At 68.7% G+C, this 57,671-nt stretch carries 52 protein-coding genes, 2 tRNA genes and 1 pseudogene (2 of these 55 only partly in view); 22 read left to right on the forward strand and 33 right to left on the reverse strand.

The window, feature by feature from the left end; all coding sequences use genetic code 11:
- Both ACFT32_RS22820 and pknB read left to right on the forward strand, forming a co-directional pair.
- Positions 1-365 carry the final stretch of a peptidoglycan D,D-transpeptidase FtsI family protein gene (locus tag ACFT32_RS22820; RefSeq protein WP_382492114.1) on the forward strand. Its footprint begins 1,114 nt before the window's first position, so 365 of the gene's 1,479 nt are visible here — the last part of the coding sequence; its start codon lies beyond the left edge, outside the window; it ends in the stop codon at positions 363-365.
- 168 nt (positions 366-533) lie between these two features.
- Positions 534-2,552 carry a Stk1 family PASTA domain-containing Ser/Thr kinase gene (pknB, locus tag ACFT32_RS22825; protein ID WP_382492116.1) on the forward strand — a complete coding sequence of 673 codons (2,019 nt, stop codon included), beginning with the start codon at positions 534-536 and terminating at the stop codon, positions 2,550-2,552.
- Between the two features lie 71 nt (positions 2,553-2,623).
- Here pknB and ACFT32_RS22830 read toward each other — a convergent pair whose 3' ends face one another.
- Positions 2,624-3,703, reverse strand: coding sequence for an FAD-dependent monooxygenase (locus tag ACFT32_RS22830; protein WP_382492119.1), 1,080 nt, complete (start codon positions 3,701-3,703; stop codon positions 2,624-2,626).
- Positions 3,704-3,777: 74 nt separating this feature from the next.
- On the opposite strand from ACFT32_RS22830, the gene ACFT32_RS22835 reads away from it, so the two are divergent.
- Together ACFT32_RS22835 and ACFT32_RS22840 are read left to right on the forward strand one after the other, a co-directional pair.
- Positions 3,778-4,335, forward strand: coding sequence for a TetR/AcrR family transcriptional regulator (locus ACFT32_RS22835; RefSeq protein WP_382492122.1), 558 nt, complete (start codon positions 3,778-3,780; stop codon positions 4,333-4,335).
- Positions 4,336-4,365: 30 nt separating this feature from the next.
- Positions 4,366-4,506 (forward strand): annotated as a pseudogene (locus ACFT32_RS22840) (restriction endonuclease); the annotation flags it as partial.
- A 43-nt stretch (positions 4,507-4,549) separates the two neighbouring features.
- Here the strand turns inward: ACFT32_RS22840 and ACFT32_RS22845 are convergent.
- From ACFT32_RS22845 to ACFT32_RS22870, 6 genes are read right to left on the reverse strand one after another with little or no spacing between them, the layout of a single operon-like run.
- A complete protein-coding gene (locus ACFT32_RS22845; protein ID WP_382492125.1) occupies positions 4,550-5,302 on the reverse strand; it encodes a class E sortase in 753 nt (250 codons plus the stop codon).
- A 13-nt stretch (positions 5,303-5,315) separates the two neighbouring features.
- On the reverse strand, positions 5,316-6,503 hold the full coding sequence (locus tag ACFT32_RS22850; protein WP_382492128.1) for a class E sortase: 1,188 nt from the start codon (positions 6,501-6,503) through the stop codon (positions 5,316-5,318).
- Positions 6,500-7,138 (reverse strand): aminodeoxychorismate/anthranilate synthase component II, encoded by a 639-nt coding sequence (locus tag ACFT32_RS22855; protein ID WP_193479173.1) that lies wholly within the window; start codon positions 7,136-7,138, stop codon positions 6,500-6,502. Before ACFT32_RS22855 ends, ACFT32_RS22850 begins: the two co-directional genes overlap by 4 nt.
- A complete protein-coding gene (locus tag ACFT32_RS22860; RefSeq protein ID WP_189727378.1) occupies positions 7,135-7,332 on the reverse strand; it encodes a hypothetical protein in 198 nt (65 codons plus the stop codon). The genes ACFT32_RS22855 and ACFT32_RS22860 overlap by 4 nt, the downstream gene beginning before the upstream one ends.
- 17 nt (positions 7,333-7,349) lie before the next feature.
- Entirely contained in the window at positions 7,350-8,027 is a 678-nt protein-coding gene (locus ACFT32_RS22865) for a class E sortase (RefSeq protein WP_382492131.1), read from the reverse strand.
- A 20-nt stretch (positions 8,028-8,047) separates the two neighbouring features.
- Positions 8,048-8,830 (reverse strand): DUF881 domain-containing protein, encoded by a 783-nt coding sequence (locus tag ACFT32_RS22870; protein WP_382492134.1) that lies wholly within the window; start codon positions 8,828-8,830, stop codon positions 8,048-8,050.
- Between the two features lie 140 nt (positions 8,831-8,970).
- On the opposite strand from ACFT32_RS22870, the gene crgA reads away from it, so the two are divergent.
- Positions 8,971-9,225, forward strand: coding sequence for a cell division protein CrgA (gene crgA / locus ACFT32_RS22875; protein WP_215120283.1), 255 nt, complete (start codon positions 8,971-8,973; stop codon positions 9,223-9,225).
- A gap of 255 nt (positions 9,226-9,480) precedes the next feature.
- On the opposite strand, the gene ACFT32_RS22880 is transcribed toward crgA, so the two are convergent.
- A complete protein-coding gene (locus tag ACFT32_RS22880; RefSeq protein ID WP_382492137.1) occupies positions 9,481-10,371 on the reverse strand; it encodes a rhomboid family intramembrane serine protease in 891 nt (296 codons plus the stop codon).
- 150 nt (positions 10,372-10,521) lie between these two features.
- Positions 10,522-11,049 (reverse strand): peptidylprolyl isomerase, encoded by a 528-nt coding sequence (locus ACFT32_RS22885; RefSeq protein WP_382492140.1) that lies wholly within the window; start codon positions 11,047-11,049, stop codon positions 10,522-10,524.
- Between the two features lie 354 nt (positions 11,050-11,403).
- Between ACFT32_RS22885 and ACFT32_RS22890 the strand changes: the two genes are divergently transcribed.
- On the forward strand, positions 11,404-12,105 hold the full coding sequence (locus tag ACFT32_RS22890) for a DUF5324 family protein (RefSeq protein ID WP_382492143.1): 702 nt from the start codon (positions 11,404-11,406) through the stop codon (positions 12,103-12,105).
- Positions 12,106-12,180: 75 nt separating this feature from the next.
- Here the strand turns inward: ACFT32_RS22890 and ACFT32_RS22895 are convergent, their stop codons facing one another.
- The 3 genes from ACFT32_RS22895 to ACFT32_RS22905 all read right to left on the reverse strand — a co-directional run bounded on the left by ACFT32_RS22895 (position 12,181) and on the right by ACFT32_RS22905 (position 15,377).
- Positions 12,181-12,927: a class I SAM-dependent methyltransferase gene (locus tag ACFT32_RS22895; RefSeq protein ID WP_382492146.1), complete on the reverse strand. Its 747-nt coding sequence runs from the start codon at positions 12,925-12,927 to the stop codon at positions 12,181-12,183.
- A gap of 9 nt (positions 12,928-12,936) precedes the next feature.
- Positions 12,937-14,265 (reverse strand): ABC transporter substrate-binding protein, encoded by a 1,329-nt coding sequence (locus tag ACFT32_RS22900; RefSeq protein WP_382492148.1) that lies wholly within the window; start codon positions 14,263-14,265, stop codon positions 12,937-12,939.
- Positions 14,266-14,372: 107 nt separating this feature from the next.
- A complete protein-coding gene (locus ACFT32_RS22905) occupies positions 14,373-15,377 on the reverse strand; it encodes a ThiF family adenylyltransferase (protein WP_382492151.1) in 1,005 nt (334 codons plus the stop codon).
- Between the two features lie 572 nt (positions 15,378-15,949).
- Here ACFT32_RS22905 and ACFT32_RS22910 point away from each other — a divergent pair.
- The 3 genes from ACFT32_RS22910 to ACFT32_RS22920 all read left to right on the forward strand — a co-directional run bounded on the left by ACFT32_RS22910 (position 15,950) and on the right by ACFT32_RS22920 (position 19,783).
- Positions 15,950-17,569, forward strand: coding sequence for an ABC-F family ATP-binding cassette domain-containing protein (locus ACFT32_RS22910; RefSeq protein WP_382492154.1), 1,620 nt, complete (start codon positions 15,950-15,952; stop codon positions 17,567-17,569).
- A gap of 40 nt (positions 17,570-17,609) precedes the next feature.
- A complete protein-coding gene (locus tag ACFT32_RS22915; protein WP_382492157.1) occupies positions 17,610-18,341 on the forward strand; it encodes a 2OG-Fe(II) oxygenase in 732 nt (243 codons plus the stop codon).
- A 149-nt stretch (positions 18,342-18,490) separates the two neighbouring features.
- A complete protein-coding gene (locus ACFT32_RS22920; protein WP_382492159.1) occupies positions 18,491-19,783 on the forward strand; it encodes an MFS transporter in 1,293 nt (430 codons plus the stop codon).
- Between the two features lie 71 nt (positions 19,784-19,854).
- Here ACFT32_RS22920 and ACFT32_RS22925 read toward each other — a convergent pair.
- Positions 19,855-19,927, reverse strand: a tRNA-Ala gene (locus ACFT32_RS22925).
- 181 nt (positions 19,928-20,108) lie between these two features.
- Here ACFT32_RS22925 and ACFT32_RS22930 point away from each other — a divergent pair.
- Both ACFT32_RS22930 and ACFT32_RS22935 read left to right on the forward strand, forming a co-directional pair.
- Positions 20,109-20,657, forward strand: coding sequence for a DNA-binding protein (locus ACFT32_RS22930; protein ID WP_189727172.1), 549 nt, complete (start codon positions 20,109-20,111; stop codon positions 20,655-20,657).
- A 274-nt stretch (positions 20,658-20,931) separates the two neighbouring features.
- Positions 20,932-22,467 (forward strand): protein kinase, encoded by a 1,536-nt coding sequence (locus ACFT32_RS22935; protein ID WP_382492162.1) that lies wholly within the window; start codon positions 20,932-20,934, stop codon positions 22,465-22,467.
- Positions 22,468-22,510: 43 nt separating this feature from the next.
- Here ACFT32_RS22935 and ACFT32_RS22940 read toward each other — a convergent pair whose 3' ends face one another.
- Positions 22,511-23,884, reverse strand: a complete 1,374-nt coding sequence (locus ACFT32_RS22940; RefSeq protein WP_382492165.1) for a hypothetical protein — start codon at positions 23,882-23,884, stop codon at positions 22,511-22,513.
- Positions 23,885-23,988: 104 nt separating this feature from the next.
- Positions 23,989-24,117 (reverse strand): DLW-39 family protein, encoded by a 129-nt coding sequence (locus tag ACFT32_RS22945; RefSeq protein WP_003999697.1) that lies wholly within the window; start codon positions 24,115-24,117, stop codon positions 23,989-23,991.
- Positions 24,118-24,454: 337 nt separating this feature from the next.
- Between ACFT32_RS22945 and ACFT32_RS22950 the strand changes: the two genes are divergently transcribed.
- A complete protein-coding gene (locus ACFT32_RS22950) occupies positions 24,455-24,781 on the forward strand; it encodes a DUF6344 domain-containing protein (RefSeq protein ID WP_382492168.1) in 327 nt (108 codons plus the stop codon).
- Between the two features lie 143 nt (positions 24,782-24,924).
- Here the strand turns inward: ACFT32_RS22950 and ACFT32_RS22955 are convergent.
- The 9 genes from ACFT32_RS22955 to dnaA form a co-directional block, all read right to left on the reverse strand.
- Positions 24,925-25,001: transfer RNA gene (locus ACFT32_RS22955), tRNA-Ile, on the reverse strand.
- A gap of 114 nt (positions 25,002-25,115) precedes the next feature.
- The gene (locus ACFT32_RS22960) at positions 25,116-25,940 is read right to left on the reverse strand and encodes a DUF3566 domain-containing protein (protein ID WP_382492171.1); all 825 of its coding nucleotides are present in this window, start codon (positions 25,938-25,940) and stop codon (positions 25,116-25,118) included.
- Between the two features lie 18 nt (positions 25,941-25,958).
- Positions 25,959-28,553 carry a DNA gyrase subunit A gene (gyrA, locus tag ACFT32_RS22965; RefSeq protein ID WP_382492174.1) on the reverse strand — a complete coding sequence of 865 codons (2,595 nt, stop codon included), beginning with the start codon at positions 28,551-28,553 and terminating at the stop codon, positions 25,959-25,961.
- 42 nt (positions 28,554-28,595) lie between these two features.
- Positions 28,596-30,656: a DNA topoisomerase (ATP-hydrolyzing) subunit B gene (gene gyrB, locus ACFT32_RS22970; RefSeq protein WP_382492177.1), complete on the reverse strand. Its 2,061-nt coding sequence runs from the start codon at positions 30,654-30,656 to the stop codon at positions 28,596-28,598.
- Between the two features lie 399 nt (positions 30,657-31,055).
- Positions 31,056-31,583 (reverse strand): DUF721 domain-containing protein, encoded by a 528-nt coding sequence (locus ACFT32_RS22975; protein WP_382492180.1) that lies wholly within the window; start codon positions 31,581-31,583, stop codon positions 31,056-31,058.
- On the reverse strand, positions 31,580-32,701 hold the full coding sequence (recF, locus tag ACFT32_RS22980) for a DNA replication/repair protein RecF (protein ID WP_382492183.1): 1,122 nt from the start codon (positions 32,699-32,701) through the stop codon (positions 31,580-31,582). The genes ACFT32_RS22975 and recF overlap by 4 nt, the downstream gene beginning before the upstream one ends.
- Positions 32,702-32,755: 54 nt before the next feature.
- Positions 32,756-33,631, reverse strand: coding sequence for a phosphogluconate dehydrogenase (NAD(+)-dependent, decarboxylating) (gnd, locus tag ACFT32_RS22985; protein WP_382492186.1), 876 nt, complete (start codon positions 33,629-33,631; stop codon positions 32,756-32,758).
- 176 nt (positions 33,632-33,807) lie between these two features.
- Positions 33,808-34,938, reverse strand: a complete 1,131-nt coding sequence (dnaN, locus tag ACFT32_RS22990) for a DNA polymerase III subunit beta (RefSeq protein ID WP_382492188.1) — start codon at positions 34,936-34,938, stop codon at positions 33,808-33,810.
- A gap of 880 nt (positions 34,939-35,818) precedes the next feature.
- Positions 35,819-37,933, reverse strand: a complete 2,115-nt coding sequence (gene dnaA / locus ACFT32_RS22995; RefSeq protein ID WP_382492191.1) for a chromosomal replication initiator protein DnaA — start codon at positions 37,931-37,933, stop codon at positions 35,819-35,821.
- A gap of 375 nt (positions 37,934-38,308) precedes the next feature.
- On the opposite strand from dnaA, the gene rpmH reads away from it, so the two are divergent.
- From rpmH to ACFT32_RS23040, 9 genes are all read left to right on the forward strand, one after another.
- Entirely contained in the window at positions 38,309-38,446 is a 138-nt protein-coding gene (gene rpmH, locus ACFT32_RS23000) for a 50S ribosomal protein L34 (protein ID WP_005482975.1), read from the forward strand.
- Positions 38,447-38,467: 21 nt separating this feature from the next.
- Positions 38,468-38,839: a ribonuclease P protein component gene (gene rnpA / locus ACFT32_RS23005; protein ID WP_376645736.1), complete on the forward strand. Its 372-nt coding sequence runs from the start codon at positions 38,468-38,470 to the stop codon at positions 38,837-38,839.
- Positions 38,836-39,210 (forward strand): membrane protein insertion efficiency factor YidD, encoded by a 375-nt coding sequence (yidD, locus tag ACFT32_RS23010; RefSeq protein WP_184593887.1) that lies wholly within the window; start codon positions 38,836-38,838, stop codon positions 39,208-39,210. The genes rnpA and yidD overlap by 4 nt, the downstream gene beginning before the upstream one ends.
- Positions 39,211-39,213: 3 nt before the next feature.
- Positions 39,214-40,491, forward strand: coding sequence for a membrane protein insertase YidC (gene yidC, locus ACFT32_RS23015; protein ID WP_382492195.1), 1,278 nt, complete (start codon positions 39,214-39,216; stop codon positions 40,489-40,491).
- A gap of 15 nt (positions 40,492-40,506) precedes the next feature.
- A complete protein-coding gene (locus ACFT32_RS23020; protein WP_382492198.1) occupies positions 40,507-41,016 on the forward strand; it encodes a protein jag in 510 nt (169 codons plus the stop codon).
- 142 nt (positions 41,017-41,158) lie between these two features.
- A complete protein-coding gene (gene rsmG / locus ACFT32_RS23025) occupies positions 41,159-41,875 on the forward strand; it encodes a 16S rRNA (guanine(527)-N(7))-methyltransferase RsmG (RefSeq protein WP_382492200.1) in 717 nt (238 codons plus the stop codon).
- Between the two features lie 309 nt (positions 41,876-42,184).
- Positions 42,185-43,261, forward strand: a complete 1,077-nt coding sequence (locus ACFT32_RS23030) for a ParA family protein (RefSeq protein ID WP_215124347.1) — start codon at positions 42,185-42,187, stop codon at positions 43,259-43,261.
- Positions 43,258-44,358 carry a ParB/RepB/Spo0J family partition protein gene (locus ACFT32_RS23035; RefSeq protein ID WP_382492203.1) on the forward strand — a complete coding sequence of 367 codons (1,101 nt, stop codon included), beginning with the start codon at positions 43,258-43,260 and terminating at the stop codon, positions 44,356-44,358. The genes ACFT32_RS23030 and ACFT32_RS23035 overlap by 4 nt, the downstream gene beginning before the upstream one ends.
- 320 nt (positions 44,359-44,678) lie before the next feature.
- Positions 44,679-45,296, forward strand: coding sequence for a GNAT family N-acetyltransferase (locus ACFT32_RS23040; RefSeq protein ID WP_382492206.1), 618 nt, complete (start codon positions 44,679-44,681; stop codon positions 45,294-45,296).
- 89 nt (positions 45,297-45,385) lie between these two features.
- On the opposite strand, the gene trxA is transcribed toward ACFT32_RS23040, so the two are convergent.
- The 7 genes from trxA to ACFT32_RS23075 form a co-directional block, all read right to left on the reverse strand.
- On the reverse strand, positions 45,386-45,718 hold the full coding sequence (gene trxA / locus ACFT32_RS23045; protein WP_184593875.1) for a thioredoxin: 333 nt from the start codon (positions 45,716-45,718) through the stop codon (positions 45,386-45,388).
- Between the two features lie 46 nt (positions 45,719-45,764).
- Positions 45,765-46,733: a thioredoxin-disulfide reductase gene (gene trxB, locus ACFT32_RS23050; RefSeq protein WP_382492209.1), complete on the reverse strand. Its 969-nt coding sequence runs from the start codon at positions 46,731-46,733 to the stop codon at positions 45,765-45,767.
- A gap of 167 nt (positions 46,734-46,900) precedes the next feature.
- Positions 46,901-47,827 (reverse strand): anti-sigma factor family protein, encoded by a 927-nt coding sequence (locus ACFT32_RS23055; RefSeq protein ID WP_382492211.1) that lies wholly within the window; start codon positions 47,825-47,827, stop codon positions 46,901-46,903.
- Complete coding sequence (gene sigM, locus ACFT32_RS23060; RefSeq protein ID WP_382492213.1) at positions 47,824-48,549, reverse strand: RNA polymerase sigma factor SigM; 726 nt, start codon at positions 48,547-48,549, stop codon at positions 47,824-47,826. The genes ACFT32_RS23055 and sigM overlap by 4 nt, the downstream gene beginning before the upstream one ends.
- Positions 48,550-48,576: 27 nt before the next feature.
- Entirely contained in the window at positions 48,577-50,271 is a 1,695-nt protein-coding gene (locus ACFT32_RS23065) for a protein kinase family protein (protein WP_382492216.1), read from the reverse strand.
- A 141-nt stretch (positions 50,272-50,412) separates the two neighbouring features.
- Positions 50,413-52,737 (reverse strand): murein biosynthesis integral membrane protein MurJ, encoded by a 2,325-nt coding sequence (gene murJ, locus ACFT32_RS23070; protein WP_382492219.1) that lies wholly within the window; start codon positions 52,735-52,737, stop codon positions 50,413-50,415.
- Positions 52,738-52,779: 42 nt separating this feature from the next.
- Positions 52,780-55,182, reverse strand: coding sequence for a DUF6049 family protein (locus ACFT32_RS23075; protein WP_382492221.1), 2,403 nt, complete (start codon positions 55,180-55,182; stop codon positions 52,780-52,782).
- Positions 55,183-55,440: 258 nt separating this feature from the next.
- On the opposite strand from ACFT32_RS23075, the gene ACFT32_RS23080 reads away from it, so the two are divergent.
- Positions 55,441-56,886 (forward strand): CCA tRNA nucleotidyltransferase, encoded by a 1,446-nt coding sequence (locus ACFT32_RS23080; RefSeq protein ID WP_382492224.1) that lies wholly within the window; start codon positions 55,441-55,443, stop codon positions 56,884-56,886.
- 100 nt (positions 56,887-56,986) lie between these two features.
- Here the strand turns inward: ACFT32_RS23080 and ACFT32_RS23085 are convergent, their stop codons facing one another.
- On the reverse strand, positions 56,987-57,496 hold the full coding sequence (locus ACFT32_RS23085; RefSeq protein WP_382492227.1) for a hypothetical protein: 510 nt from the start codon (positions 57,494-57,496) through the stop codon (positions 56,987-56,989).
- 123 nt (positions 57,497-57,619) lie between these two features.
- Positions 57,620-57,671: the 3' end of an MFS transporter gene (locus ACFT32_RS23090; RefSeq protein WP_382492230.1), read on the reverse strand. It continues 1,211 nt past the right edge of the window; 52 of the gene's 1,263 nt are visible here — the last part of the coding sequence; its start codon lies off the right edge, out of view; its stop codon occupies positions 57,620-57,622.

Consider the following 57,671-nt stretch of genomic DNA (forward strand, 5'->3'; position numbering starts at 1 on the left):
CGAGCCTCGACACCGTCGAGCAGACGGAGCCCGAGGAGTACAGCCAGCCGATGTCCTCGGAGAACGCCCAGATCCTCCAGTCGATGATGGAGACGGTCGTGGACAAGGGCACGGGCTCGAACGCCAAGATCGACGGCGTCAAGGTGGGCGGCAAGACCGGTACCGCCCAGCACGGTGTCGACAACAGCGAGAACCCCTACGCGTGGTTCATCTCCTACGCCAAGGACAACGACGGCGGGGCGCCGGTGGCGGTCGCCGTGGTGATCGAGGACGACAACGCCGTCCGTGACGACATCTCCGGAGGCGGCCTCGCGGCGCCGATCGCGAGGAACGTGATGGAGGCGGTCATCGACAGCAAGAAGTGACCCCACTCACGTCTGCTTCACATCGGTGCACGTTGCGATACCGGTCCTGTATCGGCTGACGGGCTTGGCCAGGTCACACAAAGCGAGCCGGGTACGGTAGGCCCGGACGGCAGCCTCCGACCGTACAAGTTTCCGGTCGGGACCGACGGAGAGGGCTGGTAGGTAGCTATGGAAGAGCCGCGTCGCCTCGGCGGCCGGTACGAACTGGGCCAGGTGCTCGGGCGTGGTGGCATGGCGGAGGTCTACCTCGCGCATGACACCCGCCTCGGCCGCACCGTGGCGGTGAAGACGCTGCGCGCGGATCTCGCGCGTGACCCTTCCTTCCAGGCCCGGTTCCGCCGGGAGGCCCAGTCGGCCGCCTCGCTCAACCATCCCGCGATCGTCGCGGTCTACGACACGGGCGAGGACTACATCGACAACGTGTCGATCCCGTACATCGTCATGGAGTACGTGGACGGCTCGACGCTCCGTGAGCTGCTTCACTCCGGCCGCAAGCTGCTGCCGGAGCGGACCCTGGAGATGACCATCGGCATCCTCCAGGCCCTGGAGTACTCGCACAGAGCCGGCATCGTCCACCGCGACATCAAGCCGGCCAACGTCATGCTGACGCGCAACGGCCAGGTCAAGGTCATGGACTTCGGCATCGCCCGCGCCATGGGCGACTCCGGCATGACGATGACCCAGACCTCGGCCGTCATCGGCACCGCCCAGTACCTCTCTCCGGAGCAGGCGAAGGGCGAGCAGGTCGACGCGCGCTCCGACCTGTACTCCACCGGCTGTCTGCTGTACGAGCTGCTGACGGTCCGGCCGCCGTTCGTGGGCGACTCCCCGGTCGCCGTCGCGTACCAGCACGTACGGGAAGAGCCCCAGGCCCCCTCGGTCTTCGACCCCGAGATCACGCCCGAGATGGACGCGATCGTGCTGAAGGCCCTCGTCAAGGACCCCGACTACCGTTATCAGTCGGCCGACGAGATGCGCGCCGACATCGAGGCCTGCCTCGACGGCCAGCCGGTCGCGGCCACGGCCGCGATGGGCTCGGTGGGCTACGGCGGTTACCCCGACGACCAGCCGACGACGGCCCTGCGCGCGGACTCCGGCGCGGGCGCCACATCGATGCTGCCCCCCATGAACCCGGACGACGGCGGCTACGGCTACGACGACCGCCCCGACCGGCGCCGCGGGCAGCAGCGCAAGTCCAACACCTCCACGATCCTGCTGGTGGTGGCGGGCATCCTGGTCCTGGTCGGGGCGATCCTGATCGGGCGCTGGGCGTTCAGCGGAAGCGGAGGCGCGGGCAACGACACACTCCCCGCACCCAACTTCGTCGGTGAGACCCAAGACAACGCCAGCAAGCTCGCCAACAACGCCGACCTGAAGCTGACCTTCACCAAGAAGCCCTGCGAGAACCAGACCAAGGGCAACGTCTGCGACCAGGACCCGAAGGCCGGAAGGGACGTCACCAAGGGCGACACCATCTCCCTCGTGGTGTCGACCGGTGCGCCGAAGGTGGCGGTGCCGAGTGTCGTCGGCGACCTCATCGACGACGCCAGGGCGACGCTGAAGGGCGACAAGTACCAGTTCGAGGTCGAGACGAAGTCGCAGGAGTCCCCGGAGGACCCCGGCACCGTCCTCGAGCAGAACCCGCCCCTGGGCAAGGAGGTGGAGAAGGGGTCCACCATCACCCTCACCATCGCCAAGGCGGAGGAGAAGTCCACCGTCCCGGACGTCCTCGGCCAGAGCTGTGACCAGGCCAAGGCGCAGATGACGGCCAACAACCTGGTGGGCAACTGCACCGAGGTGGACACCCAGGACGACAACCAGGTCGGCAAGGTCATCCAGACCACACCGCAGGCCGGCTCCTCCGTCGACAAGAACTCGTCGGTCGACATCCAGATCGGCAAGAAGGAACAGCAGAAGGCGCGCGTGCCGCAGGTCGTCGGCCAGACGGTCGGCCAGGCCAAGCAGACGCTCGCGCAGGCCGGCTTCACGAACATCCAGTTCGCGAACGGCAGCGACCAGAGTGACACCGCCCTTGTCGCCGGCCAGGACCCCCAGGGCAACCAGGAGGTCGACGACCCGGCAGCCACGACGGTCACCCTCCAGACCGTCGGCGTCGGAGGCGGCAACAACGGCGGCAACGGCAACGGCGGCATCTTCGGCGGCCTCAACGGCCGCGAGGAGGACTGACCTCCGGGACGTAGGCACGTACGTCAGGGCCCCGGCCCCCTCTTCGGAGGGCGCCGGGGCCCTTTCGCACATCAGGCCGGCGGCCGGCCCACCGTGAGGAAGACCCGCATCGCGGCGTTCCGCACCGCGCCGACCGGTCGGTGGGTGTGGACCGCGCGGTTCATCAGCCGGGCGGCGCGGGCCAGCCGCTGGGTGGGGCGGCGGCGGGCCGCGTCGTAGGCGGCCAGGGCGTCTTCGACGCGGGGACGGGACGCCAGTTCGCGGGCCAGCGTGACGGCGTCGGTCAACGCCTCGCAGGCGCCCCGGCCGAGGTCGGGCGTCATCGCGTGGGCGGCGTCGCCGATCAGGGCCGTGCGGCCGCTGACATAGCCGGGGAGCGGCTCGGCCAGGTCGTACAGGTCGTTGCGCGAGATGCCCGCGCCGCTGTCCTCGGCCACCCGGTCCAGGACCCGGCGCACCCCGGGGTGCCAGGACCCGAAGTGGCTCCGCAGGGCCGCGAGATCGCCGCCGGGAACGGGGACGCGCTCGGGTGCGGGGGCGCAGGCGAACCAGTTGGAGTGGCCGCCGGTGCGCGGGGTGACTCCGAAGCGGGCGCGCTGCCCCCAGGTCTCGCTGATGGCCTCGGTGTCGAGGTCCACGGTGCCGTGCCACGCGGTGACTCCCGAGTAGCGGGGGCCGTATGCGGCGCCGAAGAGGGTCGTGCGGGCCCGGCTGCGCAGTCCGTCCGCCGCGATGACGACGTCGCAGGAGCCTGTGAGGGTACGCACATCGGCCACCTCCTCCCCGTAGCGCACGACGCCGTCGTCGAGCGCGGCGGTGAGGGTCGTGAACAGCGCCGGCCGTGCGATCACGTGCACGGTGTCGCCGGTGCGGCGGCGCAGGCCCGCGAAGTCCACGTTCCCGATGAGACGGCCGTCGGCCCGCAGGAAGGTGCCCCGGGTCGCCGGCCGGGCCTGCCGACGGGCGGCCTGCCCCACTCCCAGCTCGTCGAGCGCCCTCAACGCGCCGGGCCACAGGCCGACGGAGGTGCCGGTGCCCGGCGGCGCGGGAGCACGCTCGCGCACCTCGACGTCCCAGCCGCTTGCCTGGAGGTGAACGGCGGCGGCGAGACCGCCTGTGCCACCGCCGACGATGATCGCTTTCTTGGGCATGCCGCCACGCTACTATGTTTGTAGTAGCGGCACTATATTCATAGTAGAAGATCGCGGGAGAGGGAGACGGAAGCATGCCGGGCAGGCGGGACGAAGTACTGGACGCGGCCATCGCGGTGCTGGCCGAGGGTGGCCTGCGGCGCCTCACCTACCAGGCGGTCGACACCGCCGCGGGCGTGCCGGCCGGTACGACGTCCAACCACTTCCGCAGCCGAGACGTCCTGGTCAGCGGCGTCGTCACCCACCTGGAGTCATGGGACCGCCGGGACTGGGAAAGCACCGCGGGCGAGCCGGCGACAGAGGACCCCGAGGCCTTCGTCAAGGCCCTGACCCACATGGTCCGCCACGCCCTCGGCCCGGGCCGCCACCGCACCGCCGCCCGCTACGCACTCGTCCTCGAGGGCCTCGCCCGCCCCGACGTCCGCGCCCCACTGAGCCACGCGCAGGAGTCCCTGATCAGCTGGGTGTCCCAGTGGCTCACGACCCTGGGCTCCCCCGAACCGCGAGAACACTGCCGCGTCCTGTTCGACTACCTGGACGGCATGATCTTCCATCAGGTGTCCCTGCCCCAGCCCCACTTCGATCCGGAGCCCGGAATCCGTTTGGTACTGGGGGCGCTGCTGCGGCGTTAGGGCTCTGTCATGGCTTGCCCCGGATATACGACCCGCTCCCTCGCCCTCTTCTCCCGACGCGCCGTCCTCAACGTCGCCATGCTGCTCCGTGACAGCGAAGTCGCACGTCAGGTGCGTGTGTATCTCCTCGACATGGAGTACCTGGCGCGTACACAGCCTGTGGAAAACCCCGCCCTCGCCTCGGACCGCCGGCGGCTGATGCCCCGGACCACAGTCAGCCCAGTTCCTTCGGCGGTGTCCGGTCCGCGTCCACCTTCTCGACCCGTTCCAGCTCGCCCCACACGATGTAGCGGTACGTGCTCGTGTACACCGGCGTGCAGGTCGTCAGGGTGATGTAGTGGCCCGGCTTCTTCTTGCCGGATTCCTCGGGGACCTTCGAGAGGACCTTGACGTTGTACTTCGAGGTCTCGGGAAGGATGTCGTAGACCTTGTAGACGTACCACTTGTCCTTCGTCTCGAAGACGATCGGGTCGCCCTTCTTGATCTTGTCGATGTTGTGGAACCGGGCTCCGTGGCCGTCGCGATGGGCGGCGAGGGAGAAGTTGCCGTTCTTGCCCGACATCGGCAGGGCCGACTTGACGGGGTCGGTGTAGTAGCCGGCGACACCGTCGTTCAGGATCTTGTTCGACGTGCCCTTCTCGACCAGGACCTCGCCGTTCTTCATCGCGGGCACGTGCAGGAAGCCGATGCCGTTCTTGGTGTCCAGCACGCCCGGGCCGCCCCGGCCATGGGCCCAGTCGTCACGGACCTTGTCGGCCTGCTTGCCGGCCGCGCGGTCGGCGACGACGTTCGTCCACCACAGCGAGTAGACGACGAACAGACCGAGGACCAGGCCCGCGGTGATGAGGAGTTCCCCGAAGACACTGACCGCTATGGCGATCGGGCCGGGCCGGCGGCGTGCCGCTGCCCGCCGCGACGCGGGCGCGCCGATGTGCTCTTCGTGGTCCGTGTCGGTGGTCGCTGCCACTGGTCATCTGCCCTTAACTGACGAGCGCATCCGGCTTGCCCTTGCTGCGCGGCCGTTCCTCGACCATCTTGCCCCAGACGATCATCCGGTACTTGCTGGTGAACTCCGGCGTGCACGTGGTCAGCGTGATGTAACGGCCGGGCTCGGTGAATCCCGACCCGGTGGGGACGGGCTTCAGGACGCTCGTGTTGCTCGGCGGGGTCACCGGCAGGATCGACGCCATCTTGTAGACGAAGTACTCGTCCTGCGTCTCGACGACGATCGGATCACCCGGCGTGAGCTTGTTGATGTACCGGAACGGTTCTCCATGGGTGTTGCGGTGACCCGCGAGCCCGAAGTTGCCGCTCTTGTCGCCCGGCATCGCGGTCTTCAGCGCGCCGTCCGCGTAGTGCCCGACCATGCCCCGGTCCAGGACGCCCTTGTTGCTGGTGCCCTCGGCGATCGGCACGACCACGTCCAGCTTCGGGATGTGCAGGATGGCGAAGCCCTGCCCCGGCTCGAAGGCCCCCGGGTTGCGCTTGCCGTTCGCCCAGTCGTCCTGGAGGCTGCTGGCCTCCTTGCCGGCCTGGGCATGCGCCCGCACGTTGGTCCACCACAGCTGATAGGTGACGAACAGCAGCATCAGCACGCCGGTCGTGATGAAAACCTCACCTATCGCCCGGCTGGCGACGACCGCCGCGCCCGGCTTGCGCGCCTTCGCCTGCCGCCGCGCCTCGACCCGTGACAGCGGCGCCCGCCGCCCCTCCCGAGCCGGGCCCTCCTGATCCTCCTGAGCCGAGCGGGCGTCCGGAGCGCCCCCATGGCGCCCGTGACGGCGCTTGGCGGCCTTTCTGCGGGCCGCCCGGCCGCCGTGGGCCGGTCCGGCCTGCCGCGGGGCGGAGGAGCCCGGAGAGCCCGCTGTGGAGTCACCGGCCGCGGGCGGCGGATCCGGTATCCGCAGCGCCACCGTCTCCTCGTCGACGGGAGGCAGGTACGGCTCCTCGGGGAGAGGCTCGTACGACGCCGTGTACGGACCCGGATCCGGCTCCGGCCTATACGGCTCTGACATGTACGGCTGTGGCTGCGGGGTCTGCTGCGGCTCCGGCTGCGGGGAGGCGCCGTACGCCCCCGAGTCCGACCAGTCCTCGAACGCACCCTGCGCCCCGTACGACTGCTGCCCGTACGAGGTGTCGGACTCGCGCTCGGGGCGCAGCGCCGTCACGCCGTGGCCCTGCCCACCACCGGGGCGAGCCCGGCCGACCTCGCCACCGCGCCCTGGTCGCCGCACTCCACCAGCCAGTTGGCCAGCATCCGGTGCCCGTGCTCGGTCAGCACCGACTCGGGGTGGAACTGCACGCCCTCGACCGGAAGTTCGCGATGCCTCAGGCCCATGACTATGCCGTCGTGGGTCCGGGCCGTGACCTCCAGCTCGGCCGGGACCGTGGCGGGCTCGGCGGCCAGCGAGTGGTAGCGCGTCGCCGTGAAGGGCGAGGGCAGACCCGCGAAGACGCCCTTGCCCGCATGCTCCACCGGCGAGGTCTTGCCGTGCAGCAGCTCGGGCGCGCGGTCCACGACACCGCCGTACGCCACCTGCATCGACTGCATGCCGAGGCAGACGCCGAAGACCGGGACGCCCGTGGCGGCGCAGTGCCGGACCATGTCGACACAGACGCCCGCCTGCTCCGGAGTGCCGGGCCCCGGGGAGAGCAGGACGCCGTCGAAGCCGTCCTGGGCGTGCGCCGTCGACACCTCGTCGTTGCGCAGGACCTCGCACTCGGCGCCCAGCTGGTACAGGTACTGGACCAGGTTGAAGACGAAGCTGTCGTAGTTGTCGACGACGAGAATGCGCGCGCTCACTGGTTGTCCACCGTCACATCGTTGAAGGGCAGCAGCGGTTCCGCCCACGGGAAGACGAACTGGAAGAGGACGTAGACCACGGCCACGACCAGGGCGAGTGAGATCAGCGCCTTCACCCACGTGTTCCCCGGCAGATGCCGCCAGACCCAGCCGTACATGCCGTCCCTTCCGTCGTACCACGGCACCAGACCCACGCCGTACAGCCACCAGACTAACGGCGCAACGCCTCCGGTTTCCCGGCCTCCACAGGCTGGGTGGAGTCCAGGTGCGCCCAGACGATCAGACGATGACTGTGTCCCCATTCCGGTTCGCACGTGGTCAGCGTCAGATACCGGCCCGGACGCGTGTACCCGGAAGTACGTGGAACAGGGTCGATCACCTCGATGTCCGAGGGCACTGTTTTGTACGGGCCTTTGTCGATCCGATACGTGAACCATGTCGTGCCGTCGGTCAGCACCACGGCATCGCCGCGCCGCAGCCTGGGAAAGTCCTTGAAGGGATCGCCGTAGGTGCGGCGGTGGCCGGCGACCGCGAAGTTCCCCTTCTGCCCCAGCTGGGCGGTGTCCGCGTAGTGGCCGAGCCCCTTCTTCAGGGTGCCGGTCGCGGTGCCCTCGAGCACCGGCTTGTTCCACGTGAAACCAAGACGCGGGATGTACATGATCGCGAAGGGCTTGCCCTTGGCGTAGGGCGCGGGCCGCCCCGGGCTCGCGGGGGAGCCGCCGGCCGGCGGACGGGGCTTCGACCACTCCTTCTGGAGCAGTTCGATCTGGTCGTCCATGACATGGTCGGCCTTCACACCGGTCCAGAACAGCACATAGACGACGAACAGCACGATCACGGCGCCGACGGTGATGCACAGTTCGCTGACGGTCCTGACGATCACGCGCACCGGCAGCTCCCCCGGCCTGGCTACTGCTCCACGGGCTTCGCGTAGTGCAGATCCACTGTGCCCGAGTAGCCGGGAAGAGTCACCGGCCCGTTCTCCTCGACTTTCCAGCCGAGCCCGTAGACATTGACGTAGACCATGTAGTTCTGGATCGCCGGGGACGCGGCGAGCGTCTTCTGGAGCTTGCCCGGGTCACCGACCGCCGTGATCTTGTACGGCGGTGAGTAGACGCGGCCCTGGAGGATCAGGGTGTTGCCCACACAGCGCACCGCGCTGGTGGAGATCAGCCGCTGGTCCATGACCTTGATGCCCTTGGCCCCGCCCTGCCACAGCGCGTTCACCACGGCCTGGAGGTCCTGCTGGTGGATGACCAGGAAGTCGGGCTGCGGCTCGGGGTAGCCGGGGAGCTTGGCGGTGGCGTCCGGCGGGGCGTCATTGAGGGTGACCGTGAGCGACTCGCCCTTGAGCTTCTGGGTGCCCGCGCGCTGTTCCAGGGCGGCGAGCTTGTCGTCCTCCGCCTTGGTGCTGCCGTCGTCCCGCTCGGCGAGCGCCTCTATGTCGTTGCGCAGGGTTCCGTTGGTCTCGTCCAGCTCGCCGTTCTCACGGCTGCGCTCATGGATGAGGTCGGACAGCTTCAGCAGGGAGCTGTCCGTGCGGATGTTGGTGCCCTTGGCGGTGTTGAAGCTGGTGAAGAAGATGAGTCCCGCGAGAGCGAAGACGGCCGCCGTGAGGATGCGCACGGGCGGGAAGCGGCGCGCGCGCCCAGGGGTGGATCCCGTCCCGGGGGAGTCGGCAGAATTGCTCAACGTACCCTTATCTCCTTCGGCGCCACGGAAGCACTACGCTAACGGACGACCGGGGGAGCACTCAGAGTCCCCTCACGCTGCCCCCGAGCCAGACCCAGTTCCCTGCGCGGCCACGCAGCGCATCGACAGGAGAGACCCTCGTGCCGAAGTCACGTATCCGCAAGAAGGCCGACTACACGCCGCCGCCGGCGAAGCAGGCAACGGCCATCAAGCTGACCAACCGTTCCTGGGTCGCGCCCGTCATGCTGGCCATGTTCCTCATCGGCCTGGCCTGGATCGTCGTCTTCTACGTCACCGACGGCTCGCTGCCCATCGACTCGCTGGGCAACTGGAACATCGTGGTGGGCTTCGGCTTCATCGCCGCCGGATTCGGTGTCTCCACTCAGTGGAAGTAGCGGTCACCTGACGGTGAACGCAGCTCTGCCCAGGGCTGTTCGCTGAGTTATCCACAGCGGTTATCCACAGGTGGAAAAGAAAGACGATCTGTGGATAACTCGTTGGGTGTTGACGCCGGTACGACGGAAGTACCGCAGCTCGAAAACTTGTTCGCCCCCTGCCTGACCTGCGGAAAAGCAGGTCGGTGACAGGGGGCACATGTGTTCCCGCACCGTGTGCACAAGATTCGACACCCGCTGTGGACAACATCACGCTCAGCTGAGCTGGGCCGTCCTCAGGAGGGTCAGCAGGACTACCACACCGAGGACCAGCGCGCAGGTGCCGTACTGGACCAGCGCGCGGTGCGCACGGGGGGCGTGGACCATGGCGTAGCCGACGACGACACCGGCGACGAGGCCGCCGATGTGGGCCTGCCAGGAGATGTTGAAGCCCGGGCTGAAGGTGAAGATCAGGTTGATCACCAGCAGCGCGATGATCGGCCGCATGTCGTAGTTGAGCCGGCGCATCAGCACGGCCGTGGCCCCGAAGAGGCCGAAGATCGCGCCGGAGGCGCCCAGCGTGGCCGTGTTCGGGGAGGCCAGCAGATAGGCCAGGGCACTGCCCGCCAGGCCCGAGACGAGATAGAGCGCGAGATAGCGGACCCGGCCGAGGGCCGCTTCGAGCGGGCCGCCGAGCCACCACAGACTGAGCATGTTGAACGCGATGTGCCAGATCTCCTGGTGCGTGAACATCGAGGTCACCATGCGGTACCACTCGCCTCCCGCCACGCCCTGGGTGGGCGTGAAGGGCGCCGGCGGCCAAGCGCCGAGCAGGACGATGTCGGTGAGGATCGACTCGCGCACCTGGACGGCGATGAACACCGCCAGGTTGATACCGATGAGGATCTTGGTCAGCAGCCGGGGGTCGGAGGTGATCGCGCCGCCCGCGATCGTCCGGGGCATGGCGGCCGAGGGCGCGTGACCTGTGCCGGAGCCGGTGCGGACGCACTCGGGGCACTGGAATCCGACGGAGGCGTTGACCATGCACTCGGGGCAGATCGGGCGCTCGCAGCGGGTGCAGCGGATGCCGGTCTCGCGGTCCGGGTGGCGGTAGCACATGGGGACGCTGTGGGCGTCCTGCGGGCTGCCCGCAGCCTGGTCATCCATGAGATCCCCTATGTCGTGGAAGCCGTGGGTCTGTGGTGGAAGCCGTGACTCGTAAAAGCCGTGGTGGGAAAGCCGTGGTGGGAAAAGCCCCGCCCCGCCCATCCTTACGGATGAGCGGGGCGATTGGTTCCCCTGTGCGGGCCTTCGTGCTCAGCGCGTCTCGATGACGACCGACTCGATGACCACGTCGTTGAGCGGGCGGTCGGTGCGCGGGTTCGTCTGGATCGCGGCGATGGTGTCCACGACCTTCTGGCTCGCCGCGTCGGTGACCTCGCCGAAGATGGTGTGCTTGCGGTTCAGCCACGCCGTCGGGGAGACGGTGACGAAGAACTGCGAGCCGTTGGTGCCCGGGCCGGCGTTGGCCATCGCCAGCAGGTAGGGCTTGTCGAAGCGCAGGTCCGGGTGGAACTCGTCCTCGAACTGGTAGCCGGGACCGCCGGTGCCGTTGCCCAGCGGGTCACCGCCCTGGATCATGAAGCCACTGATCACCCGGTGGAAGACCGTACCGTCGTAGAGCCTGTCCGTGGACTTCTTCCCGGTCTCGGGGTGAGTCCACTCCCGCTCGCCCTGGGCGAGCTCGACGAAGTTCTTGACCGTCTTGGGGGCGTGGTTCGGCAGAAGCCGGACTTCGATGTCGCCGTGGTTGGTCTTCAGGGTGGCGTAGAGCTGCTCAGCCACGATCCTGCCTTCCGTTGTCTTTCCGTGACTCCCTGATCCTCGCATGGACGGCGCTCCACGTCGCCTGACCTCCGTTCGCCCGGGGGGAAACGGGGCCGATCGGCTGCGGAAATCCAGGCGAGTGGTCCCGGGGCGGGCGCGCGCGGCGACGATCCGTGGCATTGTCGACGACAAGCTCCCGTTGCCCCCGATTCATCCGCTATTGCACGTGATCGGCTCTCGACCTGAGAGGGCCCTGCGCCGTTTCCCGTGACCCGGATGCCCGCCCGCGCATGCCTGACGGCGCACCCGGAGGCATGATCCGTAAAAGGGTGGAAAGTCGAAATACCGTACGCCACCGAGGAGGAGGAACCCGTGACCCGCATCGACAGCGTGCGCGCCGCGACCGGTTCGGCGAAGGACAGCGTGCTGCACGCCGCGGAAGTGGTGGCGCCCTACGCCGACACGGCCAAGGACAGGGCTACGCACTACGCACACGAGGCACGCGTACGGCTGGCGCCCAAGGTGACCCAGGCCGCCGGACAGGCACGCGTTCAGTACGGCGCCCATGTGCAGCCGTATCTGGAGCAGGCCCGTACGCATGTGCCGCCGAAGGTCGACCAGGCCGCCCAGGAAGCCGCCGTCCGCACCCGCAAGGCCGCAAAGCAGGCGGCGGACTACTCCCGGCCGAGGCTTGAGCAGGCGAGGGCCGCGGCCGGTCCCGTCACGACCGAGGCCGCCGCCCGGAGTGTGGCCGCGCTGGCCGCGCTTCGTGGTCAGGTCTCGTCGAAGGAGATCCAGAAGCTGGTCCGCAAGCAGGAACGGCGGGCGAGGGCCGGCCGTGCCGTGAAGACGCTGGCGATTCTGGGCGCCCTCGCCGGTGGTGCCTTCGCCGCCTGGAAGTGGTGGGACAAGCAGGCCAACCCGGACTGGCTGGTGGAGCCGCCCGCCGCGACCGAGGTTCCCGAGTCGGGCCGGCTGTCCTCCGTGGACGGCACCGGCCAGTCGGTCCTGGACCCGGAGGTTGAGGCCAAGCAGGCAGAGGAAGAGGCCGCTCAGCGCGACGACCGTTCCTGACGGCCGCCGCGCTGTTTCACGTGAAACACGAGATGCCGACCGGAGGCCGGAGACCCAGGCCTCAGAGCCCCGGGCTCAGACCTTGCGCACCTTCCACACCACTTCCGCCGGCCACTTCTCCGCCCAGTTCCGGTCGAGGGCTTCCTTGAAGTAGGTGGCACCGCCGGCCGGGGCGAGGGGTTCCACCAGTCGTTCGATGGAGAATCCGCAGTCCCGGAACATGTCGATCCACTGGGCGTAGGTGGAGTGGAAGACCACCACATCGCCGCCGTACTTCATCCGGGCGTCGCCGTACGGATTCGCGAGGTGCTCGCCGACCGTGCCGCTCTGGTTGTCGAAGCACATCTGCAGGAGCGGGGAGTAGGTGCACAGCCCGAGGACGCCGCGGGGGCGGAGCACACGGTGGGCTTCCTGGAGCAGGCGCTGTGGTGGGGAGAAGTCGAACGCGCCGTGGTCGCAGAAGGCCGCGTCGAAGACCCCTGAACGGAACGGCAGGCGCTCCGCGGCGGCTTGGACGAAGCCTGCGGCTCCCTCGCCGAGGGCGCGCGAGAGCTGGCCGGAGGAGAGTTCCACTCCGAAGGCCTCGTATCCGGCGCGGGCGAACCCGGTGGTGTCGTGCCCGATGCCGCAGCCGAGGTCGATGATCCGGGAGCCGGCCGGGAGGTCATCGGTGAAGATCTTGAGGTCGCTCTCCGGAAGGTGCCAGATCCCCCAGGACGGGTGTCTGTCGGCGTCGAAGTGCTCGGGGTGGGCCTCGTGGTAGAGCTCGCTGTTGGAGTCCCAGTACCGCTCGTTGACCTTCAGGTAGTTGATCTTTGCCATCGTTTGTCCTCAGTCCTGCGGGGGTTCGCACACCGACAGGTCGGCCCAGCCGGACGGCGGGCTGACGTAGTTCTTCACGCGGAGCCGGGCGGCCGACCTGAGCCGTCCGACCAGGCAGACTTCGCCGGTCGCGCTCAGCAGCTGTTCGGCCTCGGCGCAGTGGCCGAGGCGGTCCTGGAGGTCGTCCGCTGCCAGAGCCCGGTGCACGATGTCCTTGAACGCGGACTCGGGCCCTCCGGGAAGCTGGGCCGCCGGTCGGCGGGTGAAGGGGAGAAGGAGGGCAACCGGGTCGGGCCAGGGCGAGGCCATCAGCACCAGGCGGAAGTCTTCGCGGTACGTGGTGTGGAGCTCGGTGAGATAGGCCCGGTAGTCGATGGCCTCGGGCCGGAGGGTGAGTCCGGTGTTCTCGCCGATCTGGTCGGCGAGGATGTGTGCCGTCTCCCCGTTCGGTGAGAAGTCCGGGAAGACCAGGCGGGCGGGGGTGCGCCCGGGCGCCGGCAACCCTTCGTGTGCCGCGCGGGCCGGTGCGGTAGGTGGTCGGTGCGGGTCCCACAAGCCTGTCAAGGAGTCCAGTGGGCTGAGTGCGCCGTGCAGCCTGCGCGACAGGTCCCGGCGGTCGAGGGCGGCCGCGACGGCCTGCTTGTGCGCCTCGGCCATACCGCTCGGCGGCAGGAGGGCGACGGCGATGTCGAGGTCGTCGACCTGGAGGTCCGGGTAGTCGGCGCGATGTGCCCAGCGGACCACGGGGAACGTCGTCGGGCAGGTGATGTCGACGGCTCTTCGGTCGTAGAGGCGCTGCCCGTGCTCGGCGTCGGAGGACAGGACGTAGGTGACATCGGGCCAGGGGCCGGTTGCCCGCAGGCGGATTTCACCGGACGGGCCGTCGGCCAGGGTGTATGCGCCGCTGGTGACAGCCGGGTCGCTGTGCCGAGGGCCGAAGACGGGGTTGGCCAGGAGCGCGGGCAGATTGCCGACGGGCCGGCGGGTGGTCAGCAGCAGCCGGTCGGGGTCGAGGGGCTGGATCCGCTCGATGAGCGACACGAGCCAGGCGAAGGGGCCGGCCTGCCTGGGGACCGCCGCGATGTGCCGGGCGATGTCGCGAGCGCGGATCGGCCGGCCGTCGGACCATCGCGCACCGGGCCGCAGGGCGAAGTCCCAGCGTTTCTCGTCCAGGCGGAGCGCGTTGTGCAGCAGGCCCGGCCTCAGGGTGCGGTCGGGGCCTTCCACGAAGAGCGGGCGGGCGAGTTGGCGTGTGATCGTCAGGCCGGTCCAGTCGTCGGCCGCGCCGTAGAGGCCCGACGGAATCAGGTCCGTTTCCACACGGATCGGCTTGGACATGCCGCTTCCCCTTTGGCGCGATACTGCTGCGTTTTTTGGCGCGAACCGTATCGCTAGGGCGAGGTACAGCCGCTCAAAGCCTTCACCACAGCATGCCGAGCGCCCGCTTATTGGGCCTGGGCGATGATATTACCGGTTTCGAAGTCGATGATTTTTCTTGCGTCGTATTCGACGAGCTCGGTGATGCCCGCCAGATGATGAATGATCGCAGCGGCCATCCAGGCACCGACGATGGTGTTGTTGGGACCGAAGGAATAGCGCGTGCTCCGTAGATTCCCGGCATCATTCTCCGGAGCGGCGTCGGCGCGCACCGGAAAAGAGAGCTGCTCGGGAGTCACGGTCGATCTCCCCGGGGCGAAGAGCGGCCCGTAGAAGCCCCGCTGCATGCCGACACCGCCGAATATCGACGGTATATTCCGGGCCCAGGCCGCTTCGGCCACCGCATCGGAGATGCTGCCGATCGGCTGGTCGATGCAGACGGCGATGACATCGACGTTCGCATGCGTTTCCAGGACTTCGCAGATTTCCGCTGGTGATCCGACGAACCGGTCGACTAGCGAGATGTCGGCGTCCGGTACACGGTCACGGATATAGGTGCGGGCCGCGTCCAGTTTGGGTTCGCCCACGGCTGCCCTGGGAAAGGTGAACTGGCGGTTCAGATTGTTCAGCTGCACCTTGTCGGCATCGACCAGGACGAAGCGCCTGACCCCGGCTCCGATGAGGTGCTGGAGGATCACGCTGCCGGTGCCGCCGACACCCATGACCATGACCTTGGCACCGCAGATACGGCGTTGTGCCTCGTCAGGGCGGTGTGTGTGCAGAGCCAGATGCCCCCACTGCCGGGCATGGACACTGTCGTCGCCCGCGGGTCCCGATGGCGACTCGATGAGAAGACCGCGTTTCCGCAGGGCTCTGACGAGTCCCGCGCATTCGGGGTCACGTCGCGTCAGCGCTTCGAGGGCTGCGTTCTCGCAGCCGCCTACAAGGGCTTCCAGCAGTCGGCTGACGGTGCCCTTGCCGTCATCGAGGACGTATTTCTTCTTCTCGCCCTGGAACGTCACCGTGCCGTCGGCCGATTCCAGTTGCCAGGCCGGGTTCAGCCATACACGCATAGCGCGCGAACACATCCTCGAGGCAGGAGCCGATACCACTCAGGGATGCACGGAGTGGGAGTGCGACCCCGTTTTATCGGGGCCGCACTCCCACTCAGACTGTCAACAGCGGTGGACCATCACCTGAGCGGCGTCGGCCACGTCCATCTCCTCGATAAAGAAGATGTCATCCTGCTCCTGCGAGGCAACCTGAATTGCGGACTCAGCAACGTTCTCGTTCACTGTCGCTCCTCATGTGCATCGGAACTGAATTGCTCTGACGTCAGGAAGCTTCACCATTCGGACACGCGCTTGTCAAGCGTCTCTCATCCAGATTTATTTTTCACCGCAAAGCATGCTCAATGCCTGCAACACGGACATTTCTTCCCCTTGTGTTCGGGGATCTGGCCAGGCAGGATCCGTGAAACACGTGAACGTCTTTGACGCCGTGCTGCGGGGGGATTGATACGGGGGATTGAAGGGCCACCGAGCAGGGGTAGTGGACCCTTTGGGCGGACCACCTAAAACCGGAGCGTTAAATTCCGCGCCGCACGCAGCGCATCTTCCAAAGCGAGAGAACGAAGCTCAGAATCATGGGATTCCTTGAATTCAACAGTGTCCGGTGCAATCTCGCCGACGGGCGAACACTGTTCGAAGACGTCAGCTTCTCCGTGGGGGCCGGGGAGGTCGCGGCCCTGATCGGCCACAACGGCGCGGGGAAGAGCACCCTGGTCAACGTCGCGGGGAAGCGGCTCAAGCCGCGTGCGGGCACCGTCCATGTGCAGGGCGGCCTGGCGATGATGCCGCAGTTCATCGGTTCGGTGCGTGATGAGTCGACCGTGCGCGATCTGCTGCTGGCCGCCGCCCCCGAGCGGATCGCCACGGCCGCGGCGGATATCGACGCCCTCGAACTCGAGCTGATGGAACGCGACGACGAGGCCACACAGATGCGGTACGCCGAGGCGCTGAGCACCTGGGGCGAGGCCGGCGGCTACGAGATCGAAGTCCTGTGGGACGTGGTGACCACCGCGGCGCTCGGCATGCCCTTCGACCGCGCCCGCTTCCGCGACGTCAACACCCTCTCCGGCGGCGAGCAGAAGCGCCTCGTCCTGGAGGCGCTGCTGCGCGGGCGCGAGCAGGTGCTCATCCTCGACGAGCCGGACAACTACCTGGACGTCCCGGGCAAGCGGTGGCTGGAAGAGCGGCTGCGGACCACCGACAAGGCCGTGCTGCTGGTCAGCCACGACCGGGCCCTGCTCGGCAACGTCGCCACGAAGGTCGTCGCTCTCGAAGGCCGCAGCACCTGGGTGCACGGCGGTTCCTTCACCGGCTGGAAGGAAGCCCGCCAGGCCCGGCGCGAGCGGCTGGCCGAGCTGCACCGCCGGTGGGACGAGGAGCACGAACGGCTCAAGGACCTGGTGCACACCCTCGGCGAGCAGGCGAAGATCAGCGCCGCCATGGCTCCCCGCTACCGCGCCGCCCAGACGCGGCTGCGCAAGTACGAGGAGGCCGGCCGCCCGCCCGAGCTGCCCCGCGAGCAGCGCGTGGTCCCGCGGCTGACGGGAGGCCGTACCGGAACCCGCGTCATCACCTGTGAGCAGCTGGAACTGACCGGGCTCATGAAACCGTTCGACCTGGAGATCTACCTGGGAGACCGGGTCGCGGTACTGGGTTCGAACGGCTCCGGCAAGAGCCACCTGCTGAAGCTGCTGGCCGGCCTCGAAGTGGACCACTCGGGCTCCTGGCGGCTGGGCGCACGGGTCGTGCCCGGCTTCTTCACCCAGACCCACCAGCACCCGGAGTGGGCGGGCAGGACGCTCGTGGAGATCATGGGCCGCGGCGAAGGCATCCGCGAGGGCCTGGACCGCGGGGCCGCCGCCGGCATGCTCTCCCGGTACGAGCTGGCGGCCGCGGCGGACCAGCGCTTCGAAACGCTGTCCGGAGGACAGCAGGCCCGGTTCCAGATCCTGCTCCTGGAACTCGGCGGCGCGACGCTGCTCCTGCTCGATGAACCGACGGACAACCTCGACCTCGTCTCGGCCGAGGCGCTCCAGCAGGCCATCGAGGAGTTCAACGGCACGGTCGTCGTGGTCACCCACGACCGCTGGCTCGCGAGCTCCTTCAACCGCTACCTCCTCTTCCGCTCCGACGGCGAGGTGGTGCAGACGCAGGAACCGGTGTGGGACGAGAACCGGGTGACCAGGGTCCGCTGATCCCTTGGCGTGGCCCCCTACCGACCGAAGGAGAGGCAAGATGCAGGACTCGGCGCAGACCGCTTCTGTCATGGACCACATGAGCAGGGACGCCGCGATCGCCTTCCACGGCAAGACGATCGGCATGCTGACCGCGGCCCCCGTGGCGGAAGCACTCGGCCGGCTGCGGCCGGGAAGCGACGCTCCGGCCACCAGCCTGCCCCTGATGCCTGCGGACATGACAGACCCCCTCGTCTCCGAGCTGGCCGCCTTGCCGACCTGGGCCACGGAGCACTGGCTGCTCACCCCCGATGACAACGTGAAGCCGTGCGGCGAGGAGGAATTCGCCGAGGCTCCTCCGGAGCGGCGTTTCTCCCGCAGCGGCTGTCTGCGCGACATCCCCCGGACCGCCCTGGGCATCCGCGCCTTCATCTCCGCGCTCAAGAGCGCCGACGTGGCCGAGGCGTTCTCGGGGGCTTTCGGCGAGCGGGTCTCCTTCCGCTCGGCCGACATCGCCAAGTACGAGGCCGGCCACTATCTGCGCCGTCACTCCGACACCTTCGACGACCGGCGCTTCGGCCTCGTCTTCTTCCTCTCCCCCGGGTGGGCCGCGGGCGACGGCGGCGAACTCGTGGTGGAGGCTCCCAGCGGAGCCGCCCTGGCCACGCAGCCCGAGCAAGGACGCGTGGCCCTCCTGCGGATCAACCCCGGATACCACCACAGCGTGTGCGGGATCCGCTCGCGGTCCTGGGTGCGCTACTCCATCGCCGTACACTTCGGCACGGCCAAGTAGCGGCCGCTCACGGACGACGGCCCGCCCCAACGAGCCTCCGGCGGCCGGTTGTTGATCCCCGCACGGCTCTCGCCGCAACAGGCAGGGCCGTGCGGTGACGTCCGCCATCGTTCTCATCAGATCTACCGGCGTGCCGCCAGGAGTCCGACGTGCTCAAAGACCGCGGTTTCAGAAACCTGTGGACTGCCCAGACCGTGTCCCTCTTCGGTACCCAGGCCAGCGTGGTCATCATCCCGCTGCTCGCCCTGGGAACCCTCGACGCCTCCGCGTTCGAGATGGGACTGCTCGGCAGTGCCGAGTCGCTGGCCGTGCTGCTCCTCGGGCTGTGGGTGGGCATGACCGCCGACCGCTATCCGCGCAGGTCGGTCATGGTGACGGCGAACATCCTGCGCCTGCTGCTGATCGGGATGATCCCGGTGGCCTACGCGCTGGACCTGCTGAGCATCCCCCTGCTCTTCACGACCGTCTTCCTGGTCGGCGCCCTCACCCTCCTGTACGACTCCGCGCTGTCCTCGCACATGGTGCTGACCTTCGACCGCCGCCAACTCCCCAAGATCAACTCGTATATGGAGGGCAGCACGGCGGTCAGCGAGGTCGCGGGTCCGGGCCTGGGAGGACTCCTGGTCCAGGCGCTGGGCGCGCCCTTGGCCCTGGTCGCGGATGTCTGCAGCTATGTCGCGAGCACGGTGCTGCTGCTCGGGTCCGGAGGCAGCACGAAGAAGGGGGAGGAGGACACCGGGCACGAGGCCGCCCAGGACGAGGACGCCGAGCAGGAGAGCGCGGAGGAGCAGGAGTCCGTCAAGGGCGCCCTGACCGGCTTCACCTGGGCCTTCTCCCACCCCGTGCTGCGACCGGTGATCGTCTCCGCGGCCCACTTCAACTTCTTCACCGCGATGTTCTTCGCCGTCTACACCTTCTATGTGGTCAAGGAGTTGGGCTTCAGTCCCCTCCTCGTCGGCCTCGCGAGCGCGGCCGGCGGGCTCGGCGGTGTGCTCTCCGCGACGGCCGCTTCCTCGTTCATGAGCAAGGTGCGGACCCGGTTGCTCTACGTCCTGTCCCTGGTCGTGCCCACCGTGGGCGCCTTCCTCGTCCCGGGCTCCGAACTGCTGGACTCCTCCCTCCTGCGGTTCCTCGCCGTGGCCGCCGGGATGTTCCTGTGGAGCTTCGCCATCGTCGTGAACCTGGTCATGAGCGAGACGATCAAGCAGATGGTGACGCCGACGCACATGATCGGCCAGGTCACCTCCGCGATGCGCTTCACGACGCTGGGCTTCGAACCCGTCGGCGCGATCGTGGGCGGCACCGTCTCCCAGTTCCTCAGCCCCACCACGGCCCTGGTCATCGCGTCCTGCGGCCTCGCGACCTCCATCGCCTGGGTCGTCTTCAACCGCCACCTCGGCACGTACGACGTGAACGAGGCGGAGCCCGTGAGCACCGTCTGACCCGATGCGCCGAGCAGCACAAGAAAGACCCCTCTGACCGCGTTTCCGCAGATCAGAGGGGTCCGATCAAGTGGAGCCTAGGGGAGTCGAACCCCTGACATCTGCCATGCAAAGACAGCGCTCTACCAACTGAGCTAAGGCCCCGGAAGGGGACATCCGCCCGGACGAAGCATGTCCCGGCGGGCGTCGGAGACCAGAGTACCGGGTCACCCCCGTGATTCCGCAAAAGGATTGGGGGTCCCCGTCGCCGACCACTCTCCGTAAGATGCTCGGCGTGGTTCGCTACCGCGAACCGCCGTACATGGGGAAGCGATGGGGAGACGCAATGGACGCCGCACAGCAGGAAGCCACCGCAAGAGCGCGGGAACTGCAGCGGAACTGGTACGGGGAGCCGTTGGGGGCGCTCTTCCGTAGGCTCATCGACGATCTTGGTCTCAACCAGGCTCGTCTCGCGGGGGTTCTGGGACTGTCCGCACCGATGCTGTCGCAGCTGATGAGCGGGCAGCGGGCGAAGATCGGCAACCCGGCCGTCGTGCAGCGCGTGCAGTTGCTGCAGGACCTGGCGGGGCAGGTCGCGGACGGCAGCGTGAGCGCGGCCGAGGCCACTGAGCGCATGGAGGAGATCAAGAAGTCACAGGGGGGCTCGGTGCTGAGCAACACCACGCAGACGACGACCAGTTCGGGAGCGCCCACGGTCAAGCGCGTGGTCCGGGAGATCCAGTCGCTGCTGCGCTCGGTCGCGGCGGCGGGCGACATCATCGAGGCCGCGGAGACCCTCGCCCCGACCCACCCGGAACTGGCAGAGTTCCTCCGGGTGTACGGGGCCGGCCGCACCTCGGACGCGGTCGCGCACTACCAGTCCCACCAGAGCTGATCACACCGCCCGGCAGCCGAAGGGGGTTCGGCAGCCGGACGGAGTGATCTGACGGGGGACGGACGCTGACCGGCGTCACGGGGGACAGCGCACGGCACGGGCGGACACGCGGGGGCGTGTCACGCACGGGGGACCAGCCGGCGCGAGCGGGTTCTCCCGCTCAACGGGGGAGTCGTAGCGCAACGGGGGAGTCGTACCACTCATCGAGGAGTCGTAGCGCTCGTCGAGGGGGAAGCAAGGGGGGAAGCCGCAGGGGGAGGAGCGACGTACAGCCATGGGTGAGGTCTTCGCCGGCCGGTACGAACTGGTCGACCCGATCGGGCGCGGAGGAGTCGGTGCCGTCTGGCGCGCCTGGGACCACCGCCGCCGCCGCTACGTGGCCGCCAAGGTCCTGCTCCAGAGCGACGCGCACTCGCTGCTGCGCTTCGTGCGCGAACAGGCCCTGCGGATCGACCACCCCCATGTCCTCGCCCCCTCCAGCTGGGCAGCCGACGACGACAAGGTCCTGTTCACCATGGACCTGGTGGGCGGCGGTTCCCTGGTCCATCTCGTCGGGGACTACGGCCCCCTCCCGCCGGCCTTCGTCTGCACCCTGCTCGACCAGTTGCTGGCAGGGCTGGCCGCGGTGCATGCGGAGGACGTCGTGCACCGTGACGTCAAACCGGCCAACGTGCTGCTGGAGGCCACCGGCACCGGCCGGCCGCGACTGCGGCTGTCCGACTTCGGCATCGCGATGCGGCTGGGCGAGCCCCGTCTGACGGAGACCAACCTCGTCGTGGGAACGCCCGGCTATCTCGCGCCCGAGCAGCTGATGGGCGCCGAACCCGACTTCCCCGCCGACCTGTTCGCCGTAGGACTGGTCGCGCTGTATCTGCTGGAGGGGGCCAAGCCGGACAGCAAGGCGCTCATCCAGTACTTCGCCGAGCACGGGACGCCCGGTGCGCCCAAGGGCATTCCGGAGCCGCTGTGGCAGGTGGTGGCCACGCTGCTGCAGCCGGACCCGCAGGCACGGTTCCGTACGGCCACGGGGGCGCGCAAGGCGCTGGCCGCCGCCGCGGAGCTCCTCCCGGAGCCCGGCCCGGACGACGAACTGATCGAGATCTTCGACCAACTCGGCCCGCTTCCCCCGGGGTTCGCCCCCGAGGGCCCGCTGGAGAGAGCGCGGGGGCTGGGCCGGAGGGAGGGGCCGTCCGGCCCGGGGACGGACGAGGTGCCGTCGGACGACACGGGCCGTGCCTGGTCGGTCCCGGGCCCCGAGGCCGTACAGCCCGACCCCCGCCAGAACACCGATCCGTCAGCCGCCCCGTTCACCCCTGCTCAGCCTCAGCCCGCCTCCATGTCGGACACCGGCAGCTTCCATCTGCCGCCTCCGCAGAGCACCGGCACCTCCTCCCCCACACCCGGCGGCCGGCCCCACGACGCACAGGCGCAGACCGCGCACCAGCCGGAGCCCCCCGAGCCCCCCGTCTCCCCCTACGACCCCACGCACCGGCTGCACGCCTCGCACACCTCCCAGCCGCTCCCACCGGCGTACTCCAGCCACGCGGGCCACCCCGGTCAGCCTCTGCCCCCCGCGGCGCACCACCGCACCGACACCTCCACGGCCTCGTACACCGCCCAGACCCCGGACCAGGCCCCGCACCAGGCCCCACAGGGCCACCAGCCCTCACCGCCCGCCCGGGCGGCCTCACGGCATCGCGCGGAACGGCCGCGCCGCCGCCCCGGCCCTCCGGCCAAGGTGGCGGTCCCGCTCCTGCTCCTCGCCCTGGCCTGCTACGCCGTCGGCTTCTGGGCCCTGACCCGGATCTGAGCCCGACGCGGGCGTCAGTCCCGGCGCGCTGGGCCGCCCGGCGCTACCCGGCGCTCCTCCGCCGGGCCACCACGGTCCACACCCCGAGCCCCACCAGCAGCGCGCTCCCGGTGCCGATCCCGCCCACGGCGACCGCCCTCATCGCGGTGTCGTCGCCCCCGGCCACACCCTCCGCCGCCGCCTCGCGCTCCTGGTCCGAGACCTCGAAGACGCCCGCGGGCTCGGACTCCCCCGCGTACTCGGGCCCGCTCTTCGCCGCTCCGCTCACCCGGACGCGCAGGGTCATCGCGAACGGCCCGTCCCCGAAGCTGTCGGCCACGCTCTCCGCGAGGTGCGCGACGAGGTAGTAGGAGCCGGCGAAGCGCATGGCGCTGACCTGGGCGACGGCGGCATTGCGGTTGGCGTGGTCGACCGGCGGCAGAGGAGGCAGGCTGCCTGACTTCTGGTCGCCGTCGTAGCCGACACTCACATCGGCGACATGACCGCGGGCGGGGTTGTAGAGGGCCAGGTCCAGGGCGCCGGGCGTGTAGCCGGTGCCGCCGGAGTCCGTGCTGCCCAGCTCGGCGGTGACGTGGAGCTGCCGGCCCCAGTCGACCGGCACCTCGTAGAAGACCGTCTGGCCGGGCCGGATGTCGTCCCGCCAGACGCCCTGGTCGAGGGGGGTCGCCCCGGAGAACCCCGCACCGCCACGGCGCCGCTCGGCCTCCCCCTGGAGCGGCTGGGGCGAGGCCGAGTTCCACACCTCGGGCGCGCCGGTCGCCCCGGCCTTCGCCGTCCGCGGCTCCGTCATGGCCAGGAGCTCCAGGTCCCAGGCGTCCGGCGAGGAGCCCTCGCCCCGCGGGTCGACCCGCTCGACGGACACGTAATAGGTGCCGGCCTTCCGGCACAGGGGCTTGGTGGGCGAGATCTCGCGCGTGCCCCACGCCGCGATCGGGTGCGGACTACGGGCGGCGCCGAAGCTCGCGGTGTCGACCGAGCAGGAATTGCCCTCGGCGTCCTGCATGGACACCCTCAGCCCGTCGATGACGGAGACCGTGCTGTCGGGGGAGGGGGCGGCGGTGACGGACACATACGCGTTCGACGCGGCGTCGAGTTCGATGCTGTAGCTGACCTTGCCGCTGCTCGGGAGCGAGCTCCTGTAGGCCGTGCCGGGCTTCAGGATCTCGGCGTCCGCGGTGCTCCCCGCTCCCTCGATGCTCCGGGCACCGTCGGCGAAGGCGTACGGGCTCGGCGTCACGGCCGCCCCGGAGGCGCCTGCGGCGGCCAGGGCGGCCGGGCCCGGCGCCACGGCGACCGTCGCCCCCAGCAGTACTCCCACGACCCCCAGGCGCACGGCCGCCGATGGACCACCGCGCCACGCGCCCGCACGCCCCCTCGCCGTACGAAGCCGTCCCCTCACGCGCCACCCCTCACCCATGAATCCGCGAGCCGTGGCCCATCCTGCCCGTACGGCCGGCCCCAGGACACACAAAACCCCGACCGCGAGGCGGCCGGGGTGTGCTCGGTTTGGGATGTCGTGACTCACGAACCCGTGGGCACGGAGTCAGTCGCCTCCGTCCACAGATCCTGCTCGGCGCGATCCGCCTGGATCTGGCGGTACACGAGGAGCCCGCCGATGGCGGCCAGTGCGACCAGGAGAAGCTTCTTCACCGCGCGACCTCGTCTTTCGTTGACGTAGGGGACCTCTGGCGCCCGACTATACACACCGACCGAGACCGATCGGTGACCTGAGTCGGACCTCAACTCCCGTCCCGGGAACCGGGATAGAAGCGGAGTTCGCCACTCCGATCGGAGGGTGATCACACCCCGACGGACGGTTACTTTGGGGCCCCTTCTCCTCTCTCCTCACATTTTCGCCCCTCTTGCGTCCATCCGAGTGGTGTTCATCGGAACATCGCCGCGCCACGGGCGTCGGTCCACCACTTCGCGACCCTCATACACATCATGAGGAAAGTACGCAAATCGCCCGACCCGAAAGTGAGGGGCCATGGCCCGGAACCAGGTCATGAAGTTGTGGACCGCCATCGTCACCGCCTTCCTGGCGCTGTGCACGACGCTCGGATTCGTCACCAGGACCGCCGCCCCGGCGGTAGCGCAGACCGAGCCGGAGCGCAACAGCGAGCGCATCCCGCGACAGCGGACGGCATCGGCGACGTCTCCCGTGTCCCTGGCGAAAACCGTGCCCCCCACGATGAAACAGCGCATCCGGGCCGAGGCCCACGGCAAGACCCCCCGCTGCCGCCACCGCCCGCTCGCGGACACCGACGCGGAGTCGGACCCCATGGCGGACTACCTCGCTCCCCTGCAGCGCTGAAACTCCCCGGACCATCCCATCCGAACGGCGACCCTGCGTACAGGCCCGGCAGCTCGACAGAGCCGCCGGGCTTCCTCATGTCCCGCCCGCCCCCTGGAGACGCAGAAAACCCCCAACCGCTACCGGTTGGGGGTTCATCATGCTGGTGGGGCTAACAGGATTTGAACCTGTGGCCTCATCCTTATCAGGGATGCGCTCTAACCAACTGAGCTATAGCCCCGCCGCGCTGTGCGGGGTGTGTGTCCCGCGCGCTGACTCCTGAAGATTAGCGCACGACATGGGCAGTCCCAAAATCGGTTGTCGGGACAACGTCAATCCATGTCAAAGGGTCGTGTCACTCGTCCTCGGCGAGCGTCAGCTCCACACCGCCGACGAAGCCCGCGGACAGGTTGTAGATGAACGCGCCGAGGGTCGCGAGGGCCGTCGCCAGGACGACGTCGATGACCGCGATGACCGACGTGAACATCAGGACGTTGGGCAGCGACAGGAAGGCCTGCAGGTCGAAGCCGTTCGACTCGTTCGAGCCGGTCGCCTCGGAGATCGTGCCGCCGACCGTCGAGAAGACGCCCATCGCGTCCATGACCATCCACAGCACGGCGGCCGCGACGATCGTGCAGATGCCCAGCGCGATGGAGAGCAGGAAGCTGACCTTCATCACCGACCAGGGGTCGGCCTTCGACACCCGCAGCCGCGCCTTGCGGACGCGGGGCACGGTGCGTGCTCCGGTGCGGGGGCGCCGTACGGCACCGGCCGACGCACCGGCGCCGGCACCGGCCGCCGCCTGCTGCGCCGGATACGCCTGCGGCGGGTGGTACGGCCCGGCCTGCTGCTGTGTCTGCCGTTCCCCCGGCAGAGGCGAGGCGCCCTGGTCCTGCGCGGCCCCCTTGGGCTGCGGCTGCGGTTGTGGCTGGGCGCCGGATGCGGCCGGGCCCGCTCCAGCGCTGTGCTGCTGGGTCTGCGGACCTCGGGTGTCCGTCACAGTTCCCCCCTGGGATCCATGCGTGTCAGGCGAGGGCGAGTCGTCCTGTGCGGTCGGCTTGACCGCCTTCAGGTTGGTCGTGTGCGGGTCCGCCGCACGCGCGGCGGAGCCACGGCCGCCGTCGTCCGTGTCCGTACCCGTCGAGGTACCGCTCGGTCCGGCGCCCGTGGCTCCGCTCACGCTGACTCACTCCTCGTGCTACTCGGAGGAGGGCGCCTCACCCTCGTCCGTGCCGGTGGTCGCGGCACCCTCGGCGGTCTCGTCGACGACGATGTCGCCGTCGACCTCTTCCGCCTCGCGTCCCGCCTCGGCGTTGCGAGCGATGCCGACGACGGCATCGCGCTTGCCCAGATTGATCAGTTGGACGCCCATGGTGTCACGGCCGGTTTCCCTGATCTCGTTGACTCGCGTACGAATCACACCGCCCGACAGCGTGATGGCGAGGATCTCGTCGGTCTCCTCGACCACCAGCGCGCCGACGAGGGAGCCACGGTCCTCGACGATCTTGGCGGCCTTGATGCCGAGGCCGCCGCGACCCTGGACGCGGTACTCGTCGACGTTGGTCCGCTTCGCGTACCCGCCGTCTGTGGCAGTGAACACGAACGTACCGGGTCGAACAACATTCATCGAGAGCAGCTCGTCACTCTCACGGAAGCTCATGCCCTTGACACCCGAGGTGGCACGGCCCATGGGTCGCAGAGTTTCGTCCGATGCGGTGAACCTGATCGATTGGGCCTTCTTGCTGATCAGAAGCAGATCGTCGTCCGACGAAACCAGTTCGGCTCCGATCAGTTCGTCGTCCGAACCGTCCTGCTGCTCACGGAGGTTGATGGCGATCACACCGCCGGAACGGGGCGAATCGTAATCCTTCAGAGGCGTCTTCTTCACCAGTCCGGCCTTGGTGGCGAGGACGAGGTAGGGAACCGCCTCGTAGTCGCGGATCGCCAGGATCTCGGCGATCGCCTCGTCCGGCTGGAAGGCGAGCAGGTTCGCGACGTGCTGACCCCGCGCGTCCCGGCCGGCGTCGGGCAGCTCGTAGCCCTTGACGCGGTAGACGCGGCCCTTGTTGGTGAAGAACAGCAGCCAGTGGTGCGTGGTGGACACGAAGAAGTGGTCGACGATGTCGTCTTCCTTGAGCTTCGTGCCGCGCACGCCCTTGCCGCCGCGCTTCTGGGCCCGGTAGTCGTCGGTCTTGGTGCGCTTGATGTAGCCGCCCCGGGTGACCGTGACGACGATGTCCTCCTCGGCGATCAGGTCCTCGATGGACATGTCGCCCTCGTAGGGGATCAGCTTCGTCTGGCGGTCGTCGCCGTACTTCTCGACGATCGCGGCCAGCTCCTCGCTGACGATCTCGCGCTGGCGGACCGGGCTGGCGAGGATCTGGTTGTACTCGTTGATCTTCGTCTGGAGCTCGTCGTGCTCCTGGACGATCTTCTGGCGCTCCAGGGCGGCGAGCCGGCGCAGCTGCATCTCGAGGATGGCGTTGGCCTGGATCTCGTCGATCTCCAGGAGGTCCATCAGGCCGTGGCGCGCGATCTCGACGGTGTCACTGCGCCGGATCAGCGCGATGACCTCGTCGATGGCGTCCAGGGCCTTCAGCAGACCGCGCAGGATGTGCGCCCGCTCCTCGGCCTTGCGCAGCCGGAAGCGCGTACGGCGGACGATGACCTCGATCTGGTGCGTCACCCAGTGGCGGATGAACGCGTCGAGCGAGAGCGTGCGCGGCACGCCGTCCACCAGCGCCAGCATGTTGGCGCCGAAGTTCGTCTGCAGGTCGGTGTGCTTGTACAGGTTGTTCAGGACGACCTTGGCGACCGCGTCCCGCTTCAGCACGATGACCAGGCGCTGGCCCGTGCGCGAGGACGTCTCGTCACGGACGTCGGCGATGCCGCCGATCTTGCCGTCCTTCACCAGGTCGGCGATCTTCTGCGCGAGGTTGTCCGGGTTGACCTGGTACGGCAGCTCCGTGACCACCAGGCACTGGCGGTTCTGGATCTCCTCGACCTCGATGACCGCGCGCATGGTGATGGAGCCGCGACCGGTGCGGTACGCCTCCTCGATGCCCTTGCGGCCGACGACGAGCGCGCCGGTCGGGAAGTCGGGGCCCTTGATGCGCTCGAGCAGCGCGTCCAGGAGGTCCTCGTGCGAGGCCTCGGGGTTCTCCAGGTACCACTGGGCGCCGGCCGCGACCTCGCGGAGGTTGTGCGGCGGGATGTTGGTCGCCATGCCGACCGCGATACCGGCCGAGCCGTTGATCAGCAGGTTCGGGAAGCGGGCCGGCAGGACGGTCGGCTCCTGGGAGCGGCCGTCGTAGTTGTCCGTGAAGTCGACGGTCTCCTCGTCGATGTCGCGGACCATCTCCATCGACAGCGGCGCCATCTTGCACTCGGTGTAGCGCATGGCCGCCGCCGGGTCGTTGCCCGGAGAGCCGAAGTTACCGTTGGAGTCGACGAGCGGCATGCGCATCGACCAGGACTGGGCGAGGCGCACGAGCGCGTCGTAGATCGAGGAGTCGCCGTGCGGGTGGTAATTGCCCATGACGTCGCCGACGACGCGGGCGCACTTGTAGAAGCCGCGCTCGGGGCGGTAGCCGCCGTCGTACATGGCGTACAGCACACGGCGGTGGACGGGCTTGAGGCCGTCGCGGACGTCCGGCAGCGCACGCGAGACGATGACGGACATCGCGTAGTCGAGGTACGAGCGCTGCATCTCCGTCTCGAGCCCGACCGGCTCGACGCGCATGGCCAGGGCGTCACCCTCGGGCGTCGTCACGGGAGTGTTCTCGTCGGTCATTGCTGGTGAAGATCCTTCCTGGTGCGGTCAGCTGAGACCGACTCAGATGTCGAGGAAGCGGACGTCCTTGGCGTTGCGCTGGATGAACGCGCGGCGGGCCTCGACGTCCTCGCCCATGAGGACCGAGAACAGGTCGTCGGCCTGGGCGGCGTCGTCGAGGGTGACCTGGCCGAGGACGCGGTGCTCCTGGTCCATGGTCGTGATGCGCAGCTCCTCGGCGTTCATCTCGCCGAGACCCTTGAAGCGCTGCACCGAGTCGTCCTTGATGCGCTTGCCGGCGTTGCGGCCCATCTCGATGAGGGCGTCGCGCTCACGGTCGGAGTACGCGTACTCGAAGTCGTCCTTGCCCCACTTGATCTTGTAGAGCGGCGGACGGGAGAGGTACACGTGCCCGGCCTCGACCAGCGGCCGCATGAAGCGGAACAGGAAGGTCAGCAGCAGGGTGTTGATGTGCTGGCCGTCGACGTCGGCGTCCGCCATCAGGATGATCTTGTGATAGCGCAGCTTCTCGATGTCGAAGTCCTCGTGGACCCCGGTGCCGAAGGCGGAGATCAGCGCCTGGATCTCCTGGTTCTGCAGGATCTTGTCGATCCGCGCCTTCTCGACGTTGAGGATCTTGCCTCGGATCGGGAGGATCGCCTGGTACTCGGGGTTCCGGCCGGACTTGGCCGAGCCGCCGGCGGAGTCACCCTCGACGATGAAGATCTCGCACTTGGTGGGGTCGTTCGACTGGCAGTCGCTCAGCTTGCCCGGCAGGGAGGCCGTCTCCAGCAGGCCCTTGCGGCGCGTCAGGTCGCGCGCCTTGCGGGCCGCCACGCGCGCGGTGGCCGCCTGGATGCCCTTGCGGATGATGTCCGCGGCCTCGTTGGGGTTGCGGTCCAGCCAGTCGGCCAGGTGCTCGTAGACGACGCGCTGGACGAAGGTCTTGACCTCGGTATTGCCCAGCTTGGTCTTCGTCTGGCCCTCGAACTGGGGCTCGCTCAGCTTGACCGAGATGATCGCGGTCAGACCCTCGCGGATGTCGTCACCGGTGAGGTTGTCGTCCTTCTCGCGCAGCAGCCGCTTGTCGCGCGCGTACTTGTTGATCAGCGAGGTCAGCGCGGACCGGAAGCCCTCTTCGTGCGTACCGCCCTCGTGCGTGTGGATGATGTTGGCGAAGGAGTACACACCCTCGGTGTAGCCGCCGTTCCACTGCATGGCGACCTCGAGGGACAGGTGCTTGTCCTTGTCCTCGGCCTCCAGGTCGATCACGGTGGGGTGCACCACGTCTCCCTTGCGGGAGTTGAGGTACGTCACGAAGTCGACGATGCCGCCCTCGTAGTGGTACGAGACGGCCTTGACCTCGTGCTTCTCGTCCTCACCGGCCTCGTCCGCGCCGGCCGTGGCCTTCGCCGACTCGCGCTCGTCGGCGAGGTTGATCCGCAGACCCTTGTTGAGGAACGCCATCTCCTGGAAGCGCCGCGACAGCGTCTCGAAGGAGTAGTTCGTGGTCTCGAAGATGTCCGGGTCGGCCCAGAAGGTGACCGTGGTGCCGTGCTCGTCGGTGGCCTCGTGCTGGGCGAGCGGGGCCGTCGGGACGCCCAACTTGTAGTCCTGCGTCCAGCGGTAGCCGTCGGTCTTGACCTCGACGGCGACCTTGGTCGACAGGGCGTTCACCACGGACACGCCGACGCCGTGCAGACCACCGGAGACCGCGTAGCCGCCGCCGCCGAACTTGCCGCCCGCGTGCAGCACGGTCAGCACGACCTCGAGGGCCGGCTTGCCCTCGGTCGGCACGATGCCCACCGGGATGCCACGGCCGTTGTCCACGACCCGTACACCGCCGTCGGCGAGGATCGTCACGTCGATCGTGTCCGCGTGCCCGGCCAGCGCCTCGTCGACGGAGTTGTCGACGACCTCCTGCACCAGGTGGTGCAGGCCGCGCTCACCGGTCGAGCCGATGTACATGCCGGGCCGCTTGCGGACCGCGTCCAGACCCTCGAGGACGGTGATGGCACTGGCGTCGTACGAGGCGGTGACCTCGCCGTTGGAGGTGATCGCCTCGCTGCTCACGCCTTCGTCGGTGGACGGAATGTTCTCGTTGGGGTTGCCGGAATCGGCCACGAAGCGCCCTTTCTGGCACAGCACGAGCCAGGCTCGTCGGCGGGTTGCCGGAGCGGCTGCGGCATGTTGCGTTGGTAAGCCTTGATCAGCGTTGCTCAGCTTTTCCCGGACGGTCCCCAGCGAGTGGGGCGGGATTGGCTCCAGTCTACCGGTAGCACTGACACTGATGGGGGTTTGCCGGTACCTGAGTCCGCATGTGCCGCCCTCGACGGGTCTTCCCCGACTCCCGATATGCGGATGGGGGCTCCAAGAGGCTCACGGAGCCACTCAGCGCTTCCGGCCGTCAACCCTTGGCTACTTCGGAGTCAGGTCGCTGTTCGCAACCGTGTGCGGTGGCGGAAAACGGCGCTCGGAACGGCTGTGACAGGGCCGTCCCGGCCCGACGAGACGTGACGTAAGTCACCTGTAGGTATCACCAGGTCCACTGCTGCCCGGGGCACGCAGGGGGCCGTAGCGGCGGGTGGGGGCGCTGGGGCCCAGCACCTTGATCTGCCGCACGGTGCCGTGGCCCAGGTCCTCGTTGAGGCGGGCGACCAGGGTCGGGGCGAGCAGCCGCAGGTTCGTCGCCCACGCCGTCGAGTCGCAGCGCACGACCAGGACGTGCTCGTCCTCGTCGTACCTCTCCGGGACACAGTGGTTGGCCACGTCCTCGCCGACGATCTGCGGCCAGCGGCCCATCACACCGCCCACCGCGGCCGGGGCCTCCCAGCCGCGCTCGGTGATCAGCCGGTTGATCGCCGAGCCGAGCGCCATCGGATCGCGGCCGTCGGCGCGCGCGCCGGAGCGCAGCCCGCCGCGACGCGCCTGCTTCTTCTGCTGAGCCGCGTCCCCCCGCGCGCGTGCGGCATCCTTCGCCGCGCGGAGCGCCACGCGCGCGAGGTCGACGCCGGAGGGCTCGGGGGTGTTCTTCGGCTCCGGTGTGCTCATACGCGCTCCACCGCCCCCTCGGACACGGCGAACCGCGTCCCGGACAGCACATGCGGTACGTCGTCGTCGACCGCGGCCGTCACCAGGACCTGCTCGCCGGGCGCGACCAGCTCGGCGAGGCGCTCACGGCGGCGGGTGTCCAGCTCGGCGAAGACGTCGTCGAGCACCAGCACCGGCTCGTTGCCCTCGGCACGCAGCAGGTCGTACGAGGCCAGCCGCAGGGCCAGCGCGTAGGACCAGGACTCGCCGTGCGAGGCGTAGCCCTTGGCGGGCAGCTGGCCGAGCTTGAGCTGGAGGTCGTCCCGATGCGGGCCGATCAGGGTGACGCCCCGCTCGATCTCCTGCTTGCGGGCCTCGGCGAGCGCGGCCATCAGCTGTTCGAAGAGGTCCTCGCGGGTGTGCGCCTCGCCAGGCGCGGACGGCTTGTACTCCAGGGCGATGGGACCGCCGCCGGGAGCGAGCTGCTCGTACGCCTTGTCGGCGAGCGGCTGGACGGCCGCGATCAGATCCAGACGCTGGGCGAGCAGCTCGGCGCCCGCGCGCGCGAGGTGCTGGTCCCAGATGTCGAGTGTGGACATGTCCACGCTGCGGCCGCCGTGGCGACGGGCCAGCGCGGCCGACTTCAGCAGGGTGTTGCGCTGCTTGAGGACCCGGTCGTAGTCGGAGCGGACCCCGGCCATGCGCGGGGAGCGGGCGGTGATCAGCTCGTCGAGGAAGCGGCGCCGCTCACCGGGGTCGCCCTTGACGAGGGCGAGATCCTCGGGCGCGAAGAGGACCGTCCGTATGATCCCCAGCACGTCACGCGGCTTGACCTGCGAGGACCGGTTGATGCGGGCGCGGTTGGCGCGCCCCGGGTTCAGCTCCAGCTCGACCAGCTGCTGCCGGTCGCCCTGCCGGACCTGGGCCCGGATGATGGCGCGCTCGGCGCCCATGCGGACCAGGGGAGCGTCGGAGGAGACCCGGTGGCTGCCGAGGGTGGCGAGATAGCCGACGGCCTCGACGAGGTTGGTCTTGCCCTGCCCGTTCGGCCCGACGAAGGCCGTCACCCCCGGATCGAGCGGGACCTCGACCCGGGGATAGGAGCGGAAGTCGGCCAGCGACAGATGCGTGACGTGCATGGGCGTTTCGCCAACCTCCCAGGCCCTCGGGTACTGCTTGCTTCCGGCTGTTGCTTACTTCTTCTCGACCGCGTGGCCGCCGAACTGGTTCCGCAGTGCCGCGATCATCTTCATCTGGGGCGAGTCCTCCTGGCGGGAGGCGAACCGCGCGAACAGCGACGCGGTGATCGCCGGCAGCGGTACCGCGTGGTCGATCGCGGCCTCCACAGTCCAGCGTCCCTCGCCGGAGTCCTGTGCATAACCCCGGAGCCCGTCCAGGTGCTCGTCCTCGTCGAGCGCGTTGACCGCGAGGTCCAGCAGCCAGGAGCGGATGACCGTGCCCTCCTGCCAGGAGCGGAAGACGTCCCGGACGTCGGTCACGGAGTCGACCTTCTCCAGGAGTTCCCAGCCCTCGGCGTAGGCCTGCATCATCGCGTACTCGATGCCGTTGTGGACCATCTTCGCGAAGTGCCCGGCGCCGACCTTGCCGGCGTGCACCGCGCCGAAGTCGCCCTCCGGCTTGAGGGCGTCGAAGACCGGCTGCACCTTGGCGACGTTCTCCTTGTCGCCGCCGTACATCAGCGCGTAGCCGTTCTCCAGGCCCCAGACGCCGCCGGAGACGCCGCAGTCGACGAAGCCGATGCCCTTGGCCGCCAGCTCCTCGGCGTGCTTCTCGTCGTCGGTCCAGCGGGAGTTGCCGCCGTCCACGACGACATCACCGGGCTCCAGCAGGTCGGCGAGCTCGTCGATCGTGGACTGCGTGGCCTCGCCTGCCGGGACCATCACCCAGATCACGCGCGGGCCGCTGAGCTTGCCCACAAGCTCCTGCAGGCTGTGGACATCGGCGAGCTCCGGGTTGCGGTCGTATCCGAGGACGGTGTGGCCCGCGCGGCGGATCCGCTCGCGCATGTTGCCGCCCATCTTGCCGAGGCCGACGAGACCGAGATCCATCAGTTGTTTTCCTTAGGTGTACAGGTGTCCGACGTGGCGTTGCGGCACTCGCGTGCCGCGTCCGAGCCTAAACCCGGACGCTCGCGCACATCTGTGGGCATACGCGCTCAGTCGTAGGCCCTCACCTGCGGCTTTGCCCCCAGCCTGTGGAGAACCACGGGCGGCTTCCGAGGGGCTCAGCCGCTGAGACGCACCGGCATGATCAGGTACTTGTAGGCGTCGTCCGCCTCGGCGTCCAGGGCCGGCTTGCCGCTGAGCAGCGCGGGCTTCGTGGACGTCGTGAAGGACAGCTGGGCGACCGGGGAGTCGATCGCGCTCAGGCCGTCCAGCAGGAACGTCGGGTTGAAGGCGATCGACACGTCGTCGCCCTCGAGCTGGGCGTCGACCCGCTCCACAGCCTGTGCGTCGTCGCTGGAGCCGGCCTCCAGGATCAGCACGCCCTGCTCGAAGCTGAGCCGCACCGGGGTGTTGCGCTCGGCGACCAGGGCCACACGCTTGACGGCCTCCACGAAGGGCGCGGTCTCGATCACGGCGACGCTGTTGAACTCGGTCGGGAACAGCGAGCGGTACTTCGGGAGGTCGCCCTCCAGCAGACGGGTCGTCGTACGGCGGCCGGCGCCCTCGAAGCCGATCAGGCCCTCGCCCGAGCCCGAGCCGGACAGCGCCAGGATCACCTGGTCGCCGCTGGTCAGGGCCTTGGCGGTGTCCAGGAGCGTCTTGGCGGGCACCAGGGCGACCGCGGAGGCCTCCGGGTTCTCCGGCTTCCACAGGAACTCGCGGACCGCGAAGCGGTAGCGGTCGGTGGAGGCCAGCGTGACCGTGTCGCCCTCGATCTCGATGCGCACACCGGTGAGGACGGGCAGCGTGTCGTCACGGCCGGCCGCGATGGCCACCTGGGCGGCCGCGGAGGCGAAGACCTCGCCGGGGACCGTGCCCGTCGCGTTCGGCATCTGCGGCAGGGCCGGGTACTCCTCCACAGGCAGGGTGTGGAGTGTGAACCGGGAGGAGCCGCAGACCACGGTCGCCCGTACACCGTCTGTGGAGATCTCCACCGGCCGGTTGGGGAGGGCGCGGCAGATGTCCGCGAGCAGGCGGCCGGAGACCAGGACCGTGCCCTCCTCGTCGACCTCGGTCTCCACCGAGACCCGCGCGGAGACCTCGTAGTCGAAGCTGGACAGGCTCAGCTGGCCTTCCTCGGCCTTCAGCAGCAGGCCGGCGAGGACAGGCGCCGGCGGACGGGCCGGGAGGCTGCGCGCTGCCCAGGCCACTGCCTCCGCGAGTACGTCGCGTTCCACCCGGATCTTCACTGTTGCCGCCTCCTGCTGTTGCCGGCGCTTCTCGCTCTGCCTGGCCCTCGTCGTCTGTCTCGGTGTCGACGGTCCCCAGGACGGGGAGGACACCGGGGACCAGTCTGACGCACCGCACTGACAGTAGGTGCCTCTCGGGGTCAAGTCGTGACGAGGGGCGGTCGGGCACCGAGGAGCGAGTTGTGCACAGGACCCACTTCGAAACGAATTCCCAGCTCTCTCTAGTTGGGAGTAGTAGTAGGGCCTGTGGATACCGTGGATAACCGCGTTTGCCCAGCTCAGAGCGGAAATTTTGTCCACCGAGCCTGTGGGTGACGGCAGTGGACAACCTGGTGTCTCTGTGGAGAACGGAAAGTTCTGCACACACCGTGCACAGGGAGGGGCGAGTTCTCCCCAGCGCCGTCCCCAGCTTTACCCACCTTTCCCACAGCCCAACCCGGCAGCTTTGTGTGACGCCTTTCACTCGACCCGGTGAGGAGGCGCGTCGTGTTGCCGAACAGTGGACAGCGATGTGGAGAAGCGGGTGATCGCTGGGGACAACTGGCCCCAGCCTGTGGGTTGTCGGTGGAAAACTCGATGCACAGCCTGTGGATCTCCTCGCTGTCCACAGTCTGTGGAGATCGTTCGTCCACGAATCCACAAGCAGGTGACCTGGCCTGATGGCCCCTCAGCAGGAGCCTCTGTGGACACAGTCTGGACAACTTCCCAGTCCCCAGGATGTGGACGGGAGAAAGTCACCGAATCTGTGGAGAGTGGCCGTAACCCGGCAGGTAATCGAACAGCCGGGGACCGCGACATGGCGACGGAGACCGTGGCATGACGAAGGGCGCCCCCGGAAACCTCCTCCGGGAGCGCCCTCGGCGGCCTGTCGCTCGGTGCGTCAGCCGTTCTTGATGCGGTTGGTCAGCTCGGTGACCTGGTTGTAGATGGAGCGGCGCTCGGCCATCAGATTGCGGATCTTGCGGTCCGCGTGCATGACCGTCGTGTGGTCGCGGCCGCCGAACAGCGCGCCGATCTTCGGCAGCGACAGGTCCGTCAGCTCACGGCACAGGTACATGGCGATCTGGCGGGCGGTGACGAGGGCGCGGCCCCGGGAGGTGCCGCACAGGTCCTCGACCGTCAGCCCGAAGTAGTCCGCCGTCGCGCTCATGATGGCCGTCGACGTGATCTCGGGGGCCGAGTCCTCGCCGCCGGGGATGAGGTCCTTGAGAACGATCTCCGTCAGACCCAGATCCACCGGCTGCCGGTTGAGCGAGGCGAACGCCGTGACCCGGATCAGCGCGCCCTCCAGCTCGCGGATGTTGCGCGAGATCCGGGACGCGATGAACTCCAGCACCTCCGGCGGCGCGTTCAGCTGCTCCTGGACCGCCTTCTTGCGGAGGATCGCGATACGCGTCTCCAGCTCGGGCGGCTGGACGTCGGTGATCAGGCCCCACTCGAAACGGTTCCGCAGCCGGTCCTCCAGCGTGACCAGCTGCTTCGGCGGCCGGTCGCTGGACAGCACGATCTGCTTGTTCGCGTTGTGGAGCGTGTTGAAGGTGTGGAAGAACTCCTCCTGCGTCGACTCCTTGTCCGCCAGGAACTGGATGTCGTCGACGAGCAGGATGTCCATCTCGCGGTACCGCTTGCGGAAGCTGTCGCCCTTGCCGTCGCGGATGGAGTTGATGAACTCGTTGGTGAACTCCTCCGAGCTCACGTACCGCACCCGCGTGCCCGGGTAGAGGCTGCGGGCGTAGTGCCCGATCGCGTGCAGCAGGTGCGTCTTGCCGAGCCCGGACTCCCCGTAGATGAACAACGGGTTGTACGCCTTCGCCGGCGCCTCGGCGACAGCGACCGCGGCGGCGTGCGCGAAGCGGTTGGAGGCGCCGATGACGAACGTGTCGAAGAGGTACTTGGGGTTCAGACGCGCGGTGGGCTCACCGGGGCCGGTCGCCGGCGCGGGCTGCGCGGCCAGCGGGCCGGGCGCACCGGTGGTCGGCAGATTCGGGCCGACGGGGCCGCCGCGGTGCACATGCCCCGAGCCGGCCGGCGGCTCGGGCAGCTCCCGGCGGACCGCGTCGCGCTGGTCGTACTCGGGGCGTGAGGTGTCGTAGTCGGAGCGCGGCTGCTCGTAGGAGGGGCGCTCCATGGACTGCGGGCGGTAGTCCTGGGGGGACGAGCCGTAGGAGTCCTGTGATCCGTGGGAGCCACGGGATCCGTGAGAGCCGTAGGAGTCCTGTGAACTGTGGGATCCGTGGGAACCATGGGATCCGTACGAGTCCTGGGGCCCGTGGGATTTATAGGAGTCCTGGGACCCGTAGGAGTCCTGCGCGCTGTACGAGTCCTTGGCGCCGCCGTACTGGTCCTGACCGCTGTACTGATCCTGGCCGCCGTACTGGTCCTGCGAGGCGTAGGAGTCCTGCGCCGGTGACGCGTACGGATCACGCTCGGGGAAGCCGAGGCGCTGCTGTTGCCAGCCGTACTCGTCCTGCGTGGGCCGCGGCCAGGCGCCGGGCTCGGGGCGCTGGTACTCGGACGGGTACGCGGGGCGCGGGTTGGGCAGTTGATCTCCGCGCGTAGGCGGAAGCTGATCGCCGGCCGCTCCCGGCATCGGGTCGGCGCGGTGGCGGCCGTATCCCTCGTATCCGTCGCGGTCCTGGCGCGCGGCGGGGAGCTCGGGCTCCTCGTAGCGCGGCTGCTGGGGGCGGGCCGGGGGCGCCGGCGCGGCCGGGGGCTCGCCCGCGGAGTCGTCGACGGTGATCGCGATCCGGATCGGGCGGCCGCACTCGCGGCTCAGCGTCTCGCTGACGATGGGCGCCAGACGGCCCTCGAGTACGCCCTTCGCGAATTCGTTCGGTACGGCGAGCAGAGCGGTGTCCGCGACCAGCGCGAGCGGCTGGCAGCGCCGGATCCAGTGCTCGTCCTTGGTCTCGACCCCCTGACCGCGACCCTCCCCGAGGAGTTGCTCCAATACGCGTGGCCACACTGCGGCAAGATCGGCAGGTACGTCAGCCACAGGGCACGCTCTCTCACAGGTCCCACGAACGTGTGGTTCTGGGACGGCTCGGGATGTAAATCGGGTGGGGCAGGGATAAGGGAACGAATCGGAGTTCCGTCACGGTAGTCAGGGCGGCCGGTACGGTTCAAGTTGTTGTCCCCAGCCTGTGGACAAGTGTCTCCCGGCGACTCCTGGTTTGACCGGATGGCGTAGCCGCGCGTACCGTAACCAGGTCGAGTTGTCGATGGCTGCTGCCGCCTGCCTCCGATGGGCACAGATCATTTTGGATGATCGGTCAGCGGTGCACTCGGGCGTCACTGCGAGCTACTCGTGGGCGCACGGTGACAGCCAGGACGGCACCCCGCAACTACCGATTTCTTCTGGAGCCCCCGAGTGAGCAAGCGCACCTTCCAGCCGAACAACCGTCGTCGCGCGAAGACCCACGGCTTCCGCCTGCGGATGCGCACCCGTGCCGGCCGCGCGATTCTCGCGAACCGCCGCAGCAAGGGTCGCGCCAGCCTGTCCGCCTGATCCCGATCAGGTCATGACGTCGTGCTGCCTACCGAGCATCGGCTGAGGCGGCGCGAGGACTTCGCGACCGCGGTACGGCGAGGACGCCGGGCAGGACGCCCGCACCTCGTCGTCCATCTACGTAGCGGTGCCACGGACCCGCATGCGCCTGGGGAGAGCGCTCCCCCGACGCGTGCGGGTTTCGTCGTGAGCAAAGCTGTGGGTGGCGCGGTCGTGCGCAACAAAGTGAAGCGCAGGCTTCGCCATCTGATGCGCGAGCGAGTCGCCCAGCTGCCCCCCGGTAGCCTGGTAGTCGTACGAGCGCTGCCCGGTTCGGGCGACGCCGACCATGCACAGCTGGCCCGAGACCTGGATGCCGCTCTCCAGCGGTTGCTGGGAGGGGGCGCGCGATGAAGTACCCGCTGCTGGCTCTGATCAAGCTCTACCAGTGGACGATCAGTCCGCTGCTCGGGCCGGTCTGCAAGTACTACCCGTCGTGCTCCCACTACGGCTACACGGCCATCGACCGGCACGGTGCCATCAAGGGAACGGCACTCACGGCCTGGCGCATTCTGCGGTGCAATCCGTGGTCGCTGGGTGGTGTGGACCATGTTCCGCCGCGTAAGCGCCCGCGGTGGCACGAAATGCTGCGTACCGCGTGGCGTGCACGCAAGGGCGGGCCCTCCGCCGCCGACCCGGCCATCGAGGGACAGACTTCTCCCACAAGTCAGTCCAGTCCTTCGAGCCCGGCCGCAGAGACACCGTCCCATGCCCAAGGAGCATGATTAGTGGACACGATTGCCAGCCTCTTCAGCTTCATCACCACACCCGTCTCCTGGGTCATCGTCCAGTTCCATTCGGTGTACGGCGCCCTCTTCGGCCCTGACACCGGGTGGGCCTGGGGCCTGTCGATCGTGTCCCTGGTGATCCTCATCCGTATCTGCCTCATCCCGCTCTTCGTGAAGCAGATCAAGTCGACCCGGGCCATGCAGACGCTGCAGCCCGAGATGAAGAAGATCCAGGAGCGCTACAAGAACGACAAGCAGCGCCAGTCCGAAGAGATGATGAAGCTGTACAAGGAGACGGGCACCAACCCGCTCTCCTCGTGCCTTCCCATCCTGGCGCAGTCCCCGTTCTTCTTCGCCCTGTACCACGTGCTCAACAGCATCGCGACGGGCGACACCATCGGTGTGATCAACCAGAGCCTGCTGCAGAGCGCACAGAAGGCTCACATCGTCGGTGCGCCGCTGGCGGCGAAGTTCACCGACAGCTCGTCCAAGGTGGAAGCACTCGGTGCCTCCCTCACCGACGTCCGCGTGGTCACCGCCATCATGATCGTCCTGATGTCGGCGTCGCAGTTCTTCACCCAGCGCCAGCTGATGACGAAGAACGTCGACACCACGGTGAAGACGCCGTTCATGCAGCAGCAGAAGATGCTGATGTACGTCTTCCCCGTCATGTTCGCCGTCTTCGGCATCAACTTCCCCGTCGGTGTCCTCGTCTACTGGCTGACCACCAACGTGTGGACCATGGGCCAGCAGATGTACGTCATCCACAACAACCCGACCCCGGGATCCAAGGCCCAGGCCTCGTACCTTGAGCGTCTGAACAAGCACGTCGCGCAGCACGACAAGGTCGGCCGGCGCCGTGACCGGGCCATCGTCAAGGCGATCGTCGCCAAGGGACGCGACCGCAACGAGTTCGAGCGCAAGTTCATCAACGGCCTCAGCAAGGCCGGACTCGTCGCCCAGGCCGACGGCACCGTGATCAAGGGCGACACCTCTGCCGCCGTCGAGACCGAGGACGGTACGCCGACCACGGCCACCGCGAAGCGCCAGCAGCCCAAGCGCCAGAGCAAGTCTCAGCGACAGCATGGCGGTGCGACGAAGGCGGCCGGCGAGGCCGAGTCCAAGACGTCGCTGAGCAAGTCGGACGAGCCCGAGGACGCCAAGCCCGCCTCAGCTGCCCAGAAGGGCGGTGCCAAGCCCGCCGGCGGTACCCGCAGCAAGGCCCAGTCCGGACAGCGCAAGGGCCCGCAGCGGCCCAAGTCCCCGTCCAAGAAGTAAGAAGGAGTCCATCCCGTGACGGAAGGCACCACCTCCGCCGCTGCCGAGGGTGCAGACACCCTGTCCCGCCTGGAGCAGGAAGGCGAGATCGCTGCGGACTACCTGGAGGGTCTGCTCGACATCGCCGACCTGGACGGCGACATCGACATGGACGTCGAGGCCGACCGTGCCTCCGTCTCGATCATCAGCGACTCGGGCCGCGACCTGCAGAAGCTGGTCGGCCGCGACGGCGAGGTGCTGGAGGCGCTCCAGGAGCTCACCCGTCTGGCGGTGCACCGGGAGACCGGCGACCGCAGCCGTCTGATGCTCGACATCGCGGGATACCGCGCCCAGAAGCGCTCCGAGCTGTCCGAGCTGGGTGCCAAGGCCGCCGCCGAGGCCAAGAGCAGCGGTGAGGCCGTGAAGATGAAGCCGATGACGCCGTTCGAGCGCAAGGTCGTGCACGACGCGGTCAAGGCCGCGGGCCTGCGCAGCGAGTCCGAGGGCGAGGAGCCGCAGCGCTTCGTCGTCGTGCTGCCCGCCTGATCGGCCTCTAGGTTCCTCGGCCCTTAGGTTCCTCGGCCCCGTCTGTTGCGCAGGCGGGGCCGAACTTTGTCAGCCTGATAGTTCTGGTGGTTCTGGCGTCGGCGCTGGGCGCGCTGACGCGGTACGGAAGGACGGTCCCCCCGTGACGGAGGCAGCGGAGCTTCCCCCCGCGCCCGAGCAGGCGCGCGAGGTGTTCGGTGATCGCTTCGCGGATGCGGTGCGGTACGCCGAGCTGCTCGCGCATGCGGGCGTGCAGCGCGGTCTCATCGGCCCGCGTGAAGTGCCGCGCCTGTGGGAGCGGCACCTGCTGAACTGCGCGGTGCTCTCGGAGGTCGTGCCGGAGGGTGTGACCGTGTGCGATGTCGGCTCGGGCGCAGGCCTGCCCGGCATTCCCCTGGCGCTCGTCCGGGAGGACCTGAAGATCACGCTGCTGGAGCCGCTGTTGCGGCGCACCAACTTCCTCACCGAGGTTGTGGAGCTGCTCGGCCTCGATCACGTGACGGTCGTTCGCGGCCGAGCCGAAGAGGTCATGGGGAAGCTCCAGCCCGTTCACGTCGTGACCGCCCGAGCCGTCGCGCCGCTCGACCGTCTCGCCACCTGGGGCGTCCCGCTGCTGCGGCCCTACGGGGAGATGCTCGCGCTCAAGGGCGATGCCGCCGAGGAGGAGCTGAAGAGCGCGTCGGCGGCACTGAGCAAGCTGGGGGCTGTGGAGACGTCCATCCTGCATGTGGGTGAAGGCGTGGTGGACCCGATGTCCACGGTCGTTCGGGTCGAGGTCGGGGAGAGTCCCGGCGGTGTGCGCTTCGCCGCGAAGCGCGCCAAGGCGGCTCGCACGGGTCGGGTACGCCGACGCCGCTGAGCGGATCCCGTCCCGACGACGCTGATCCGTCCCGACGACACTGATCCGTCCTGAGGACGAGACGTACTCCACACAAGCTGCCAAACCGATGCATGCCGGAGTGTCGCGGCGATTCGGCCACGGCTGCTGTGCATCGTGTTTCACGTGAAACGTCGCTCACTGTTGCACGGCATCATCAGTCGTGGCCGCGCTGCGGCCGAACCCCGCGACCGTAAGCCTCTCGGTTCACTCGATGAGGGAACCGAGTTGTCCACAGAGGTGGATTTCTCCACAGAACGCCAGGCCTCACTGGTTCACGACCCCGAAGGCATGGGAGGCTCTGTTCATTGCGAGCCTGAAGTCGAGGAGAGTGAATCCTTGCGGTCCGACGCCAACATCGCGGGACCGATGACCGATCCGGTCCCCGGTCCCCGTACCGAGTCGATGGGGGCGGATGTTTCACGTGAAACACCGCCTCCGATGGACGACACTCCCATCGGTCGTGCGGCCCAACTGGCGGTGGAGGCACTGGGCCGCGCCGGCGAGGGCCTGCCACGGCCCGAGCAGACCCGAATCATGGTGGTCGCCAACCAGAAGGGCGGTGTGGGCAAGACGACGACGACCGTCAACCTTGCCGCATCACTGGCCCTGCACGGCGGCCGCGTCCTCGTGGTCGACCTCGACCCACAGGGCAATGCGTCCACGGCACTGGGAATCGACCATCACGCCGAAGTTCCTTCCATCTACGACGTGTTGGTGGAGAGCAAGCCGCTCTCCGAGGTCGTCCAGCCGGTCCCCGATGTCGAAGGTCTCTTCTGCGCACCCGCCACGATCGATCTCGCCGGTGCGGAGATCGAGCTGGTGTCCCTGGTGGCCCGGGAGAGCAGGCTGCAGCGTGCCATTCAGGCGTACGAGCAGCCGCTGGACTACATCCTCATCGACTGCCCGCCCTCACTCGGCCTTCTGACGGTCAATGCGTTGGTGGCGGGCCAGGAGGTCCTGATCCCCATCCAGTGCGAGTACTACGCGCTGGAGGGCCTGGGTCAGCTGCTGCGGAACGTCGACCTCGTGCGGGGGCACCTCAACCCCGCCCTGCATGTGTCGACCATCCTGCTCACCATGTACGACGGCCGGACGCGGCTCGCGTCCCAGGTCGCGGACGAGGTGCGCACCCACTTCGGCGACGAGGTACTGCGGACGAGTATCCCCCGTTCAGTCCGTATCTCCGAGGCGCCGAGTTATGGGCAGACGGTATTGACATACGATCCAGGATCGAGTGGTGCCCTCTCCTACCTTGAGGCGGCACGAGAGATCGCGCTGAAGGGCGTCGGCATCAGCTATGAAGCCACGCACGCCCACATCGGCGTACAGCAGAACGACCCGAGCATGGTGGAGGGCATCCAGTGAGCGAGCGACGGAGGGGACTGGGCCGTGGACTCGGCGCACTGATCCCTGCTGCCCCCACGGAGAAGTCGGTGGCCCAGGCGGCGGCAGGGGGAGCAGCTTCCACATCCCCCACGGCAGTGCCCGCACTGCCGAACGACCGTGGAGTGGCGGCAGCGAAGGTAGCGACTCTGCCGACTGTTTCACGTGAAACAGAGGAGCCCATTCAGCCCAGTGCTCCGGCCGCTCCTGCGGCGCCCATCGGTGCGCACTTCGCCGAGATCCCCCTCGACGACATCACGCCGAACCCGCGGCAGCCGCGTGAGGTCTTCGACGATGACGCGCTGGCCGAGCTCATCACCTCCATCAAGGAGGTCGGGCTCCTCCAGCCGGTCGTCGTACGGCAGGTGGGTCCCGCCCGCTACGAGCTCATCATGGGCGAGCGCCGCTGGCGTGCCTGCCGCGAGGCGGGACTGGAGGCGATCCCGGCGATCGTCCGGGCCACGGAGGACGAGAAGCTCCTCCTGGACGCTCTGCTGGAGAACCTCCACCGCGCGCAGCTGAACCCGCTGGAAGAGGCAGCCGCCTACGACCAGTTGCTGAGGGACTTCAACTGCACGCACGACCAGTTGGCGGACCGCATCGGCCGGTCCCGCCCGCAGGTCTCCAACACCCTGCGTCTGCTGAAGCTCTCGCCGGCTGTCCAGCGCCGTGTTGCCGCCGGGGTGCTCTCCGCCGGCCACGCACGGGCGCTGCTGTCCGTCGAGGACTCGGAGGAGCAGGACAGGCTGGCCCACCGCATCGTGGCCGAGGGGCTCTCGGTGCGGGCCGTCGAGGAGATCGTGACCCTGATGGGCTCACGGCCTCAGAAGGCTCAGCGGCCCAAGGGCCCGCGTGCCGGTGCCAGGGTCTCTCCCGCGCTCTCCGACCTCGCCACGCGGCTGTCGGACCGTTTCGAGACGCGGGTGAAGGTCGACCTGGGTCAGAAGAAGGGCAAGATCACGGTCGAGTTCGCCTCCATGGAGGACCTCGAGCGGATCCTTGGTTCTCTTGCTCCGGGAGAGGGACCGGTTCTGCAGACGAGCCTTCTGGAGGACGACTCCGAAGAGAGTGAGTCCTGAGCCTCCGGCAGGAGCCTCCGCTGTGCATCCGACAGAGCGGGCCGTGTCCGGTGTGTACCGGAACATGGCCCGCTCTTTCCTTTCTGGCGGTATCGATGGAATCGCATCGTGGATACGATGCGTTGGGGTACGGCGCGACCACCCGGCAGCACCTCTGAAAGGCAGGCAGGGGCCATGGGAACGATGAGCCGCACCGGACTGGTGAGCGCCGGTTTGGGACTGGGGGCGGTCGGTGGGTTCATCGGCAGTCTCCTCAGGGAACGGAGCGCTCTGACAGCCGCCCGCGACGCGGCGGGCGAAGGAAGCGAGGAACAGCCTTCATGGGGCGTCGGCTCGTACCGCTCACGCTGGACAACCTTCAGGACCTTCCCAAGCGCTGTCGCTCGTGTGTCTTCTGGGAACTCGACCCAGTCAGCGGTGAGGCCGCGGTAAAGGCGGGCACACCGGCTTTGGAGAAGGAGTCCTGGATCTCGGCTGTTCTGCTGGACTGGGGATCCTGCGGCCGGGTCGTGTACGTCGACGACGTGCCGGTGGGCTTTGTGCTCTACGCCCCTCCCGCCTATGTCCCCCGCTCCATGGCGTTTCCCACGAGTCCCATCTCTCCCGACGCGGTTCAGTTGATGACCGCGTTCATCATGCCGGGCTACCAGGGGCAGGGACTGGGCCGGGTGATGGTCCAGACGGTCGCCAAGGATCTGCTGCGGCGCGACTTCAAGGCGATCGAAGCGTTCGGAGATGTGCGCTGGAAGGAGCCGGCCTGTGTGCTGCCGGCTGACCATCTCCTTGCGGTGGGCTTCAAGACGGTCAGGCAGCACCCCGCCAGTCCCCGGCTGAGGCTGGACTTGCGATCGACACTCTCCTGGAAGGAAGACGTCGAGATGGCGCTGGATCGGCTCCTGGGCGCCGTACAGAAGGAGCCGGCGCTGCGACCGCTGTAGTGCAGTCAAACGAATGGGCCAACCCTTCCGGGTTGGCCCATTCGTGTTTCACGTGAAACATGCACCGCCGCTGCGACGGCTCAGCCGATTCACTCGGCGATGAACTCCTCGAGGTCGCGAACGATCGCGGCCTTCGGCTTCGCGCCCACGATGGTCTTGGCGACCTCGCCGCCCTGGTACACGTTCAGGGTCGGGATGGACATGACGCCGTACTTGGCGGCCGTACCCGGGTTCTCGTCGATGTTCAGCTTGACGACCTCGATCTTCTCGCCGTACTCGGAGGCGATCGCCTCGAGGGACGGCGCGATCTGGCGGCACGGACCGCACCAGGCGGCCCAGAAGTCCACCAGGACAGGCTTGTCGCTCTTGAGGACGTCCTGCTCGAAGGAGTCGTCGGTCACGTTCTTCAGGGTGCCGGCCACGGCGGGCTCCTTAACTGTTTGGTGCGTGGGGCGGGTAGGGAGGGGGTCAGACAGAGGTCTTCTCGGGCTCGGGCTGCTCCTCGTCCGCGAGGGCGGCGAGGAAGCGCTCGGCGTCGAGCGCCGCGGCGCAGCCGGTCCCGGCCGCGGTGATCGCCTGACGGTAGGTGTGGTCGACCACATCGCCGGCACCGAAGACACCGGTCAGGTTCGTGCGCGTGGACGGCGCCTCCACCTTCAGGTAGCCCTCTCCGTCCAGGTCGAGCTGACCCTTGAAGAGCTCGGTGCGGGGGTCGTGGCCGATGGCGATGAACAGGCCGGTCACCGGCAGGTCGGAGAGCTCACCGGTCTTGAGGTTGCGCAGCTTCAGACCCGAGAGCTTCGGGTCGCCCTGGATCTCGGCGACCTCGCTGTCCCACACGAACTTGATCTTCGGGTCGGCGAAGGCACGCTCCTGCATGGCCTTGGAAGCACGCAGGGTGTCGCGGCGGTGGACCACGGTCACGGACTTGGCGAACCGCGAGAGGAAGGTGGCCTCCTCCATGGCGGTGTCGCCACCACCGATCACGGCGATGTCCTGGTCCTTGAAGAAGAACCCGTCACAGGTGGCGCACCAGGACACCCCACGGCCGGAGAGGGCGTCCTCGTTCGGCAGACCGAGCTTGCGGTGCTGCGAGCCGGTGGAGACGATGACGGCCTTCGCCCGGTGGACGGTACCGGCGGTGTCCGTGACGGTCTTGATCTCGCCGGACAGGTCGACGGCCACGACATCGTCCGGGACGAGTTCGGCGCCGAAGCGCTCGGCCTGGGCACGCATGTTGTCCATGAGCTCGGGACCCATGATGCCGTCCTGGAAGCCAGGGAAGTTCTCGACGTCGGTGGTGTTCATGAGCGCACCGCCGGCGGTGACGGCGCCCTCGAACACCAGTGGCTTCAGCGACGCGCGCGCGGTGTAGAGCGCCGCCGTGTAGCCGGCGGGCCCGGAGCCGATGATGATCACGTTACGGACGTCGCTCACGGCTTGTTTCCTCGTCTCTGGTCTGCATCGTTCGACCGGTGGGAGCGTCTCTCGGAACTCTCACACCACCCAACGGATCCTAAGGGGCGCGCATTCCCGCTGTGTCCGGGCACACGGAGATGCGGCACTGTGCTGGATACCACGCAGGGCAAAGACGATGCACTCGCTCAGGAGGACGAGTAGGAGCGCTCCAGGAGGACCTTGCCCCCGGCAGTGGACGCCTGGTGATCCACACAGGTCGCGTCGACGATATAGGCGGTGACCCGGGTGGCGTCGGTGGCGTTGGGAAGCAGCACGAGCATGGCCTTCTTCCCCTGATACCTGCCGTTCTCCACAGCCAGAGCCGCGTCCTTGCGCCCGATGCCGTCACGGACGCAACCGGGGACGGTGGGCTCCCTGAGGACCCTGGGGTGGTTGCTGCCGGGGGCGGTCGCCGCGCCGAGGGGGGTGCGGGAATCGCCGCCTTCCTCGCTCTGGTTCTCGGCCAGGAGATCAGTGACCTGCTTCTGGAGCTTCCCCTCGGAGAAGGTGTCCGCCGCGGTGGTCTGCCGGTCGCCCGCTGTGTCGTGGGGCGGTTTGTTGTCGCCGAGTGACGACAGCAGGACGGAGCCCAGCCCCAGGGCTGCCACCGTGAAGACGGTCCCCAGGACGGCGATCCTGCGCCGCCCGTTCCGCGTGCGTCCCTTGCGGCCCGGGCCGGTGGTGGAAGAGCGGGGGCGCCCGGCGGGCCGGTCGGCAGGCGTCGATGTTTCACGTGAAACAGGCGCACCGCCGTCGTCCTCGGAAGCGGAGCGGGAAGCACTGACCGGCGTCGGCCCTTCAGCCGCCTCGGGCTCCGTGGCGTTCAGCAGAGCCTCGGCGGCGAGTGCGGCATCGATGCGGCCTGCGACATCGGCGGGCATACGCGGCGGCCCCGGCAGCGTGCCGAGCATGCCGCGGATCTCCTCAAGGGAGGCATAGACGTCCGCGCAGAGCTCGCACTCGTCCAGATGGCGACGCACGTCGGTACTCCGGGACGGCGGGAGAATGCCTTCGGAGAGGTCGGAGATCTCCGCGACGTCCGGGTGCCCGGCCATGTCTGTCGTCGACGTCACGCTCGTCCACCTCCGCCCTTTACTGCAGCTGAGTCGCTCGGTCCTGTGTCCGGCGGTCCCGTTCGGTGTGGTCCCGCTGCGGGTGGGACGGTTGGCTCTTGCGTCCGGTTCCGTTCCCCGCCCGGGTTCTTGTCCTTGCCGCCGCTGTCCGGTCGCAGATGGGTGAGCAGCGGCAGGAGTCTGGCTCTGCCGCGTGCGCAGCGGCTCTTGACCGTGCCGGTCGGCACGTCGAGGATGCGGGCCGCCTCCGCGACCGGGTAGCCCTGCATGTCGACCAGGACGAGCGCCGCGCGCTGGTCGGCCGGCAGGGTGCCCAGGGCTTCGATGAGCTGCCGGTGGAGATCGTTGCGCTCGGCGGGCGCGGAGGCCGACTCGTGCGGCTCCAGCAGCTGCTCGAGGCGCTCGGTGTCGTCGACGGGAGAGGTCTTCCGCGAGGCGACCTTGCGAGCGCGGTCCAGGCAGGCGTTCACCGTGATCCTGTGCAGCCAGGTTGTGACGGCCGACTGGCCCCGGAAGGTGTGGGCGGCCCGGTAGGCGGAAACGAGGGCGTCCTGCACCGCGTCAGCGGCCTCCTCGCGGTCCCCCAGCGTCCGCAGGGCGACGGCCCAGAGGCGATCGCGATGCCGCCGCACGATCTCACCGAAGGCGTCGGGGTCGCCTTCGACATGGCGGGCGAGCAGATCCTGATCGCTTACTCCGTCGTACCCGGTGCCGTCTGCCATCGGCCTCCTTCCTCGAGGCAGATGCCGTCAGCTGGTCACCTTGATGTCCGCCACCCTGCCGCGCCACTTGCCGTCGTCCGACTGCATGGGCAGCTCCGTCAGCCACACCAGGAGGTAGCGGCTCTCGAGGGCCTTGGGCTTGAGTTCCACCGTCGTCCCCTTGCCCTCGGCGACCTTGGTGTAGGCGTCGAAGGACGTCGGCTCCGAGCCCGCGTCCGCGCTCGCACTGCGGAGCTCGACCGAGGTGTCCCCGACGAAGGTGACCTTCACCTTTCCGACCTGCTGGACCTTGCCGAGGTCGAGGATTATGCCGACACCTGACTTCAAGCGCCCGAAGTCTGAGCTCAAGTAGTAGTCCGTCTGCCAGTACGAGGCGGTGCTGCCGTCGTAGACCTTCCCTATGTCGGACGGCTTCTCGGTCTGATCGCCGAAGGGGTCGAAGTCGCGTGCACCGCTGATGGCGATGGGCTTGCCGCCCGTCGGCTTCTTCGGGCTCTTGTCGTTCCCGTCGTTGGTCTGCGTCTGGCCCGGGTCCTCGTTCTTGCCGCCCTGGTCCATGAGCGCGTCCGCCAGCTGCCAGCTGCCGAGGCCCAGTGCGGCGATCAGGAGCGCGGACACGGCCCACTTCAGGGCCTTGCCCGTGCGGCTCTGCAGCGGGGGCGGCGGGGCCGGGACCTGCTGGGTGGCGCCGAGGCGCGGGGCCTGGCGGCCGTATGTGCCCTGCTGGTACGTCGTGCGCTGGTACTCGGGCGGGGCGGTGAACGCCGGCTCCGGCGGGCGGATGCGGGGCATCTCGCCGATCGCCTTCACCAGCTCCTCGGGCGTCGTGCACGGCGACTCGTGCCGGGACGCGGTGGCACCGTCGTTGACGAGCGCGCGCATGGACAGCTCGGAGAGCCCGCGGTGCACACCGGCACGCACCTGGTCGGGTGCGATCAGGCCGATGTCCTTCGGCAGGCCCGACAGGCCGTAGGCGTCGCTCTCGTACGGCCAGCGCTGGGTGAGCGCCGCATACAGCAGGGCGCCGATGGCCTCGGTGTCGGTGCGCTGCGGGGTCTCGGTCGTGACACCGCGCAGGGCGGCGTTCACGGCGAGACCGCGGATACGCCACTGACCGGTCGAGGTGCGCAGCACGGCGTTGGGGTTCAGCCGCAGATGGGCGAGACCCTCGCGGTGCGCGGCGGCCATGGCGGAGGAGATCTGACTGACCATCTGGTAGGCGTCGTACGGCTCCAGCGGCCCGGAGGCGAGCAGCGGGGTCAGCTCCGTCGCGTCGGGAAGCCACTCGTGGACGACGTAGACGAGGTCGTTCTCTTCCACCGCGTCCAGCACTTGGACGAAGCGGGGGTCGCCGAGGAGCGCGGAGGAGCGTGCGGCGGCCAGGACCGAGCGGGCCCGTGAGTGGTCGGCGGGCAGGATGTGCACGCCGACGGCGCGGCGGAGCTTCTCGTCCACGGCACGCCAGCTGCTGAAACCGTCCAGACGGGTGACGCACTCCTCGAGACGGTAGCGTCTGGCGAGTTTGTGCCCACTGTGCAGTTCAGGCGGCGAGGTCGTTCCGGGCCCGTCGGTCCGGGCGCTCTCCTGTACCTCGTCGCTGTCCGTGTCCCGCTCCCGGTTCTTGGCCACCCCGTCGGCCGTGGACTGGTCCGCCTTGGCGGTCAGCGACGAGTCGTCGCTGTTGTCTGCCACGTCGACGGCAGCCGTACTACGTTCCGCCACCGTCGTTCCTGCCTCCCCATCCATGTGCGCGCCGGCCGGCATCCGTTGCGCGCCGTCCGACGCCGAAACCAATTGTGCCCACAGTCCGCCGCTATGCACGACACGCAGCGGCTGACGATGGTTGTGCGCCTACCCCCCGACTCAGCGTCCCAGGCGTCCGCGGACCATGCCGACCAGCGAGTTGAGCTCCTCGATGCGCATGCGGCGGGCGGCGACGAAGAAGATCCCGAGGAGCACGGCACCGCCGGCCAGTACCCCGGCGATCGAGCCCCCGACGCCCTGGCCGAGGGTATGGCCGATGCCGTAGCAGGCCGCGCCGCTGAGCAGAGCGGCCGGGATCGACGCGATGCACAGCCGGGCGTAAGTCCGCAGGACACGGGCGCCGTCGAGGTCTCCGCCCAGCCGCTTGCGCAGCCGGCTCCAGGCGACGCCGACTCCGATCGCGTACGCCAGGCCGTAGGAGGCGGCCATGCCGACCACGGCCCAGCGGGACGGCATGACGAAGTAGCAGATCGCCGACGCGCCCGCGTTGACCGCGGCCACGATGACCGTGTTGTAGAAGGGGGTTCGGGTGTCCTCGTAGGCGTAGAAGGCCCGCAGGACGACGTACTGCACGGAGTACGGGATCAGGCCGAGACCGAACGCCATCAGCATGAAGCCCATGTTGGTGGCCTCGCTGGTGCCCGAGGAGCCGAACATCAGCGTGCACATGGGGATGCCGAGCGAGAGGAAGCCGAACGCGATCGGCACGATCGCGACCGCCGTGGTACGCAGGCCCTGGGAGATGTCGTCGCGGACGGCGCCACCGTCGCCCTCGGCCGCCGAACGCGACAGACGCGGCAGCAGAGCGGCCATGAGGGAGACCGTGATGATGGCCTGCGGCAGGCCCCAGATCAGCTGTGCGTTGGCGTAGGCGGAGAAGCCGGTGCCGTCGACGGGCGAGTCCTTGCCCGCCGCGGTGGACAGCCAGACGACGACCATGGCACCCGCCTGGTTGGCGAGGACGAACAGAACCGTCCACTTGGCGAGCGTGATGGCCTTGCCGAGGCCCTGGCCCTTCCAGTCGAAGCGCAGCCGCAGCCGGAAGCCGGTCTCGCGCAGATAGGGGATCATCGCCAGCGCCTGGACCACGAGGCCGAGCAGGACGCCGAGGCCGAGGAGGCGCTGGCCCTCCGGCGGGATGGTCGTGACCTTCATCCCGGAGTCGGCCGCGGTGCCGTAGACGTAGATGAACATGCCCAGCGTCACGATGATGACGATGTTGTTCAGGACCGGGGTCCACATCATCGCGCCGAACTTCCCGCGGGCGTTGAGGATCTGGCCCATCACCACGTGGACGCCCATGAAGAAGATCGAGGGCAGGAAGTACTGGGCGAAGGTGATGGCGACCTGATTCGCCGCGGGGTCGCTGGCGATCGAGGGTGACATCATGCGGATCAGGAGCGGCGCGCCGAAGACCGCGAGGGCGGTCAGTGTGCCGAGTGCCACCATGACGAGGGTCAGCAGACGGTTGGCGTACGCTTCGCCGCCGTCCTCGTCGTCCTTCATGGCGCGCACGAGCTGCGGCACGAAGACCGAGTTGAGACCACCGCCGACCGTGAGGATGTAGAGCATCGTCGGCAGCTGGTAGGCGATCTGGAAGGTGTCACCGAGGAAGCCGACGCCGATGGCCGACACGATCAGCGCGGAGCGGATGAAGCCGGTGAGGCGGGAGACCATCGTGCCCGCCGCCATCACGGCGCTGGACTTCATGAGTCCCGCGGCGCGGCCAGCTTTCTTGGGGGCCGCCGAGGCAGCGGGCTCCGGGGCGGGGGGCTCGTCGACGAGGGGCGGCGTCGGTGCGGTCTGGCCGGGCGTGCCGTACGGAGCCTGCGCCCCGTACTGGCCCTGCGGCGCGTACTGGCCCTGCGCGTACTGGCCCTGTCCCATCTGACCCGGGGCCTGGGACGGACCGGGGACCGACGGCTGCTCGTACGACGGGTGACCGCTGTTCTGCTGCTGGTCCCTGTAGAGGTGCGCGAAGGCGTCCGGCTCCTGGCGCGGCTCGCCCGCCTGGGAGACCAGGTCGTCCACCCCCACGAACTGGGTGGTCCTGGGGTCGTCGCCGTACGGCAGGTGCCGCGTCGGGCCCTCCGGCTCCGGCGCGGGCGTCTGGGCCCACACCTGGGGGTCGGGCGCGTACGGCGACTGCGGCGGCTGGGCGTACATCTGCTGTGGCTGGTACGTGCCCGGAGGGGGCGGTGGGTGCGCGGCGCGGTCGTAGAGCGCCTCGGCGACCGGGTCCTGGGCGGAGAGGTCCTGTGCCCGGTAGGGGTCCTGGTCGTAGGCGTCCTGGAGGTACATGTCCGCGGGGGGCTGCGGCGGTACCTGGCCGTGCTCGGCCGACGAGCCCTCGGGCCCACCCGACTCGGGGTAGCCCGGGCTGCCCGCGGCACGGCCGCGGTCACCGTCGTACGGCGCGTTCATGGTTACCCCACCTCATCGTCCCCGGCCCACCGGCCACGACATCTAACGGTCCACTCTCTCACCCGTGCCGGACGGGTCGGCGCTTTCCGCTGCGGTGTCCGGGGCCGGGTCACTCGGCTGCTCCGGGCCCTCTGCCCGTGGTCCGGCCCCGGTCTCCTGCTTGAGACGGTCGCCGGGGGCCTCGGGGTTCTGCGCGGCGTCGGCCGGGCTCTGCGGGCTGTCGGCGTCGTCCGTCTCGGCGGTGCCGTCCTCGTCCGTCTCGCGGGCGGCGGCGCGCTTGCGCTGGGTGTACATACGGAAGCCGGCGAGGACCAGGAGCAGGACACCGCCGCCGATGACCAGCATTACGGTGGCCGTGACCTCGGTGACCTTCACGTCGAAGGTGACGGGGGCGCCGTACTTCTGGCCGTCCTCGGTGTACAGCTGGGCGACGACCTCGGCTCGGCCGTTGGCGTTGGCCGACGTGGTGAACTTCACCGACTGGCTGTGGCCGCCGTTCACGGTGACGGGCTGTTCCTCGTAGGCGTCGTCGCCGATCTTCAGGCGCGTCGGGTTCTTCGACGTGAGCCGCAGCTCCAGGTGCTCGACGCCCTGGACCAGGTTGTTCTGGACGGTCACGGGGATCGTGGCGCTGCGGCCGGAGAGCTTGGTCTCCGACTTCTCGATCAGCTTGACCCCGTTGGTGAGCCCGCCGAGGTACGACTCGACGCCGTCGCGGTACCCCACCGCCGCCACGCCCCGGCCACGCCATGACGTGGACATCTCGCGGTTCATGGCCCGCCCGAAGGGGGTCACCACCCGCGACTGGTCCGTGAGGATCACCTTGAAGCTGTCGAGCGTGCCCTGTGTCCGCGCGATCTGCTCGAAGGCGGCCCGCAGCAGCTCCTGGTTACGCAGCGAGGAGGGGTACGCGGAGGTCGGCGGCACCTTGGTGTTGGCCGCCGGGTCGGGCTTGGCCTTGGCGGCGTCCGCGAGGTCCTGCGCCTCGGACCAGTTCCCGCTCTGCAGGGTCGCCAGCGCCTCGGCCATGGCCTGCGCCTGGCTCACGGAGGGCATGCGCTGCGGGGCGACGACGACACTGCGCTGCTTGCCGGTCTGCAGGCGGAGCGTCAGGCTCTGGGCCAGGAAGCGCTGCACAGCCTGCGTGGAGGCCGAGGCCTTCGTCAGGTTGCCCTGGAACGCCGTGGACATCCTGGCATCCGCGACGACGGCCGTGGTGCCGCCTCCGACGGGCCGGGCCGCGGAGGGCGTGTACGACAGGTTGTCCTGGAGGCTGTCGCTGCGGGCGATCACCTTGTCGGCGCCCGCCGAGGTCGCGACCTTCACGATCGACGGATCGACGGCGCCGTCCGCGGGCCATGCGAAGTCGGTGGACGGTTTCACGTGGAGGATCGTCTCCACCGTGTCGTCGACGACATCGGTGGCCTCCTTGAGGTGGCTCAGCGAGCCCGTGACGTTCGTGCCGTTGTGGGCGAGGGAGGCCAGGTCAGGGTCGCCGAAGGGCAGGGCGACGACCTCCTTGCCCGTGACGGCCTGCTGGAGCTCGGCGAGCCACTGCTTGGCGACCGCCTGGTTCCGGCCGGCGGTGGTGGTGCCGTCCTCGCCTCTGACCTGGTAGTTCCGCGTCATCGCGTCGACGGACGCCAGCAGGTCCGGGTCGATCACCCAGGTGATGTCGAGGCCCTTGCCCAGCGACACCATCTGGTCGAGTCGGCCGCCCGGGGCGATCTCCTCGGCGAGGTCGTCGTTGCGGAAGACCGGTGTCTGCTGCTCGTTCGACCCCGTCTCGGCCGTCATATGGACGGTGGAGGTGAGCGGCCACATGAACGTGGTCTTCGTCTTGGTGCCGGCCTCCTCGGGCTGCCACGGCAGGAACGTGCGCTGGACCCCCAGGACCTGGTCCCAGGGCTGCGCGGAGGTCTCCCCGGAGAGCGCGACGGCCAGCTGGTAGACGCCGTCCGGGCCGAGGTCCAGCTCGTCGGCCGGCACGGAGATGTTGAAGGGCTCGGCCACGCCGGGGGTGAGCTTGGAGAACTTCTCGCTGTACTTGCCGCCGACCGCCTTGCCGGTGGGGCCCTGGACGGCGTTGCTCTTCTTCGCGAGGGCGTCGATGGAGGAGCGGGTGTCGAGCGAAGGGCCCACCCGCAGATCGACGTGGGCGTCGGTGACCGCCTGCTTGCCGTTGTTGGTGACCGTGCCCGACACATTCACCGTGTCGCCCTCGGAGGGGGCGGTGGGGCTGAGCGAGTCGACGGCGACGGACACCGAGCCCGCGCCGGCGGCCGCCTGAGGGGCCTCCTGTCCGGCCGCGTCCGCCGGGGCCGCGGCGGGCAGCTGGAGCAGCCCGGCCAGCAGGGGCGCACCGGCGAGCAGTGCCCCGGTGCGCCGGAGCCACCGGCGGGCCGGTGAGGCACTGGTCCCCTGGAAGTCTGCCGCGTCGGCCACGCGCTTCGCCCGTCCCTCGTCGTCGTCAGTGGTCGTCGGAATGTGCGTCCACGCATGGTAACGATGCGCGCTGAGGGGAAGTGCCGCGGTCCGCTCCACAAGATCGCGGGCGGGCACCGTCCTGCCCGGTATGTGACCGTATAAAAGGGAGCGGTTCTTTACATCTCAAGGGCGGGTCTTGTGCGTCTATTCACGGACGAGTCCGCACGCGTAATAGGGGGAGCTTACGGCCGCCCGAGCCACGTACCCTCTTCTGTTGTGCCGAACGCCAACGAAGAAACGTCCAGTGCCCTCAGCCAGGTGCAGCACCGTGCGGTGAGTGAACTGCTGCGGGTCGCTCCTGTCGCCGACGTCCTCGCCCGCCGATTCCAGGAGGCCGGGTTCTCACTCGCCCTGGTCGGCGGCTCGGTGCGGGACGCGCTGCTGGGCCGGCTCGGCAACGACCTCGACTTCACGACCGACGCCCGTCCCCAGGACGTACTCAAGATCGTGCGCCCGTGGGCCGACGCCGTCTGGGAGGTCGGGATCGCCTTCGGCACCGTCGGCGCCCAGAAGGACGGCTACCAGATCGAGGTGACCACCTACCGTTCGGAGGCCTACGACCGGACCTCGCGCAAGCCCGAGGTGTCGTACGGCGACTCCATCGAGGAGGACCTAGTCCGCCGTGACTTCACCGTGAACGCGATGGCCGTCGCGCTGCCGGAGAAGGAGTTCGTCGACCCGCACGGCGGGCTCGAGGACCTCGCGTCGCGGGTGCTGCGCACCCCTGGCACCCCGGAGGAGTCGTTCTCGGACGACCCGCTGCGGATGATGCGGGCCGCGCGCTTCGCGGCTCAGCTCGACTTCGAGGTCGCCCCCGAGGTCGTCACGGCGATGACGGAGATGGCCGGGCGTATCGAGATCGTCTCGGCCGAGCGGGTGCGCGACGAGCTGAACAAGCTGGTCCTGTCCCGGTACCCGCGCAAGGGCCTGACGCTGCTCGTCGAGACCGGCCTCGCCGACCGTGTGCTGCCCGAGCTGCCCGCCCTGCGACTGGAGCGTGACGAGCACCACCGGCACAAGGACGTCTACGACCACACCCTGATCGTCCTGGAGCAAGCGATGGCGCTGGAGGACGACGGTCCCGACCTGACGCTCCGCCTGGCCGCCCTGCTCCACGACATCGGAAAGCCGCGCACCCGTCGCTTCGAGAAGGACGGCCGGGTCTCGTTCCACCACCACGAGGTGGTCGGGGCGAAGATGACCAAGAAGCGCATGACGGCACTCAAGTACTCCAACGAGCTGGTGAAGGACGTCTCCCGGCTGGTCGAGCTCCACCTGCGCTTCCACGGCTACGGCACTGGCGAGTGGACGGACTCGGCGGTCCGCCGCTATGTCCGTGACGCCGGCCCGCTCCTCGACCGCCTCCACAAGCTGACCCGCTCGGACTGCACCACGCGCAACAAGCGCAAGGCAACGGCCCTGTCGCGCGCGTACGACGGCCTGGAGGATCGGATCGCCAGCCTTCAGGAGCAGGAGGAGCTGGACTCCATTCGCCCGGACCTCGACGGCAACCAGATCATGGAGATCCTCGGCGTCGGTCCCGGCCCGGTCATCGGTCGCGCTTACAAGCACATGCTGGAGCTGCGGCTGGAGAACGGGCCGATGGGGCACGATGCCGCGCTGGCAGCGCTCAAGGAGTGGTGGGCCGGACAGGACGGCTGAGGCTGTGAAACGGGGTCATGTTTCACGTGAAACATGACCCCGCAGGAGATAGTCGAGGGGCGGTGTTTCACGTGAAACACCGCCCCTCTCTGCGTCTGCCCTACTTCTTGTAGTCCTTCAGGCAGAGCAGGAAGTCCTTGCCGTCACCGCTCTCGGTGTACGAGTACTGGAAGTCCTTGGCCGCGGACTCACACTTGCTCGACGCGAGAGTGTCCGTGAGGAACGAGCCCTCGATCTTGGCCAGCACCACGTACTGAGCCTTCGCGTCGCTGCACTTGACGACTTCGAGGTCCGGGTTGTTGTCGCTGGTGCTGCCACGGTGCATGCAGTCGCCGACGGCCGCCGTGTTGGCGTCGTCCCGGCTGGTTATCCAGCCGCCGATGGCGATGCCCGCGACCGCGATGACGATCACGATGTTCTTGATGGTCTTGAAGCTGAGCTTGCGGCCGGACGGCTGCGGCGGGACCGGGACGTACGGAGCGCCCTGCGGCGGGAAGCCGGGCTGTCCGGGCTGCTGGGGGTAGCCGCCCTGCGGCGGGTACGGAGCCTGGGGCTGACCCGCGGGCTGGTTCTGTGCGAACGGGTTGCCCTGGGACGGCGGAGTGGTCATTCGGGAGTCCCCCTAGTACATGGTGAATGACGCGAACATGTCGCGAGATAAGACGCACGTAAGTTATCGGGCCCCACTGACAACTCAGTAGTCAGGAGTGGCTCTGTGTCATTGATGTGACACTTACCGGTGGCCAAACCGGGCCATAGCCGCCGCTACTGCCGCGTAGATCACG

It is taken from the genome of Streptomyces sp. NPDC057002, from assembly GCF_042673825.1.
Classification (GTDB): Bacteria; Actinomycetota; Actinomycetes; order Streptomycetales; family Streptomycetaceae; genus Streptomyces.

Coding starts and splice junctions, on each gene's coding strand:
- ACFT32_RS22900 (WP_382492148.1), bottom strand. CDS start 14,265: ATGTCCAAGCCGATCCGTGTGGAAACGGACCTGATTCCGTCGGGCCTC.
- ACFT32_RS22940 (WP_382492165.1), bottom strand. CDS start 23,884: ATGGGTGAGGGGTGGCGCGTGAGGGGACGGCTTCGTACGGCGAGGGGG.
- ACFT32_RS22930 (WP_189727172.1), top strand. CDS start 20,109: ATGGACGCCGCACAGCAGGAAGCCACCGCAAGAGCGCGGGAACTGCAG.
- ACFT32_RS22935 (WP_382492162.1), top strand. CDS start 20,932: ATGGGTGAGGTCTTCGCCGGCCGGTACGAACTGGTCGACCCGATCGGG.
- ACFT32_RS22895 (WP_382492146.1), bottom strand. CDS start 12,927: ATGGCAAAGATCAACTACCTGAAGGTCAACGAGCGGTACTGGGACTCC.
- ACFT32_RS22905 (WP_382492151.1), bottom strand. CDS start 15,377: ATGCGTGTATGGCTGAACCCGGCCTGGCAACTGGAATCGGCCGACGGC.
- ACFT32_RS23085 (WP_382492227.1), bottom strand. CDS start 57,496: ATGACCACTCCGCCGTCCCAGGGCAACCCGTTCGCACAGAACCAGCCC.
- ACFT32_RS22950 (WP_382492168.1), top strand. CDS start 24,455: ATGGCCCGGAACCAGGTCATGAAGTTGTGGACCGCCATCGTCACCGCC.
- ACFT32_RS23030 (WP_215124347.1), top strand. CDS start 42,185: ATGGGAGGCTCTGTTCATTGCGAGCCTGAAGTCGAGGAGAGTGAATCC.
- murJ (WP_382492219.1), bottom strand. CDS start 52,737: ATGAACGCGCCGTACGACGGTGACCGCGGCCGTGCCGCGGGCAGCCCG.
- ACFT32_RS22915 (WP_382492157.1), top strand. CDS start 17,610: ATGCAGGACTCGGCGCAGACCGCTTCTGTCATGGACCACATGAGCAGG.
- ACFT32_RS22830 (WP_382492119.1), bottom strand. CDS start 3,703: ATGCCCAAGAAAGCGATCATCGTCGGCGGTGGCACAGGCGGTCTCGCC.
- yidD (WP_184593887.1), top strand. CDS start 38,836: ATGAAGTACCCGCTGCTGGCTCTGATCAAGCTCTACCAGTGGACGATC.
- gnd (WP_382492186.1), bottom strand. CDS start 33,631: ATGGATCTCGGTCTCGTCGGCCTCGGCAAGATGGGCGGCAACATGCGC.
- ACFT32_RS22880 (WP_382492137.1), bottom strand. CDS start 10,371: ATGGATGACCAGGCTGCGGGCAGCCCGCAGGACGCCCACAGCGTCCCC.
- ACFT32_RS22975 (WP_382492180.1), bottom strand. CDS start 31,583: ATGAGCACACCGGAGCCGAAGAACACCCCCGAGCCCTCCGGCGTCGAC.
- ACFT32_RS22910 (WP_382492154.1), top strand. CDS start 15,950: ATGGGATTCCTTGAATTCAACAGTGTCCGGTGCAATCTCGCCGACGGG.
- recF (WP_382492183.1), bottom strand. CDS start 32,701: ATGCACGTCACGCATCTGTCGCTGGCCGACTTCCGCTCCTATCCCCGG.
- pknB (WP_382492116.1), top strand. CDS start 534: ATGGAAGAGCCGCGTCGCCTCGGCGGCCGGTACGAACTGGGCCAGGTG.
- gyrA (WP_382492174.1), bottom strand. CDS start 28,553: ATGACCGACGAGAACACTCCCGTGACGACGCCCGAGGGTGACGCCCTG.
- ACFT32_RS22835 (WP_382492122.1), top strand. CDS start 3,778: ATGCCGGGCAGGCGGGACGAAGTACTGGACGCGGCCATCGCGGTGCTG.
- ACFT32_RS23040 (WP_382492206.1), top strand. CDS start 44,679: ATGGGGCGTCGGCTCGTACCGCTCACGCTGGACAACCTTCAGGACCTT.
- sigM (WP_382492213.1), bottom strand. CDS start 48,549: ATGGCAGACGGCACCGGGTACGACGGAGTAAGCGATCAGGATCTGCTC.